A 56,562-nucleotide genomic window follows, 5' to 3' on the forward strand; every position below is an offset into this window, starting at 1 on the left:
AAGCACGGTTTCGGTCGTCGCTCCCGTGATGGAGCCCGGCCCGATACACGCTCGACGGATGATCCCTCGTTGGTCGAGGACATACGTGGCCGGCATTGGCAACATCCAAAAGGAGAAGCCATGGGGAGCGGAGAGATCAAGGCCGCGCTGCAAGAGACGGCTCCTTATCTCGGCTGGCACCACGGACACCAGGCCGAACGAAAGGCTCACCCCAAGATCCAGGTCGGAGAGGATTTCCAGATCCAGTCGGTGATCGCATTTGAGATTGCGTGGCAAGTCTCCAGTATCGGGCGTTATGGCAATTGCTCTGGCGCCGGCAGCGCGGATTCTGGAGGTGGCCCCGTGAAGAACCCGTAGTCCAGCTGCGCACAATGGGGACCAAGTCCCGTAAACGAAGGTGACGATCAACGGTGCAGTTTGTCGCAATTCCAAAGATAAGACGAGCTTTCCATTTGCGTCGGGGAGAAGGAAATCGGGCGCAGATTCGTTCACCTTCAGGGCGCCGTCAGGAACCCCCGCCTCTCTCAGCCATGATGAAATCAGCCGGTCAGTTCGGATATCCAGCGTGCGAAAACCGCTCAAGGTCTCCGCGGAGGGTTCGATCGTCGTACTAACCGGGCGCCCCTTCGAAACTTCGTCGTCCATTCTGGTTCTCCCCCAACGGGGCCCCTCGCAGCACCTGTCCGCGTATGTTTCTTGCATGGTGACCGTCCGTTCCGGGAAACTAAAATTCAACTTTGGAATGGAAGTCGTTGACGAATTATCTTTAGGAATAGTCCGGCGAGCGCCGATTCAAAGTCCTGTTCCCGCATTTCTCAGACCCGTCGCCTGGGCCGATAAATCGGTCCCGGCAGATTGAAACACCTCCGGGTGTCGATCCGCGTGGCATCGTTTCGATAGCCGGAGGTGATTGGACTGGTTGACCACCCGGTGCCTATCCTCAATGCTGAACAAAGAGGAGTACGGCGAATGGCGATCTATAGGAAAAACCCCGAAGCCGTTTCGAAGTTGACGCCCGAGCAGTACCGCGTCACGCAGACCGCCGGGACCGAGCGCCCCTTCGCCAACGAATACTGGGACAACAAGGAGCCTGGCCTCTACGTCGACGTGGTTTCCGGCGAGCCGCTCTTCGCATCCTTCGACAAGTTTGACAGCGGGACGGGATGGCCGAGTTTCACGCGGCCCCTCGAGGCCGCAAACGTCGTCGAGAACGTTGACAGCTCGCACGGCATGGCACGGACGGAGGTTCGCTCCAAGCACGGCGACAGCCACCTCGGCCACGTTTTCCCGGATGGGCCGCGCGACAAGGGCGGATTGAGGTACTGCATGAACTCAGCCTCCTTGAGGTTCATCCACCGCGACCAATTGGAGGGCGAGGGGTACGGCGAGTACGCAAAGCTCTTCGCAAAGCAGGAGGCCTGACGATGGCAGCGACTACAGAACGCGCGATCCTGGCAGGGGGTTGCTTCTGGGGAATGCAGCAACTGGTGCGGCGCCTGCCCGGTGTCGTCTCAACGCGGGTCGGGTACTCGGGCGGCGACGTCAAGAACGCCACCTACAGCAACCATGGCACGCACGCGGAAGCGATCGAGATCACGTTCGACCCGAGTCAGACGAGCTTCCGCGACCTGCTGGAGTTCTTCTTCCAGATCCACGACCCGACGACGCCCAACCGGCAGGGAAACGACCGAGGCACAAGCTACAGGTCGGCGATTTTCTACACAAGCGAGGAACAACGCCGCGTCGCCGAGGACACCATCGCCGACGTCGAGGCCTCAGGGCTGTGGCCGGGCAAGGTCGTGACCGAGCTCTCGCCCGCTGGCGATTTTTGGGAGGCGGAGCCCGAGCACCAGGATTACCTGGAACGCTACCCGAACGGCTACACCTGCCACTTCGTCCGTCCGCACTGGAAGTTGCCGCGGAGAAGCGCCGCCTGACGGCGACCGTGGTGTCAGTGGCCTGCGGCGCGCAGCCTCACGGCGTATGCATCGTCAATCGTTTGCCAAGGATCCTCGCCGTCTCCGTGAAGTCGCTCACAACGCGACAAGGTGGCGAGGTTTGGACGGCCGGACATGGCCAGTGGGTTTGCGAGGCGGCTTGCGTGACGCCGCCGGGACACCTCCGCGCGAGCTACCGCAACTTCTTCCCGGCGCACACGCGTTGGCAATTCGCGGGGCTCCCCTTGGCGGAGAACGCCTAGCTCCAGCGCAATCGGAGAAACCAAAGGAGAGACCGAATGACCACGGACAAGATCACCCAGAACATGGAAGTGATTGGCGCGGACGGCGTCCACGTCGGCGCCGTCGATGGTGTCGTAAACGGGCGCATCCGGCTCGCGACGCGCGACAGCGGCGAGGGCCAGCACAAGGGCCACGCGCATTTCATCGACCTCGGGCTGGTCGCCGACGTTGAGGGGCAGAGGGTTCGCCTCTCTGCAAACGCGGCGGTGGCCGTGACGTTCGAGGAAGAGCTGTCGGGAAAGCCCGTCTGACGAAGGAAAGCCCGATGACCCTGGCCACGCGCAAGGCGCAGAAGGCCGCCTCGACAGCGATTGAAGCCGTTGCGCCGTGCCGCGCGAGCAGCAAAGGAGACCCCATGAAATTATCGAGGACCGTCGGCCCGGCTGTCGCCGTCTCGCTCCCAAGGTTCCTGCCCCAGCCACCCGTAGGATTGCGCCATGATGGCAACAGTCGAAACACTTCGCGACGTACTGCATCGCCCGATTGTCTATCAACCGACAGCGGATTGGATTTACGATAGGGACAGGGAGACCCTAATCAGACGTAGGCCGCCGCCTTCATCTCACCGGCGAGTTCATTGTAGCAGACCGTCCATGCCTCACGGACGGCGGGCGTGAGATCTTCTCCAAGTGCCTGTTCGAGGGTCCAGAGCAGCGCTTCCCGCATCGCGTCGTAGTCGGCGAGCTTGACGCCATACTCGACGTGACGGACGGCGAGATCACGCAACACAGTCGAAACCTGACCCGGCTCGGGCAGATTGTAGACGACCATAGCGAGCATGCTCATCAGCTTGATGCCCTGAATGCGCATGTTGTTGTTGAACAGCGGCCGGAAACTCGGATTCTTGGCGAGTAGCCGCTCGTAGAACAACGCCCCGGCGACCTCCGGCATCACCGCCAGCCTGGCGAAGGTGGTCTGGACAAGTTCCCGTTGCGCCGTATTCACGATGTTTTTCTCCGCCTGCGGGGCCCCTCCCTGGTCTATGCGCAACACTACACTCGGCATGGCGGATGCATCATCCCAAAGCGTACAAGCGTCACATGACCAAGCAGAACGGTTTATCTCCTCGGCCCGCCAGTTCCATGGGCCGCAGTATCATTCACATAGAAGCGGCTGCGAGGTCGTCTCATCTAGCGCCATGAAACGTCTCACTCAGCGCCAAGCGGGAGATCGTGGTCAGACGCCGGCCGCCGTCTCAGCTGCGAGCATGGTCATCAGTCTGCCGACCTGAATGCGAATGTCCTTCTTGAATAGCGGCTGGAAACTCGGGTTGGTGGCGAATAGCCGCTCGTAGAACCGAGCTAAGGCGACCTCTGGCTCACCGCCAGCCTGGCGAAGGCGATCTGGACAAGTTCCTGCTGCGCAGCATTCACGATATTTCTTGCCCTGTCGTGCGCAGGCCGCTCGCTCGCACTTGCGAGACCGCGCGTAGCATGGTGGGCGGGCTACCAAACTCGCTTACGAACGCGCGATAAAATGTTGCCATACTGTTGAACCCCCAGCCAAAAGCGATGTCGACCACCGACCGGCCAGTTCCCGTCGCCCCGGCGATCGCTTCGCGGCACCGGAGCAGTCGCTGGCGCGAAACGTATCGGGCGAAACTAACATTGTTCGGCTCGAACAGCCGGTGCAACTGGCGCGCCGACATGCCGAGTGCGACGGCGGCGCTGGCGGGCGTCAGGGTGGGATCGGCAAGGTGCAGATCGATATAGCGCTTGACTGCCGCGAGCCGCGCCGAGTGCGGCGAATCCCGTCCGCGATTGGTGCCCTCGTCGGAGGCGTTACAGGTCAGTGCCACGAGGCCGCAGAGATTGCGCAGCACGGCTTCACTAAGTTCCTCGGGAAGCAGCGGCGCTTGCACCTTCGCCGCATCGATAGCTGCGCCTAGCAGCAAGCCGAGCGGCGACGCGCCGGGCAGCCGAAAGGGACACTCCAGTCGACCCCCGGTTATAATCGGCGAGAGCGCGGCCCGCGGGATGATCAGCATGTCGTACGAGGCAGGGCCTTTCGATTCCGCGTCGAATTGCCATTCGGTTGAGCTTATGCAGAAATCGCCGGCTTCATGAACGAGGTCGACCGGCGTGCTGCGTGGGGCGGCCCTCCAGATCACCGGCACGCGAAATCGGCGGACGAAGAACGATTCGGACTTGTCCTTGGCAACATCAGCCGCGGTGCGTTGGACCCTCTCGAGTTCCGATTTGATATCTAGCAGCGCAAATTCGCCGGCAATCGATCCGCTCGCTTCCGCGCGAAAGGCGCCGGGATCCGGGACCTCGCCCGGCGTGATGCTATGGGCCTGCTTCGCGAAGTAGTCGCACCAGCACCTCACGCGGTCGCGCGGCGCTATATGTTCCGTGGAAAAAGAGACTTGCATGACGACCCCTATGGACCGACCGAACGTCCAAGTCCCAATCATAAGCTGATCGCTTGGGTAAAGCGAGGGTGCGAGATTCCCGCTTTCGGAGGCGGTCATCCGACGCGGTGTGGTCTGTTCGCGTCTCGGTTGCGGCGGCCGAGATGGCAGCCGCATTCTCCCGTTCGAGGAAGATCCAGATAGCCCACTAAGTAGCAACCGAAGTCCGATTGGCGGAGAATGAGACATCGTGCGGCGCTCACTGAGACGACGGCGGTGATGTGCGGCCTACAGTCATTGCGATCGAGGTAAGGCCGGAGGTTGCAAATTTTCTTGCACTGGAGATCGTGATGACCGATGGCCGCACCAGGAGACTGTCACTGATCAATCTCGGGAGGGAGATCATCGAGGGCAAACTGATCGATACGCTCATGCGCACGGCGAACGCGGGTGCAGAGCGAGGCCTGTTGATTCTTGCGCGGAATGATGAGTATCGGGTTGAGGCGGAAGTCACGACCAGCGATGATACGGTGACCGTCGGTCAGCGACAACCAAGTGTAACCGCTGCAGGTCTGCCGGAGTCTATCCTACACTACGTGATGCGGACGAAAGAGAGCGTTCTTCTCCACGATGTCGCAGACGGCGATCTCCAAGAACGGGAGGCGAGGATACGGCGGCTGGTTGATTCCAACATCATCGGCATGTTCGTCTGGGATCTTGACGGTCGAATCAGCGATGCCAATGAGGCTTTTCTCCGCATCATCGGATACAGCCGCGAAGATCTCGTCTCAGGTCGACTGCGGTGGCGGGATCTGACGCCCACCGAATGGCGCGATGCCGACGACCGACGTGTAGCTGCGCTGGAGGCGACCGGAACCGCGCAACCCTATGAGATGGAGTACTTCCTGAAAAGCGGCGGGCGCGTGCCGGTGCTGGTCGGGGCAGCGACGTTCGGCGGGCGACACGACCAGGGCATGGCCTTCGTAGTGAACTTAACCGAGCGCAAGCGGGCGGAGGAGGACATTCGCGAAAGCGAGCGGCGTTACAGCGAGATGCAGATGGAGCTCGTGCATGCGAATCGAGTCGCAACAATCGGGCAGCTTTCGGCTTCGATTGCCCATGAAGTCATGCAGCCAATCGCGACCACAGTTACCAATGCCCAAGTTGCCTTGCGCTTTCTAAACGCCGAGCCGCCAAATCTGGAGGAGGCCCGGGAGGCGCTCGGTGCCACCGTCAAGGCAGGCTACCGATCCGCTGACGTCATCGGGCGGATCCGTGCCCTAGTCAAGAAGGCGCCCCCACTGAGGGATTCCTTGGAGATCAACGGAGCAATCCTTGAGTGCATTGCCCTGACCCGTTGCGAAATAGTGAAGAACGGCGTTTCGGTGCAGACACAACTCGCGGAGGGCTTGCCGCTCATTCAAGGAGATCGAGTCCGACTGCAACAAGTGATCCTCAACTTGATCATCAACGCCGTCGAAGCATTAAGCTTGCTTCGCGAGGGGGCGCGAGAGTTGGTGATCACCACTGGTAAGGGCGAGCCGGACGGCGTGCTCGTCGTAGTGCGGGATTCGGGTCCAGGTCTGAGTTCAGCGGGTCTCGATCGCATCTTTGAGACCTTCTACACGACAAAGCCCGGCGGCTTGGGGATGGGTCTATCGATCTGCCGCACCATCATTGAAGCGCATGGGGGCCGACTGTGGGCCACCGCCGCCCAACCTCAGGGCGCGACTTTTCAATTCACGCTGCCTGCACAGTCAAATCAGGCAGCGTGAACATCCTGCAGCGGGCCAACAGCGGAGCAGATGGCTGCCGACGTTACGAATCTTGATATGTCGCTTGGAGTTTTGCGATTCCAAGCACGCGCCCATCGCCCCCGTGATCGATTCGAGGGCAACTTCGGCTTCTGGCCCATCGCGACATATTGCGCTGCCGCACCAACTTGGTCGTTATCGGGAGTAAGCGGACGTGGGCACCGGTCGCGTCACGCCGCCCGGTTTATAGGTACACGGCCTAAAAGCCGCCTCGCCCTGCTCTAAACGGAGGTGCCCGCAAGCGCTGTCCGGCCAAGGGTACGGATCGCGGCTGGCGCATGGCGTTTTCGAAGCGTTGCGACGCGATGGAAAAAGGGTGATCGCGAAGTGCACCTTCATGTCTTCCTACGCCGCTCGACACCTCGAGTACGGCGCGCTCCTCGACGGCCGATCGAAGACGGACGGGCGGCGACGCGCACAGCGCTTTTTGGACGACGATACCTCCGCCTATCGAATGCATGACAAAGGTAATTTCTAATTTCGTCGGCTGCGTCCAATCTTTGGGTCTGCCTGGCCGGCCGAGCACACGCGGTCGCCTCAACAGCGATTGAAGAGTGAGTGAAGCCGTTGCCGCGAGTTACCTTGCCGCGTGGGCAGAAGGAGCCCCCATGAAATTACCGAGGCTGTCGGCGTGCCCTGCCGCGTCACTGCAGGCCGCCGCGGTGGCGGCGCTCGCCCAGATCAGCGGAGCGGCTTCGACCAGCCCGACCGCGAACGAGCGTTAGGCAGACTGAGCTCTGCATGAGGCTGCCCACGCTTCTGCCGCACAGAGGGGGACGCCTCGCCCATGGATGATCACGCGATTATGCCGCGATAAAAAAGTGGACCGCCCCCCCGATGACCAGTGACAAAAACGACAAAACCTTTCGTCCGAACCGTCGAGGCTTTCTCGGCGTTGCCGCTGCCACGGGCGCCGCTTCGCTGGCTCCGGGTGTCCTGATAGGAACCGCCGCGACAACCACGGCGCTCGCGGAAGCATCCGAACCGGCCTCCTCCCAATCCGTGGATGCTTCCGCGAGTACTATCGCTGCCAAGTTGCCGTCGCCAGTGCCCGGCTATCTGTCATTCGGCCCGGACGAAGCCAGCTTCGTCGAGGTGATGGTCAACGTGATGTGTCCTGCGGATGCGCTGACACCCGGCGGCGTCTATTGCGGGCTTGCAGCCTACATCGACCGACAATTGGCAGGCGGTTTTGGTAAGGGCGCGCGCCTCTATATGCGCGGCCCCTGGCGAGAGGGTAAGCCTGAACTGGGCTATCAATTGCCGCTCGCACCCGAGCAGTTTTTCAAGGCGGGACTCGCCGCCGCGGATGCGGCCTGCCGGAAACGCAATGGCAAGGCCTTTAGTGAATTAGATGAGAGTGGCGCCGACCGATTTCTCCATGAAATCGCCGACGGCAAGGTGATGGACGAGCGTGTCCAGCTCGCCTCGTGGTTCAACGAACTCGTCTATCCGCTATTTGAGCAAGCTTGTTTCGCCGATCCCGTTTACGGCGGCAATGTCGGCAAGGTGTTTTGGAAGGCGATCGGCTATCCAGGTCTCCCCGCGGTTCACTCCCAGGACATGGTCGAATTCCGTGGCAAGCCCTTCCCGGGTGCCGCCGATCCGAAATCCATCGCCGACTTCGCCTAAGGGAAACAATCATGGCTACACGCTTGAAACATCGCACCGTCGTTTTCGTTGGTGGAGGATTCACGGCGGCGCTGGCTGCTCGCCAGCTGACAGCCAAGGGCGTCGATGTCGTCGTCCTTGAACGGGGAATCGACCGCACCCATACCGCCGCAACAAGCCTGCCATCTCAGCGCGACGAACTGCGCTGGGACGTGCATGGTGATCTCTTTCAGGATTGGTCCGTCCAGACCTACACGCTTCGCCATAATGGCGGCGAAACGGCGCTGCCGATACGGCGTCTCCAGGCGTTCAAACCCGGCGAGGGAATGGGCGGTGCGGCCAATCACTGGAACGGGCAGACCTGGCGCTGGAGCGAGTCTGACCCTGTTTTGCGTACCCACCTTGAGAACCGGTATGGAAAGAAGGCCATTCCAGCTGAAATGGCGATCCAGGATTGGGGCGTCACCTATGCAGAGATGGAGCCCTATCACGATCAGTTCGAAAAGCTGTTCGGCATTGCCGGCAAGGCAGGGAATCTGCGTGGCAAGGTGCAGGAGGGCGGAAATCCGTTCGAGGCACCACGGCAGAACGAGTTTCCGCAAAACCCTCTGCCTATCACCGAAGCGGGCGTGATCTTCAGCGAGGCAACCAAGAAGCTAGGCTATAAACCTTTTCCCTTGCCGGCAGCAAATTCGCCGGAGGCCTACACCAATCCCGATGGTATGCAGCTTGGTCAGTGCCAGTTCTGCGGCCATTGCGAGCGCTTCATCTGCGAAGCCAACGCCAAGGCGAGCCCCGAAGTTCTGCTCTATCCGATGCTGAGAACGCGCGAGAGCTTCGAATTGCGTCTGGAAACGCATGTTCTCGATATTCTTTATGATCGTAAGGCAAAACGCGTGAGAGGCGTTCGCTACATCGATCGCGTAACCGGCGAGGAGTACGAACAGCCGGCCGACGTCGTCGTACTTTCTTCCTTCACGATGTCGAATACCAAGTTTCTGCTGATGGCGGGGATTGGGACGCCTTACAATCCCAAGACTGGTCACGGGCTGGTCGGCAAGAATTTCTGCCACCAGACGATGTTCGGCACGCGTGTCTTCTTCAAGGACCGCTGGATCAACCCGTTCCTGGCGTCCGGTGCGTCACAGACCGTGATCGACGAGTTCAACGGGGACAATTTCGACCACAGCGGTCTTGGCTTCTTCGGAGGCGGCTACATCTACGCCAACGTGACGAACGGACGGCCGATTACGAGCCGGGCTGTGCCTCCCGGCACGCCGAAATGGGGCGCGGAGTGGAAAAAAGCCAACGCCAATTGGTACGCACATAATTTCAGCATAACTGCCCATGGCAGCTGGTATCCGCATCGGGAGAATTATGTCGACCTCGACCCGACCTATGTCGACGCCTATGGGCAACCGCTCTTGCGCATGACGTTCGACGTTCGCGAGAACGAGCGCAAGATGTCGGTATATCTGTCGAAAAAGATCGACGAGATCGCCAAAGCGACCGGTGCCGACATCGCACCGCCGACAGCCCCCCGCAAGGGGCCGTACGATAGTCGCGTGTATCAGACCACCCATGTCACTGGTGGCACGATTATGGGAAGCGATCCTACGACGAGCGTCGTCTCCCCTCACCTGCAGCACTGGGATGCGCAAAACCTGTTTGTCGTCGGTGCATCCGTCTACCCCTTCAATGCAGGCTACAACCCGACGGGGCCGCTAGGGGCTCTCGCGCTTCGACTCGGCGACGACCTCAACGATTATGTGGCGCGGCCGCGCCACCTCTGATCCCGACCTAAAAAGGACGTTCCCTATGAAAAGCGCGGGAAAGATTGGCGCGTTTATCGCGGTGCTCGTACTTGCGGAAGCAACCGCGAATCGCGGCTACGCACAGGACGCCGAGCACGGAAAAACCATCTTCAAAGCTTGCGCAGCTTGCCATGCGACAGATCATGCCAGTCGCGCCGGGCCGGGCCTGGGGGGAATCAACGGCAGGAAGGCGGGTACGGTTCCCGGCTTCAGCTATAGTAACGCGATGAAGAAGTCCGACATTGTCTGGGATACGAAGATCCTCGATGCCTATCTGGAATCGCCACAGCAAGTGGTTCCCGGAAACAGGATGCCCTACGCCGGGCTGAAGAACCCGACCGACCGGACGGACCTCGTCGCCTATCTTGCTACTTTGAAGTAACGGCTGGTTACGCGAGGCGTCAGCAAGACGCCATCCCTTCGCACGCTAAACATCGATGCCGCCGACCAAGGTGTGCAGGCGTCGGAATTGCGTGATGCTGTGTCTGAAATCCTCACCGCCATGCGTTACGAGCGTGCTGCCTGCGCGCTTCGAGAGCAGCGGCGATTACGCGATGCGGTTCCCTGCCTAGACCGAAGGGGCGCACTCGCACAGCGGTCTTGGGAACGATACCCCGCGCTTATCGAATGCATGACCAAACGGAATTTCTAATTTCGCCGGCTGCGTCCGATCCTGAGGACCACTGGGTCGGCCAAACACGCGGCTGCCTCGACATCGCATGAAGCCATTGCGCCGAGCCACCGCGCCGCACGCGGGCAACATAGGAGCCCCCCATGAAATCACCGAAGACCGTCGGCCCAGCTGTTGCGGTCTCCCTGGTCGCGGCCACCGTGGCGGCGCTCGCGTAGATGAGCGAACCGGCTTCAGCCGGTCCGACCGCGAACGTAGTGGACGCTGATGTGTCACTGGTCAAGCCGCCGCCATACACCGAGCAGTTCTGGAAGCGAGGTCACACTGTTCTGCCTTCGCTTTCGGAAAACTACCCGTGGCTCCTGGCATTAGATGTCGAACGGACCCATCGCCGCAGCATTTTCAACAGAGAGAGCGAAAGCACTCTCGTGCCTCAACCCATCCCTTCACCAATAGGAATCACCATGACCGACGGAATCACCATGACCAACGCCGTCATCGAATGCATCCAGAGCCGCAGCGCCACCAAGTACTTCGACCCTGCCGCCACCTTGAGCGACGACCAAATCCGCGAGCTGGTGGGAATCGGCACCACCGCGCCGACGTCCTTCCACTTGCAGAACTGGCGCTTCATCGCCGTACGCACGCCTGAAGCCAAGGCTCGGTTGCGTCCGCTCGCCTGGGATCAGCCCGCGATCACCGAAGCAGCCGTTACCTTCATCGTCTGCGGTGTGTTGGCCGATTCCAGCGTTGTACCAGAGCGTCTGGCACCGCTGGTGGATGCGGGCATCATGCCGGCAAAGATGGTGCCGGAATGGGAAATCCCCGCACGCGATCTGTACATGGAATACCCGCAGCGCCAGCGCGACGAGGCAGTACGCACCGGCACGTTCGGCGCGGCGGCGATGATCTATGCGGCCCGCTCACTGGGCCTGGGTTCGACGCCGATGATCGGTTTCGATGCCGAAGCGGTGCACCGCGAGTTCGGACTGGCCGAGGACGAAGTACCGGTCATGCTGTTGTCCGTGGGGCCGGAGCGTCCGGGAAACTGGGCGCAGAAGCCGCGCCGTCCGGTCGCCGACGTGCTGGATCTCGTTTGAGTATTAGTAAAGCCCACAGCTTACGGAAGACTACGATGCCAAGAAGTGCAGCTCTAAAGCCGGAACAGGTGCCGGCCGATTCAAAACCGACCCTCGACACGATCACCAAGAACATCGGGTTCACCCCAAATATGCTGGCGACCTTCGCGCATAGCCCGATCGCGTTCAACGCGTGGGCCGCCCTGCTCGGCTCCTTGAGCAAGGCGCTGGACGTGAAGACGCGTGACAGCATCGGCCTTGCTGTCTCCGAAGTGAATGGCTGCAACTATTGCCTGACAGTTCACAGCTTTACGGCCGACCATATGGCCAAGCTGCCGGCCGATGAAATCATTCTCGCTCGGAAGGGCCATGCAAGCGACCCGAAGCGGGACGCCGCCGTCCAGTTTGCGCGCAAAGTCATCGAGACCCGCGGCAAGGTCAGTGACGCTGATCTGAAAGCCGTGCGCAATGCAGGCTACACGGATGCGAACGTCATGGAGATCGTCGCGCTGGTGGCTATGTACTCCCTGACGAATTTCTTCAACAACGTGTTCGATCCCGAGAAGGACTTTCCTGCCGTTGCGCCGGCCGGCTCGATCTGAGCTTTGTCCCCTCGCAATTTCTCGAAGCCATTGGGATCGATCACATGCACATTCTCCATATTGATAGCAGTCCGCGTCGAGAATCGCATAGCCGTGAGCTTTCGGCCGCGATCGCCGAAAAGCTTCTCGAGGTTGCGCCCGGGGCGAGCATTACCCGGCGTGATTTAGGGTTCGAACCCTTGCCCCACACCGTGGCTAACTATGCCGCCGCGTTGGCGTCGCCCGCCACGTTAGCCGCCCCGCCGAAGGGTTCTCTGGATATTTCCGAAGCGCTTATCCGGGAAGTCGAAGCGGCCGATGTTGTTGTCATCGGAACGCCCATGCACAACTTCGCTATTCCCTCGGTCCTCAAAGCGTGGATCGATCAAATCTTGCGCGTCGGTCGCACGATGATGTCGACGCCCGCCGGAAAGGTGGGAATGCTCCGGGATCGTCCGGTGTTCATCGGCGTCGCCTCTGGCGGCGTCTTTACCGGCGACCGAGCCAACCAGCCGGACTTCCTCACGCCATATCTGTCGCTGGCACTTAGTTCCATTGGGCTGAAGACCCAGCAATTTATCCCTCTAGAGGCCACCGCGTTCCTCGACCGAGAGCAAGCTCCATTGGCGAGGGAGAAAGCGCTTGCCGCTCTCGATCTGACTGTCATGGGAGAGCTTCGAGGCGTCGATGGCTGCCCTGCAGTGCTCTCAGGCACCGGTAAACCGCATCGCGAGGCACACCCCCATGCTCCGGAGAGCGTCGTACCAGGAGCTCACTAACGGCGCGCCGCAAGCGCTTGGCACGCCCGCATCATAATCCTCCGGCCTCCGCCGGACTATGAGCACGAGGTCTTTTGATGATTTTACCTATCGGAACGAGAGTAACAGCCGCCGATGGCGTGACGCTTCCCAAACTCGGCGACAGGATCACCGACAAATCAGCACCGCCGGATGACGGTGCCGTCCGCGAGTGGATCGGACCAAAGGCGTTCGGGTATTGGACCGAGCTGCGGAACTGGATCGTCGAATTCTACCCTGGAGTTTTCGCGCCGGACTGGCTCTACGGTGGCAGAAACCGCGGTTGGTCCTTGCGCTACAAGAAGACCAGGGCGTTCTGCACCTTGGTGCCGGAATATCGGCTGTTTTCGGCCGTGGTGGTCATGGGTGGAGCTGAACGAGAGAAGTTTGAGGAGCGGCGTTATGTCTGGCGTCCGCACTTGGTCAAGCTCTATGACGAAGCCAAAACATACATCGACGGAAAATGGCTGACAGTTGCCATCTCATCGGCGAATGATCTGCACGATGTGGCGCAGCTTCTCACTTTGAAGCGCCCGCCACCGTCGCGCGGTTGAAGTTCACAAAAATGCTGGGTTCGCCGCGCGATGGCTCCGAGGAACGCGAGCAGCGGTCTCGCCGACATCACACAGCAATTCGACATCAAGGTCGTCGCGGAAGGCGTCGAGCCGATAACAAGTTGCGTGAGAGATCGAAAAGACCTTCCACGCCTGCAATTTACCCCGAACCAATAAATCTCTGAGGAGACAATTCCCATGAAAGCAATCGTGGTAACGGACCAGGCTGCGGGAACGTCCGGGATGAAGCTGGCGGAGCGGCCCGAGCCGCAGGCAGCGATAAACGACGTCGTCGTTCAGGTTCATGCGTCGGGATTCACCTCGGGTGAGCTGACGTGGCCCTCGACCTGGACGGATCGCCTCGACCGTGACCGAACACCGTCGATCCCCGGGCAGGAGCTGGCCGGAGTAGTCACCGCTCTCGGCTACGGCACGACGGGGCTGTCGGTCGGACAGCGGGTGTTCGGCCTCTCGGACTCATATCGCGGCGGCACCCTGGCGGAATATGTGGCCGTCGAGGCACGCAACCTCGCGCCACTGCCGGGCGACGTCGACTTCACCGTGGGCGCGAGCGTGGCGATGCCGGGACTGACCGCATGGCAAGGGCTGTTCCAGCATGGCCGTCTTCAGGCGGGGCAGAGCGTCCTCGTACACGGCGCGGCCGGTGCAGTCGGTTCGATTGTGACGCAGCTCGCACGAGAGGCCGGCGCTTACGTCATCGGCACCGGACGCGCCCCCGACCGTCAGAAGGCGCTCGACTTCGGCGCGCAGGAGTTCGTCGACCTCAACAACGACGCGCTGGAAGACGTCGGCGGCGTCGATCTGGTGTTCGATGTCATCGGCGGCGACATCGGGAAGCGGTCCACAGGCTTGATTCGAGCCGGAGGAACACTGGTGACCATCGCCGGGCCAACCGAGGCGCGGCCGGCCAATGGCCTGACGATCGACTTTGTTCTCGTGTCCGATCGCGCCCAACTGAGTGAGATCGTCCAGCGAGTGCGTGACGGACGACTGCGGACGAACATCGGCAACATCGCGACCCTCGACGATGCCGTCGCCGCTTTCAATCTGACCAAGCGGATCAGCGGGAAGACGATCATCCGCGTTCGTCCGTGAGGCGACATGCGCCTGTCACTGCGACATTTCCACCAAAGAGACAAATGACCGAGGAGACAATTCACATGAAGGCGATCGTTGTGACGGCCCAGGCTGCGGGAACGGCCGGGATGAAGCTGGCGAAGCGGCCCGAGCCGCAGGCGGCGATAAACGACGTCGTCGTTCAGGTTCATGCGTCGGGATTCGTACCGACTGAGCTAACGTGGCCCCCGACCTGGACCGATCGCCGCGACCGTGACCGAACACCGTCGATCCCCGGCCACGAGCTGGCCGGAGTGGTCACCGCTCTCGGCTACGGCACGACGGGACTGTCGGTCGGACAGCGAGTGTTCGGCCTCGCCGACTGGTATCGCGACGGCACCCTGGCGGAGTATGTGGCCATCGAGGCACGCAACCTCGCGCCACTACCGAGCGACGTCGACTTCACGGTGGGCGCGAGCCTGCCGATCTCAGGCCTAACCGCGTGGCAGGGACTGTTCGAGCACGGCCGTCTTCACGCGGGGCAGAGCGTTCTCGCGCACGGCGCGGCCGGCGCAGTCGGGTCGATGGTGACGCAACTCGCACGAGAGGCCGGCGCTTACGTCATCGGCACCGGACGCGCCGCCGACCGTCAGAAGGCGCTCGACTTCGGCGCGCAGGAGTTCGTCGACCTTGACAACAACGTCCTTGAAGACGTCGGCGGAGTCGATCTGGTGTTCGATGTCATCGGCGGCGACATCCAGAAGCGGTCCGCAGGCCTGATTCGAACCGGAGGAACGCTGGTGTCCATCGTCGGGCCGCCCGAGGCGCGGCCCGCCGACGGCCTGGCGGTCGACTTCGTTGTCGAGTCCGATCGTGCCCAACTGAGTGAGATCGTCCAGCGGGTGCGGGACGGACGACTGCGGACGAACATCGGCATCGTCTCGACCCTCGACGACGCTGTCGCCGCCTTCAACCCGACCGAGCGACGCAACGGGAAGACAATCATCCGCGTTCGTCCGTGAGCGACACGCGCCCATCGATGCACGCGGCCGGCCGGCGCTGTCCAGGTCGGCCGACTGCATCCTATCAGCCGCAGCCACCGAGAGGCCGTCATGGCTTTCATGTTGAAGATTAACGGCACACCCCATGAGGTCGATGTCGACGGCGACACCCCGCTGCTGTGGGTGCTGCGCGACGTGCTCGGCATGACCGGGACCAAGTTCGGTTGCGGCAAGGCGCTGTGCGGCGCCTGCACCGTGCATGTCGACGGTGCGGCGACGCGGTCCTGCATCACCACGGTCGATAGCGTCGGCGACAGCGCGGTCACCACGATCGAGGCGATCGGCCAGACGCCGCAGGGCGCGGCCTTGCAGAAGGCGTGGCTGGAGCTGGAGGTGGTGCAGTGCGGCTACTGCCAGTCCGGCCAGATCATGTCGGCGGCGGCGCTGCTGAAGGACACGCCGAAGCCGAGCGATGACGACATCGACGCCGCCATGTCGGGCAATGTCTGCCGATGCGGCACCTATCAGCGGATCCGCGCTGCGATCAAGCACGCTGCGGGAGTTTGAGATCATGGATGGGCTTATTATGAGAGAGCAGATTGCCGATGAAACAGCGATGTCGCGGCGCGCCTTTCTTCAGGGCACAGGTTTGCTGCTTGGTTTTGCGCTGACCGGCGTAAGCACGGAATCTGTCTTCGCGGCGCCTGCTTCGCAGGTAGTCGAAAACGAGGTCGCGGGTACTTTCGCGCCGAATGGATTTATACGGATCAATCCAACCGGCGCCGTGACCCTGATCATGCCGATGGCCGAGATGGGACAAGGGGTTTACACGGCGCTCTCGATGCTTCTGGCTGAAGAACTGGAAGTGGAGCTCGACCAGATTCAGGTTCAGCATGCGCCGCCAAATGATGCGCTTTACGCCAACTCGTTCCTGCACATTCAAACTACAGGTGCTTCCTCCTCTGTACGTGCCTTCTGGACGCCCCTGCGTCAGGCAGGCGCCGTCGGTCGCAACATGCTGATTGCGGCAGCTGCCAAGCGGTGGGGTGTCGATCCAGCCACTTGCCATGCCAAGAACGGCGTCGTGTTCACTGCGCCCGGCTCGAAGCATCTTAGCTACGGCGAACTTGCGCAGGCTGCGGCGAAATTGCCTGTGCCGCCTGCATTAAACGTCAAATTGAAGGATCCTAAAGATTTCACCCTGATCGGCACGCGTGCCAAGCGCGTGGATTCATCGATAAAGGTCGATGGGCGCGCGCTCTACGGCATCGACACGCGATTGCCGGGAATGAAGGTTGCCGCGGTTGCCATTTCGCCTGTGCTCGGTGGCAAGGCGAAAACGGTGGACGAGAAGGCTGCGCTGGCGGTGAAGGGCGTCCGGCAGGTGGTCAATATCGATGAAGCTGTTGCCGTCGTGGCGGATCACATGGGTGCGGCGAAGAAGGGCCTCGAGGCTGCCGCCATCACGTGGGACGACGGGCCGAATGGCAAGGTTAGCAACGCCGATATCGTCAAGCAACTGGAGGAGGAATCCAAAAAACCGGGCGCGGTTGCCCGTAACGATGGCGATGCAGGGAAGGCTCTTGCACAAGCGGCGCAACGGCTCGAAGCCGTCTATCAGGTGCCTTTCCTGGCCCATGCGGCGATGGAGCCGATGAACTGCACCGTTCATCTGCAGAAGGATCGTTGCGATGTTTGGGTCGGGACGCAGGCGATGTCGCTCACGCAGTCTCTGGTGGTCGAACTCACCGGTCTGCCAAGGGATGCGATCAAAATTCACAATCATCTGATTGGCGGTGGCTTCGGCCGAAGGCTGGAGGCCGATGGCACGGTGCTGGCCGTCAAGATCGCCAAGCACGTCGATGGCCCGGTGAAGGTGATCTGGAGTCGCGAGGAAGACATCCAGCACGATATGTATCGGCCGTACTACTTCGATCGACTGTCGGCCGGACTTGATGCGGTCGGCGAGCCGGTTGCCTGGACGCATCGGATCGCCGGCTCCTCAATCGCCGCTCGCTATATTCCCTATTGGTTCAAGGACGGATTGGATCTCGATGCCGTAGAAGCGGCGGCCAAGCCGCCATATGCGCTGCCCAATATCCACGTCGACTATGTCCGGGTCGAGCCCCCTGGTGTCCGGACGGCTTTCTGGCGCGGCGTCGGACCGACTCACAATGTTTTTGTGGTCGAAAGCTTCATGGATGAGCTCGCGCATGCCGCAAAGCAGGATCCTGTCGCTTATCGCAAAGGATTGCTCGGTCACAATCCGCGAGCGCTTGCTGTTTTGTCCCTTGCCGCGGAAAAAGCACGGTGGGGATCACCACTTCCCGCACGGCATGGCCGCGGCATTTCGGTACAATTCGCATTCGGAAGCTACCTGTCTCAGGTCGCCGAGGTCGAAGTGGCGGCCGATGGCTCTGTCAAGGTCAAGCGGATCGTTTGTGCGGTTGATTGCGGCATCTACGTCAATCCCGATACGATCGAAGCACAGGTCGAGGGTGGAACGCTTTTCGGGCTGACCGCTGCGCTCCATGGGTCGATCACTTTCAAGGATGGACGCGTCGAGCAGAGCAATTTCGACAGCAATCTGCCGATGCGTATCGACGAGGTGCCGGTGTTGGAGACGCACTTGATTAAGAACGCAGAAGCTCCAGGTGGCATTGGTGAAGCTCCGACAGCCATTGTCAGTGCCGCAGTGACAAATGCGATCTTCGCCGCCACCGGCAAGCGCCTGCGCAGCCTGCCGATCGATACGAGTTCGCTGAAGTCGTCGTCCTAGCCCCTGCCCATCATCCCGTGCGCGTCGCAGCGCGCACGGGATAACGGTCCGGAGCCGACTGGCCTGAATGGGACGATTCCGCGAGATGTACCACTCGAGGAAGTGGCCTCAGATAGTATGGCGCTGCAAGGGTTGTCGCTGGGGGTTGCTCCGGGAGTGCTAAATGGCCGACGGCGCGATCCGAGAGTCTCTGCAGATGCGGCTGGTGACATTCCTCGCCATGGCGTCACGTGGCGCGTCGGCAATAACGATCGTCTATCGACTCTATGGCGAAAGGTGATTTCCCTCGCCGGCGCTGCAAGGTCATTCTCCGAAGCATCGTCGTACCGAAACTTTCAGTGCCGCCACCGAGACGCGATGCTAGATTGAGAAGCCAGGACGCTCGATATGCAAAGCAACGACGTAAACGCAGCCGCAGTGAATGGTAAAGAGGCCGCCTATTTCGGTGTGCCCTGGGAAGATGCCTACGGATACGCACAGGCGATCAAGGTTGGTGACACGATCCATGTCTCCGGCCAGCTCAGCCGCGACGAGAAGGGAAACCTGATCGCGCCTGCTTCTCTCGATCAACCCGGCAAGCCGGCCGAGTTCTCGATGATGGAACAGCAGATGCGGGCGACCTACGCCAATGCCGTCAAGCTTTTGGCGCGCTTCGCGGCAACCCTGGACAACGTCGTCGAGGAGACGCTCTATGTCCTCGATGTCGACGCCGCATTCGCCGCTGCGGGCAAGGTGCGCAAGGAGGTCTACGGCACGGCACGACCTCAGTGCGCCAGCAACCTGATCGGTGTGCCGAGACTGGCCTTTCCTGAACAGCTCATCGAAATCACCTTCAAGGCTATGCTGTCGGGCGCAGAAGCGAAGCCGCGGTGATAAATCCCCGACGTCCGGAGTAACGAAATCATGACACAAGGACCTGGAACCGCGAGGGCAATGCCCGACATCCTGATCGAGCCGAAGGATTGCGCCTTGGTGCTGGTCGATCAGCAAGCCGGACTTGCTTTCGGCGTGGGGTCGATCGACCGCCAAGTGCTTCTGAACAACGTGATCGCTCTAGCGCGCACTGCCACGGTTTTCGGCATGCCGATCGTGGCGTCCACGTCCGCCACCAAGGTCTACAGCGGTCCCCTGATGCCCGCGATTCACGCCGCGATTCCCGACGTGGTCACGATCGACCGCCGCAACATGAACATGTGGGAGGACGACGCCGCGCGCGGTGCGATCGTGGCGACCGGACGGCGGAAGCTGATCTTTTCGGGGCTATTGACGGAAGCGTGCGTGACTTTTCCGGTGCTCTCCGCTCGTGCGGCGGGGTATGAGGTACACGTCGTCGGCGACGCTTGCGGCGGGCTCACTCCGGTTAGTCACGATCTGGCGATGCGACGGATGGAAGCGGCGGGGGCGAAGCCGACGTCGTGGATCCAGGTCCTTCTTGAACTCCAGCGCGACTGGACCCGGCATGAGACCTATGACGGGGCGCGAGCGATCGTGGAAGCTCACGGCGGCGGATACGGTATCGGCCTGGCCTATGCACGGGATATGATCAAGCCCGTTTAAGAAACGAGGCGAATATCCATCGGAGTTGTCCTACGCCCCGGACGCTGGCGCATGGGGTAGGTTCCTAGCCTGGCGAATCGTACTGCAAATATTTCACTTTTTGAAAGAACTCTACAATGACCGATGTGAACGCTAATGCTATCGACAGTAGTGTAGGTTCGCGGCTCCTGTTTTCGTTGTTCGTTGTGGTGCTGTTGTCGTTCGGTGCGTACGCGACTTTCGTCTCCGCTCCCACGACACGGGCCAACGCGAAAATCCAACTTGATCGCGAGATTGCAGCTGAAAACCTCGCATTGTGTGAAAAGTTCGGAATACGCGCTAACACCAGCGACTTTGGTGTGTGCAGCCAACAGCTCGCGATTGTTCGACAAAAGCAAGGCGACCGGGATAGTGCCGCAGCTGCAGGTCTTCTCTAGCTAACACCCGCGACGCTCTAAGCGGACGCTTGGTTGTCAGCATCACCCGCTTGGTTTCCTCGACTCTCAAGTCGGAAAGATATTTGTGCGGAGCCACATCGGTGGCTGGCCTTGAGAATACGGTAGATGATGGGGGCGCGCAGGTTGAGGTTCGCTGACGCCATGTCAGTTTTCGCGCGGAGAACCCGCTCGCCATTCCTGAACTCACCTGCGCGCATCCGCGCGAACAACTCAGCATTTTCCTTCACGCTGCGGTCACGGAACGGGCTGTTCCGGCCAGGGCTCGTCAACGTCCCCCTGCCCTCTCTGATATCGTGCGCGGACTGGTCGTCCACGTAGGCCTTGCCGATGCGAACGAGATGGCAGGCCCACGCGTAGAGCTGCTCGAAGTCGTCGGAGGCGAAGTGGAGGCCCTGCGCCCAATCGAATCCGAGCCACTGGACGTCGCGCTTTGATCGCGTCGATGTACTCCATCCTCTCCTTTGCGGGTTTGTATCGTCGAGACGCAAGTTGCAGCGGCCGCCGAATTCCTTCGCAAGCTCATAATTTAGCACGATCGACTTCGCGTGCCCCGGGTGGAGGAAGCCGTTCGGCTCGGGTGGAAAGCGCGTGACCAAGACACGCGTGCGGCCGGTCTCGACGTCAGACGCTATGGTGCTGTGAATGAAATTTTTGGCGCTCGCGCCCGCTTCTCCGACGTCGTTCTGTTGAGGCACCTTCCGCCTCACGCCTGGAGTTCGTCAGGCGGCTGCGCGCCGAAGCCGTGCATCCTGAGCGCCCATTGCAGCGCCACGACGGCGCCCTTGACCGGCTGCAGGAGAACTATCGAGGCCAAGGCCGTGATCGGAAGATAGAGACCAAGCTGAAACGCCAGCGACAGCATGGTCGACCTCGATCCGGAGAATTACCGGAACCAAAACGTGTCCGACCGTTACGATCACCAAGTAGGCCGGCAGGTCGTCGGCCCGGTGGCCGGTGAGATCGAGACGGCAGACAGAGCAGTGGTCGTCGACCTTCCGAAACGCAGAAAACAGGCGACCGCGCCCGCAACGCGGGGACCTTCCTCGAATGCCCCTTCAGAGAGAGAGGCCAACGTTGCGCCCGTCGGCAGTCTCTGCAGACGTCCAGTCATTGTCGTGACTTCCAACATTACCTTCAACCGTCGTGGCCATCGCCCGCCCTCCTGCCTCACACGGCAGCATGAGTTGTTCCTGGTTCATCGCGCATCGGCGTCACCACAACTCACTCCGTCGCGATCGCCGTCGTCTGGGTCGGCTTCCCCTCGTTCTTGCCTTCCGCGAGATTGCGCACCACCATGTAGAAGATCGGCGTGAAGATCAGCCCAAACAGCGTGACGCCGAGCATACCGAAGAACACGGCGACGCCGACCGCCTGGCGTATTTCCGATCCGGAGCCGGTGGAGATCACGAGCGGCAGTACGCCGAGGATGAAGGCGAAGGAGGTCATCAGGATCGGCCGCAGTCGCAGGCGGCAAGCCTCGATTACCGCCTCCAGGCGCGGCTTACCCTCGAGCTCGATGTCCCGCGCGAACTCGACGATCAGGATCGCGTTCTTGGCCGCCAATCCCACCAGCACAATGAAGCCGATCTGGGTGAGGATGTTGACGTCCTGACCCATGATGCGCACCCCGATAGTGGCGGCAAGCAAGCACATCGGCACGATCAGGATGACGGAAAACGGCAAGCTCCAGCTCCCGTATTGCGCGGCCAGAACTAGGTAGACGAACAGCACGCAAATCGGGAACACGAACAATCCGGTGTTGCCGCCAGTAACCTGCTGATAGGACAGGTCGGTCCATTCGAAGGAAAAGCCACTCGGCAGTTTATCCTCGGCGAGCTTCTTCATAGCAACGATCACTGCCGCCGAACTCGTCCCCGGCAAGCCTTCGCCTTGTAGCTCGGCCGCCGGATAGAGGTTGTAGCGGGCGACGCGATCGGGGCCCGAAACGTCCTTGAACTCTACTACACTGCCAAGCATCACCGTGTCGGCATTGGCGTTGCGGGTCCGTAGTCGCGCAAAATCAGGACGCTCCTTCCGGAACGGCAGGTCGGCCTGCGCGGTGACATGATAGGTGCGGCCGAACAGGTTGAAGTCGTTGACATAGGTCGAGCCGAAATAGGTCTGGATCGTGTCGGTGATGTTCTGGATGGGAACGCCGAGCTTCTGCGCTTTGACCTGATCGATGTCGACGAAGACCTGCGGGGTGTTCGCGGAGAACGGCGAGAACACCGTGGGGGCGAGGAGCACTGACGACTTGCGCGCCGCTGCGACGAGTTCGTCAGTCGCATCCGCCAACAGCTTGGGACCTCGGCCTTGCCGGTCCTGGATGCGCATGGTGAAGCCGCCGCCGGTGCCGATGCCGGGGATCGGCGGTGGCGGGATCACGATGATAAACGCACCTTCGATGGCCGACAGCCGCTTGCGCAGATTTGCGGTTATCACCTGCGCGTTCAGGCCCTTCCTGAGGCGCACCTCCGGTTCTTCGAACACTGGAAACAGCGCCGCCGAGTTGCCTGCCTGTGTGCGGGTCGCTCCCGACAGACCTGCAAAGACCGCGATATGCGAAATTCCGGGCGTGTCGAGCGCGATGCTCTCGATCCTGCGAACGATCTCAGTGGTCCGCACCAGCGAGGCCGCGCCCGGCAGTTGGGCAGATATGATCACGTAGCCGCGATCCTGTGCCGGAATGTAGCCCTGGGGCGTGGTGACAAGCAGCCAGCCTGCGCTGCCGATCAGAACCACATAGACGAGTAGCATCACCACGCGATGCCGGATCACGAAGCCTGCGACGTCAGCATAAAAATGCGACAGCCAGTCAAAGCCGCGGTTGAACAGCCTGGTGAACCGTTCCCAGCCGCGCGCGATCAGATTCCAAGCGGCCGGCGGCCGCTTCTCCTCGCGCGGAAGGAGGATCTGCGAAGCCAGTGCCGGCGACAGGGTCAGCGAACAGAAGCAGGAGATAGCTGTCGCGACCGCGATGGTGACCGCGAACTGCTGGAAGAATAGCCCGGTAATGCCACCGAGAAACGCGGTCGGCACGAACACCGCGGACAGCACCAGCGCAATCGAGATCAGTGCGCCGCCGACTTCTTCCATGGTCTTCAGCGCGGCTTCGCGCCGGCTCAAGCCGATCGCGAGATGCCGCTCGACATTTTCGACTACGACAATGGCGTCGTCGACCACGATGCCCACCGCGAGCACGAGGCCGAACAGCGTGAGATTGTTGATGCCGTAGCCTAGGGCTGCCATCGCCGCAAAGGTACCAACCAGCGACACCGGGATCGCCACGATCGGGATGATCGCCGGACGCCAGCCCTGCAGGAACACCAGCACCACGACGACAACCAGTGCCATCGCTTCATAGATCGTCTTGATCAACTCGCTGATGGACTGCCGGATGAACTCGGTCGGGTTGTAGCCGATATTGTAGTCGAGCCCCTTGGGGAAGCCGACCTTCAGCTTCTCCATCGTGTCCTTGATGCCCTTGGCGGTCGCAAGCGCGTTCGATCCTGGCCGCTGCGTCACCCGCAACGCCACCGCTGACTTGCGGAACAGGAAGCTGTTGGTGGAATAGTCGAGCGCGCCGAGCTCGATCCGCGCAACGTCGCGCAGGCGAACGATGCGGCCGTCCTGGCCCGATTTGACGACAATGTCCTCGAATTGGGATGGATCCTTCCGCCGGCCAACGAAGGTGAGGTTTGGCTGGAAGGCACGGTCGGCAATCGGCGGGCTCGCAAGCTGGCCGCCCGCGATCTGCAGGTTTTGGGCGCGGACCGCCGCAACAACGTCGTTCGAAGTCAGGCCGAGATTGGCGATCTTGTCGGGATCGAGCCACAGCCGCATCGAATAATCGCGCGCGCCGAAGATCTGGATGTCGCCGATGCCGTCAAGCCGCAGCAACTGGTCGCGCACCTGCAGCAACGCATAGTTGGAGATGTAGAGCTGGTCGAGCGAGTCGTCGGGCGACAGCATGAACACGACCATGAGGATGTCGGGCGAGTCCTTCTTGGTGACCACGCCGTTGCGCTGCACCTCCTCCGGCAATTGCGCCTGCGCGATTGCGACGCGGTTCTGCACCAGCACCTGCGCCTTGTCGAGGTCAGTGCCGAGCTTGAAGGTGATCGTGATGGTGAGCTGGCCATTCGAGGTCGCTTGGCTGTACATATACAGCATGTCCTCGACGCCGTTGATCTGTTGCTCGATGGGAGCGGCAACAGTATCCGAGATGGTCTGCGCGGAGGCGCCCGGATATTGCGCGGTTATCACCACGGTCGGCGGCACCACTTCCGGATATTCGGCGACCGGTAGCGTTCGATAGGCGATCGCGCCCACGATCAGGAGCACGATCGACAGCACCATAGCCAGGATGGGCTGGTTGACGGAAAGACGCCCGAGATTCATGTCTTGCTCCCGCCCATTTCGGTCATGTGCGGGTTAACCTTGGCGCCGATGCGGGCACGCTGGATGCCGTCGATGATGACGCGGTCTTCGGGTTTGAGGCCCGTGCGGATCACGCGCAGGCCCTCGTTGATCGGTCCGAGCTCGACTGCGCGCGCTTCCACCGTGTCGTCATCCTTCACCACGAATACGATCTTGCGCGACTGGTCAGTCGCGATAGCCGCATCCGGCAACAGCAGCGCTTCATAGGGTGAGGAGCCGATCAGCCGCACGCGACCGAATTGTCCGGGCAGAATGGACAGATCGTGGTTGGGGATGATCGCGCGGCTGCGCAGCGTGCCGGTCGACGCGTCCAGCCGGTTGTCGAGGAAATCCATCTTTCCTTCATGCGAGGGTTTTGTCTCGCCGGTGAGCGTCACCTGCACGGGGTTGGCCGTGTCGCGCGAGCTCGGCCGCCTGCCCTCGAACCACAGCCTGTTGTTCTTCAGATAGGTCGCCTCGTCCACGTCGAAATAGACGTAGATCGGATCGAGCGATACGATCGAGGTCAATAGCGTCGCGCTGCCCTCGCTGCCCTGCACGAGATTGCCCGCGGTCACCAGATGGCGGCTGACGCGGCCGGTGATCGGCGCCACCACATGGGTGAATTCGACATTGAGCTGAGCGGCCTTCAACGCGCCGTCGGCCTGGGTCTCGGCGGCACGCGCCGCCTGCAGCTGCTGGCGGCGCTGATCGACGACTTGTTCGGAGACCGCGCTGGTCTGCACGAGAGTCAGGCCGCGCTCGAGATCGCGCTTGGCAAGCTCCCCTTTGGCACGCGCGTCGGCGAGTTGCCCTTCGGCTTGCAGCTTAACCGCCTCGAACGGGCGCGGATCGATGATATAAAGCAGATCGCCAGCGCGGACGGTCGCACCATCCTTGAACTCTACACTATTGACGAAGCCGCCGACGCGGGCGCGGACCTGAACCTCCTGGATCGCCTCGAAGCGGCCGGTGAACTCGTCCCAGTCGGTGACGGTCCGTTTGACTGGCTGTGCCACCGTCACCCGCGGCGGCGGAGGCGCGGCGGCCTGCGACTGCGCCCTCTCGTGGCAGCCAGCAAGCGCGAGCGCGAACAGCAGACCGATCGGGGCGCCGCCGCATCGTCCAAGGCGGCGAAACGAACTGCGATCGAGCCGGGGCGCCGGAGCCCGATACTCCGTTTTGTCAGTCGCACTCACTTCCGTCTCCCCGAATACCTAGAATGTTGCAATTGAAGGCAGATCGACGGGTTGGAAACTGCCAGCGCCGTTGCCGGCTTGCGCCGGAGCTCCCCAAGACCGGTTCATATCCTCGACCAGCATTGCCGCGGCGTGGCGCGCGAGCGCCTGGGTCGGGGCGTTCGTGTTGCCGCTAGTGATGTTCGGCATGATAGAGGCGTCAATCACCCGGAGACCCTCGGCCCCGCGAACCCTGAGCCTTGCGTCAACCACCGCTCGCGCATCCTGGCCCATCCGGCACGTGCCCACCGGGTGAAACATAGTCGTGACGGCGCGCTTCACCCATTCGCCGATCTCGGCATCCGACTGGATGCGCGGGCCGGGTTCGATCTCTTCCGTGATCACCAGCGCCAGCGACTCCTGCGCCATTACCTTGCGGATCGCGCGCACCGATTCCACCGCGGCCCTCAAGTCTTCTTCCTCGCCGACGAAGTTCGGGTTGATGAGCGGCATCGACGTGGGGTCGCTGTCGGCCAGCCGCACCCAGCCACGGCTCTTGGGCTGAAGCACCACGAGTTCGAAAGTGATGCCCGAGCGGTCGCCCGTCGGGCTGATTCCATCTGCCGCGATGATTGGCACGTGATAGCATTGGATCGTGGGTTCGGCGGTGAAGTCGGACGGGTTCCAGTGAGAAACCGTCTCGATGCCGTTGCCCGACGCCGGGCCATCCTTGGTGACGAAATAGCGCAGGCCCGCCTTCACGCTGCCGAGGCCGTGCGCGGCAGCCTGATAGCCGAGATCGCCCTTCACATAGGCACGGACTGGCACGATCGCGTGGTCGTGGAGATTTTCGCCGACCTCCGGAGAATCGATAATCACCGCGATACCGTGCTGGCGAAGCTGCTCGGCTGGCCCGATGCCCGAGTGCATGAGGATCGTCGGGCTATGGACCGTGCCGGCCGACAGCACAACCTCGCCGGCCATGATCCTCTGCAGACCGTTGTCCGCGAGCTCGACGCCGACAGCCCGCTTGTTCTCGACGAGAATGCGAAGGACCGTCTTGCCGGTAAGAAGAGTGACGCGGCCCGAGGCGAGGTGTGGACGCAGATAAGCGTCGACCGCGCTGCACCGCCGCTGGTTCCCGACTGTCGATTGCACCGGCGAGACGCCGACCTGGCTCTTGCCGTTATAGTCGGGATTATAGGGGATCCCATATTCCTGGAAGGCCTTGAGGCAGTATTGGTTCAGCTCGTTGATGCCCTTGGGCAACTGAACCGCCAGGCCACCATTGATGCCGTGATATTCGTCGTGGAAGGTGTCGTTGTGTTCCTGCGCCATGAAGACGGGAAGCAGGTCTTCATACGACCATTTGCCGGTGTCGCCGACCGCGTCTTGCCACGCCGCGTAGTCGCGTCTCTGACCACGGACGTAGGCCATCGCGTTGATCGAGGAGCCCCCGCCGAGCACCTTGCCCGAGCGATATGCTCGCGTGGTGCCGTGCTGGGGAACCGTCTCGTATTTCCAGACATGCCGGTCGTGGGCCAGTATTTTGGCGAAGCCGGCAGGAATGTGGATGAACGGATCGCGATCCGTGTCGCCCGCTTCGATCAGCGCGATCGAAGCATCGCTGTGTACGGCGAGATAACTCGCAACGACGCAGCCGGCCGCGCCCGCGCCGACAATGACGATGTCATATTGCTCCTGGGACATCAGTTTCTTTCTATTTCGCGCTATTTGTTTCTTTCAATCAACAACCGGAGCTGGCGCAGCAAGATCGCGGTGCCGGATGCTGAGATTGGTTGGACCACCTTTTGGAAAATGACTTTGCAATGCGGGCAAGGGAAATCACCTCTCGCCATGGAGTCGATAAAGGCCTGTTATTGCTGCTTGCCGCGCTGCGTGATACGCGAAGGCAACTTTTCAAATCTGCCTTGTAAGTCGTCTCGCACACCGGTTTCTTTGTTGTGGCTTTATAGGTGTCTATGATGGAAGCACTCGTTCGCGCGCAGAACCGCAGACGTTTTCTTGAGAAGCACGTTGACTACGTGGCTCTGGTTCCAGCTGCGGCGGCGATTTGTTATCCATTTCTGCTCAATGCTTTTCATGCCATCGTCGGCACGCGGGCCGTAAGCCTGCCACCGCTCGCAATCGCCAGCGCGACCTCCATCCTGGTCGTTGCGTTCATCGTGCCGTTTCTTGGGATCGCTCTGGCTCGTCGCCCGACGTCCAATCCCGGTTCAAGACGTCTCGCCTATGCGAGCGTGGTGTCGCCAACGCTCTATGTCTTTCTCGGCGTTGTCCAGACCTTGATCAAAAGCCCCATTCCCGACGAGGTCGTCTGGTGCGCGATTTGGCTCGCAATTGCGATCTGGTCGCAGTCTGCCCGAGATCCGGTCGCTGCAGCTGTGCCTGCAGTCGGGGCCTGGCGCGTGGTCCACGGGGTAACGGCTGTGGTCCTTTCCCTATATGTGGTGTTTCATCTCATCAATCATCTGTTCGGCTTGATAGGGCCGGATGCGCATGCGGCCGTTATGAAAATCGGACGCATAGTTTATCGCTCTGCCATAGGTGAACCGTTGTTGGTGGCGGCCATGCTTTTCCAGATCGGCACCGGCCTCTTTCTGGCGTGGCGCTGGAGCGCCTCAGCGCATGACTTCCAGCGGACCTATCAGGTCGCTTCGGGAGCCTATCTCTCAGTGTACATTCTCGGCCATATGAACTCGGTCTTCGTCTACGCCCGAAGCTTCCTCGGCATCCCGACAGATTGGAATTTCGCGATCGGAGCCCCGACTGGGCTCATTCATGACGCATGGAATATCCGTCTGCTGCCTCACTACGCGCTCGGCGCCTTCTTCGTCCTGAGCCACCTTGCTTCAGGGCTGAGAGTGGTGCTGATCACGCACGGTGTCGACCAACGCAATGCCGATCGCCTTTGGGGTGTCTGTGTCGCGATGAGCGCCATCGTCGCGGCCGCGATCATCGCGGGAATGTGCGGCGTCAGGATCGGTGCATTGGCTTCGTGACTAGCGAACGTGATTAATGCCGTTCTGCCTAAGACGCGCGGGAATTCCCGAGTACGGCGCACTCCTCGACGGCTGATCGCAGATGGCCGGCCGCCGACGCCCCGCAGCGCTTTTGGACGACGATACCCACGCTTATCGAATGCATGTCCAAACGGAATTTCCAATTTCGCCGTCTCCGTCCGATTCTGAAGCCCACTGGGCGGGCCGAACACGCGACCGCCTCGACATCGATTGAAGGCATTGCGCCGAGTCGCCGTGCCGCGCGCAGGCAGCAAAGGAGACCCCCGTGAAATTATCGAGGAAAGTCGGCTTGGCTGTCGCCATCTCGCTGGCCGCCGGCACTGTGGCGGCGCTCGCTCAGTATAGCGGCGCGGCACCGGCCGGCCCTACTGCGAACGTGGTGGACGCTGCCGGACACCTTCGCGTGCCGGCCGACTACCGAACCCTCTACCAAGCGCTCGGGAGCTGGGCGATTGCCGCCGACAGCGGTCAAGGTTCGAAGGAAATGCACGCCGTCTACGCATCCCCGGGGGCGATCGACGCCTACCGGAAGACGGGGCACTTCCCGGACGGCGCCGTTCTGGTGAAAGAGGTCTTCGCGACCTCGACGAACGAGATGACCACCGGCACAGTAAGCCACGCCGACAAGCTCAAGGGCTGGTTCGTCATGGTGAAAGACAGCAAGGGAACGCATCCCGGCAATCCACTGTGGGGCGACGGGTGGGGATGGTCGTGGTTCGACTCGGACAAGCCGCTCAAGACTACCTCGACCGACTACCACACCGATTGCCAAGGATGCCACGTGCCCGCCAAGGACACCGACTGGATTTACGTGAATGGATATCCCGTCCTGCGTCGCTAGGCGGCCGCATACGCAGGCGTTCTCCTCTTGCCGCGGTTTCGCGGAGGCCAGTGTCGTGTCTGGCGAGCTGGTGCGGCGAGCCAGAAGATTGAAGAGCTTATTGTGACGATTTGCTTCGGTCCGCGACCTTTCGGGTCCGTCCGACGTTCAGATTACAAACGAGCGCATGGAGGTCGGCATGTCCTTCTCGGTATATGACATCACAGTCCCTGTCATGCTGCATGGCTTGAACGTGATGGACGACTATCTTGATCACGCCCAAGCGCTCGAGCGGACCAAGGGATTTGAGCCTGGGAGGATCCTTGCTGAACGGCTCGCGCTCGACATGCTCACTTTCGGAGAACAGTTCTCCCTAAGCTGCAACAAGGTCGAGGCGCACATGGCAAAGTTGATGCAGCACGATCCGCCAGCACCCAGTAACACCCCGATGATGTATCCGGCGTTGAAAGGGCGGCTCCTTGAGACTCGCGGATTCCTGCAAAGCGTGCAGCCGGACGAGATTTCTGGCGCCCAGTCCCACACATACGAGCTGACGCCGCCTATAGTGCGCGGGTGGTTTGGCGGCGAAGACTACATCCGCCACCTTGTGCTGCCCGACTTCTTCTTCCACATCTCGATCGCGCACGCGATCCTCCGTCACCTCGGAGCGAAGATCGGGAAGCGTGCCTACCTCGGCAACCTCACTCAGCAAAGCGGCGGTGACTACTCGTGAGAGCCGGGCGCGGTGCGCGGCACGGGCCGAGGCCCTCAAGACAGGAAAGCAAGCTCAGGGGATGACATTGTGAGCGATTTGCGAGAGGTCATTGGCGCGCTGCAAAGTGAAGTTGAATTCGAGGCTGCTGTAAGAGAGTTGGGAGCCGCGGGGATTGACCGCGCTCGCATAAGCTTCCTCGCGCAGGAAGAGATCGCAGCGTCTTGTGCGGGCGCTGTTGGCTGCGACATCAAGCAGCTGCCTCGCATCGAGATCGGCTTGAGCGATGACCGCCAGCAGGTTCGCACGCTTGCGACCTCGCTCGCGGCCACTGTCGCGTCGTTCGTCGGCGCCGGTGCCGTCTTGGCAACAACGGGCGGAGCGGCCGCGCCGGCTATGCTAGCCGGGTTGGCTGCCGGGGGTGGTGTGGGCGGGCTCGCGGCCTTGTTCGGACAGCGACACGAAGCCCAGGTGCATGAGTGGACCGAGAGCCAGATACTCAACGGCGGCATCGTGGTGATCGTCCACCCCGCCAGTGCAGAACAGTTCGAGGCCGCCACCGCTATTATGCGCCGGCACCGCGGAGCCGACGTGTTCGCGACGCCATCAGCCTAGCAACGAGCCTAACCCTGACTCAGCATCGCCGCTAGTTGCAGGTCAGTTTCCGTCGGTTCGCGACTTCTGGAATGCTTTAGCTGACGGCAGTCGCCAGTTCGGTCGGAAGAAGTGGCAGCTGTAGCCGCCCGGGTGTCGTTGCAGATAGTCCTGATGCTCGGGCTCCGCCTGCCAGAACAGTTCCTCGGGGTTGATTTCAGTCACCAAGGGACCGGGCCACAAACCAGAGGCTTCGATTTCGTCAATCGTCGCGAGCGCCGTGTCCTTCTGCTGCTCGTCCGTGTAGAAGATGGCGGAACGGTAGCTCGGCCCAAAGTCACTCCCCTGCTGCTCGTACGTTGTCGGGTCGTGGACCTGGAAGAAGCATTCAAGGATGGCCCGGTAGGTTACGACCGTGGGATCGAAGACAATCTCGATTGCCTCGGCGTGCCCCTGGTGGTTGCAGTAGCTCGGATTGGGGAGATCGCCGCCAGTATAGCCGACTCGCGTCGAGACCACGCCTCGCAGTCGGCGGAACATATCCTGCATGCCCCAGAAGCATCCGCCGGCCAACACCGCCTTCTCAGTCGTCATGTTAGGATTCCTCCGACCGGCCAAACGCCGCTGCGCGACAGTAGCGGCTGCCAATTCTGTTGAGGCACCTTCCCCCTCAAGTCTGGAATTCGTCGGACGAATGCTCGTCGAAGCCGTGCATCCTGAGTGACCATTGCAGCGCCACGACGGCGCCCTTGACCGGCTGCAAGAGAGCTATCGAGGCCAAGGCCGTAATCGGAAGGTAGACGCCAAGCTGAAACGCTAGCGACGGCGCATAGTCCACCTCGATCCAGAGTATTATCGGAACCAAGACGTGTCCGACGATGACGATCACCAGGTAGGCCGGCAGGTCGTCGGCCCGGTGTCCGGTAAAATCGAGGCTGCAGATAGAGCAGTGGTCGTCGACCTTGAGAAATGCGCAAAACAGACGACCGCGCCCGCAGGCGCGGGCACCTTCCTCGAACGCCCCTCCAAAGGGAGAGGCCGACGTTGCGCCCGGCAGCAGTCTCTGCAGACCTCCAGTCGTTGTTACTTCCAGCAGGGCCTGCAACCGTCGTGGCCATCGCCAGTCCTCCTTCACACAGCAACACAGTATTCGGCGACGGCGCGCAAACGTCATGAAGATAGGGCATGTAGTCGATAACCGGGCGTGATCGCGATGGCCTGCGCGGGTCGTGCGTCAACTGCGCGCGGCGCGATCGACGGCGCGCCGCGCCGGGCGAGCGGAATAGAAACAATAACGACCGGGCATTTCTAATGGTCGGCGTATCGGCATAGCCTTTCTGTGCGTCCAGCCGGGCTGACCCGTGGCGGTCGTACGGAGTGCTTGCCAGCAAAGGACGGCGTGATCGTCCTCGCGGGTGGCTGGTCCTCCGCGTCGCAAGGATCCGCTCGAACAACCAAGCACATGGGAGTATCGCCGATGTCGTTCCGCTTCATCACCAAGTCCATCCACGCCTACCTGATCGATTATCCCGTCGCGATCGTTTTGATCGCAGCGCCGTTCGCGCTGAAGCTCGGCCAGAGCGGACCGGTCGCAATGTGGCTTTCGGTTGTTGTCGGTGTGGCGGCGCTACTCTTGGCCGCCCTGACCGACCACCCCACCGGGCTCGTCCGCATCATTCCCTACTGGCTGCACCTTTGGGTCGATCGCGCGGTCGGAGTGGTGTTTGTCGTCGCCCCGTTTGCCTTCAAGTTCTTCGGACTCGACGCATGGTACTACTGGGTCCTCGCTGCCGCTGTCCTACTCACGACGTCGGTTTTCAACGCGCCTGAGAAGCCAGTCGCGATGCGTTCGGGATTGGACACGCGCACGGCGGGTTGAAGGCGGCAAAGAGCTCGTCGGCTTCGACCGCTTTCTTGACGTGCAGGCGTGCCTCAACCGTGGTGTCGCGCGTCCGGCGGCGCCGCGCGGGCCGGAAGTGACGGTGGCTTAGCGAGAGGCTGCTTGAGGTTAAATTGATGTTGCGAGGAGTGTTCCGCGAACGGACACGGCGGCGCGGTTTCTGGCTGCTGGCCAATGAGCGCGCGCGCCGCGAATCGCTCGACCTGACCTGAGAGATTAGGTCGTGAGCAGCGCGTCTCTAATCCTGACCGACCGCAGCCTGGCGCTCTCCGAGCCTAAGGCCGTCGGCGCGCAGGGCAGCACAAAGGTGCTTGCCGCGTCGAGCCTGGGCAGCTGCCTCGTGTTCGTCAGCGGCGCCGTCGTCACGGTCGCGCTCGCGGCGATTGGCCGAGACATGCGCCTGTCGCCGCTCGACCTGCAGTGGGTGATGAACGCCGAACTCCTGCCGCTCGCGGCCCTGACCTTGGTCGCCGGCGCTCTGGGTGACCGGTTTGGACAGAAGCGGATCTTCCTCGCGGGGATTGCTCTCTATGGCCTCGGCGCGACCGCGATTGGTTTCGCGCCGAGTTTCGCCCTGCTCATCGCCAGCCGGTTCCTGCAAGGTTTGGGCGAAGCCTTGATCCTGCCCAACGGCCTTTCCGTGCTCGGGCGGGCCTTTCCCTCAGAAAAGAAAGCCCGCGCGGTCGGCATCTGGTCCGCCGCCGCGGCTGTCGCCAGCGCAGTCGCGCCCGCAATCGCCGGCGCGATCCTGGATCACGGGTCGTGGCCGGATGACCTTTCTAATGCTCCTGCCCGTGGTCGCCGGCGCGCTGGCCGCCGGCATTGTGTGGATATCCACGGACTCCCCGGCCAGCCACGCCCGGGTCGACGTCGGCGGGGCGATCTTTTCGACAGCCGGCCTCGGCGGGCTGGGCGCGGGCCTGACCAGCCTCACCAACGGTTCCGGTCTGACCCTTTGGGTGCTCGTCACCCTGATCATCGGTCTGGGCGGCTTAGCCTGCCTCATCGTGACCGAACAGCGATTGGGCGAGAACGCCATGCTGCCCCCGTCCCTCATCACCTCGCGGTCGGTCGTCGGCGCGAACCTGTTCACCGCGCTGCTCTACGGAGCGCTCACGGTCATGCTAACCTTGATCCCGTTCGTGATGATCCGGGGCGCACACCTGCCGACGCTGATGGCGGGGCTGGCCTTCATTCCCCTGCAAGTGCTGATTACGGTCGTCTCGCCACTCGCCGGCATACTCTGCCGCGGGTTCGGCCGGCGCTTGCCATTGTTCGCCGGCGGCGCCGTCGTCGCCTCGGGATGCGCCCTGACGCTACGTGTCGGTTCGAACGCGACCTATTGGGCGGACATCTTCCCGCCAATCCTGTTGCTGTCGCTGGGCATGAGCCTGGCAATCGCACCGTTGACGACCCTCGTCCTCACCTCCGTCGAGTCCGATCGCTCCGGGACCGCATCCGGTGTCAATAGCGCGGTCTCACGCGCCGGGTCCCTCTTCGCCATCGCCCTGCTCGGCGGCGTCCTGCAGCAGGGCGGTCCTGCGCTGTTCTCGGGATTCCACATGGCGATGGCTGTCGCCGCGGTCGCGTGCGTTCTCGCCACGCTCGCGGTGTTCATTGTTGAGCCGGGGCCCCACATCGACTTCATCCCGCGAGACTGACCCGTTCGGTGTCCGCAATCAGCAGGCCGGCGAGGCGGGAGGAAGCAATGAAGAACGAAGACCAACCTATATGCAGAAGGAGAAAGCCCATGAAGATCCGAACCATCATCTCCGCCACCTGCGCCGCCCTCACCTTCTCGATGGCCAGCCTCATGCTCGCCCATGACAGTGACGCCGAAACCGTCACGAAGAACTTCGGTGCGGCCATTCCCAATATCGCTGGCAAGTCGCTGATCGCCGTGGAAGTCGATTACGCGCCCGGCGAGGCCTCCGTTCCCCACACCCACGCGAAGTCGGCTTTCATCTACGCCTATGTGGTTTCGGGCGCGATCGAGTCGAAGGTGAATGACGGCGAGACGCGCGTCTATCGGGCAGGCGAGAGCTGGTCCGAACCGCCGGGCGCTACCCATTCGATCAGCCGAAACGCGAGCAAGACCGAGCCGGCAAAGCTGCTCGCTGTCTTCGTCCTCGACACCAATGACAACGCCCTGACCAAGCCCATCAAGTAAACCTTCAGACGGATTGAAAAAGAACGAGTATCCGGAAGCCATGAAAGGCTCTCGCTCCGCCGGTACCCGACGAGGCTCATTCGGGTCATGCGTTACTGGCTGCATCTCTGGGCGGACCGCGCATTCGGTGTGGTCTCCATCACTGCCCCTCCGGTTTCCATTTCACTCGGTTTGTCGCCTGCCACTACCGCACCTCGCAAATTTGAGGCAGCGGCTGAAAGCGATAATGCGCCATGAAGGAGGTGCGACCTTCCCATCCGTCGCAAGGCCCTCGTGGGCAGGGCCTAAACCTTGGTGTGGTCCTCTCAGCCAAAGATCCGATGAGGATCAACCTCTGTGCAATGGCTTGGCCTATCTTTCGGAGGCTACGCTTCGGCATAGCGGCTGATGTGTTGAGCGGCATCAGGAATAGGAGAGGTTTATCGATGATAACAATGGGTGCAACCGCATTTTCGGGTTTTGCTCGTAGGACGGCTGAGTTTGTCTCCGACTTCGCCAGTGTCGTTCGCAACCTGACTATGGACGTGCGCGACAGCTACCGACCCGAGCTGCACTACATGCGTGGCCCCGGCCCGAAATGGCTCGCCAAGCATCAGAGTTGGCTGAGATTCGGTTCTGAAGCTGTAACGCTGGACGGGCAGCGCCAGCTGTCGCCGGTGCATATACGCGGTCCTAACGCGACTAACACCACCCGATAGTCGGCCGAGGTTATGTAGTCATGCTCGCTCACTGGGCGACCACCCGAGCTTGGACGTTGCTCAGCGCCCCCACCCTTCGCATCGCATTGCTCGGCTTGGTAGCCATGCTGGGCTGCTCGGCGTATGCCGGCGTCGCCCTCGAAGAACGCAGATTGCCGATGAAGTTCAGCTGGGTCGCTTGCCAGCCGAATTGCCGAGGCTGGATCAGCGCAGTCGGCATCGTCACCGCCGACACTCCAAGCGATTTCGATGCTTTCGCGCGCGATCATCAGCTCAAGGGCGAAACTATCGTGCTGGATTCCAGCGGCGGATCGGTCAACGACGCGATCGCGCTCGGACGGCGGTTTCGGGCGCTCGAAATGGTCACGACCGTCGGGGTGAGCGTGTTTACCCCCAGAGCACGTGGCGAGCGCGCCCACGTGTCGCCGGAGGCCTACTGCGAATCCATGTGCGTTTTTCTGCTGCTGTCGGGCAAGTCGCGTTATGTGCCTGGAGAGGCGCATGTCCGCGTACATCAGATCTGGATGGGCGACCGCGCTGAGAATGCCCGGGCCGCGAGCTACAGCGCATATGATCTCATGACCGTTGAGCGCGATATCGGAAGTCTCGCCAAATACACCTTCGATATGGGCGGCGCGGGTGATCTGTTGTCACTATCGCTAAACGTTCCGCCATGGGAAGATTTACATGAACTGTCCAGGGAAGAATTGCGAGTCACTAATCTCATCACTACCGACAAAGTTGCTGAGCTGGGCAGCCCCACTGCAGCGGTGGTCGAGTTGACGCCCAAATCGCTACAAAGTCTGTTCGTAAGCACTGCAGCGGCGGCCTCCGCTGGGCAAGAGTAGCGAGTAGTTCGCCTCCAGAAATGTCAAAGGGCATCGCTGTTTCCTAAGTGTCAGAAACGGGAACGTCTTGAGTTGCCCGCTCCGCGTCCGCTTTCCCCTCAGTACGGACTTCGCCAGGTCATTTCGAAGCGGGATCTCAGAACAGGATCTTGCAAACTCGCGCCAATGGGCCCGTTTCTAACAACGGCCAAGAACAGCATTAAACAAGCAAATTTGGGCCGCTTTGCGCCAAAACCCTGCCGGTGCTCGAAGCTAAGGTTTGGGCCTCCGGCCCTTCTATACGATCCAACGCGCTGCGATACTCCATTAGTGAACACGCAATGGATTTTGGACTTCTACCGGGATAAGCCTAGCTCACCACTTCGGTCAGAATTCTCAATGCGAAGGAAGCGAGAACAACTCGACGAGACCACGCTAAACCACGCGATGCCAGCAGGCCGCACTACTCCCACCCTATCATCTCGGAAAACGTATCGCCGTTGATTTGCAAGCACAATTCTTCAAGTCTGACGGACAAATGCCGACGGTATATCCGCCGCAATTTTGTGGTCTTGAATTCACAGAAAAGTTTGGGACGTTCGCGCTGTCGGCGATTTCGCCATCTATCGTAGGGCCTTTCGAGCCGTCCATGCGTCCGAACGCCAAGAGATTGCCGCCAGTATCGACCACCGCGATACACATCGGTTGCCCGATGCGGGTGGCTTCCGTGATGGCTGCGTTGAGCACCTTGAGCGCACCGTCGAGCGTGAGCGTCTTCGTGTCCCTGACGTCGGTCATTGCCGCTCCTCGAACAGTCCTACCGAGAATTCGCGAGCCAGGGTCCGTGCCGCGGCAACAAGGGGCGCATCACCGCCGCGCCAGCCGATGAGAGACAGCCCCACTGGAATAGAGCCGGATGTCGCGACGGGAAGATTCACCTGAGGAAGCCCGGTCAGGCCTGCGATGCCGGTCAGGTCGACGATCTCGTGCACCGCAGCGCGGATCTCCGACAGGCGCGCGTCCCGGCTGATCGGCAGAATGGGCGACGTAGGCAGGCACAGCACGCGCCGCCCGTCGAGCAGATCGTCGAGCCGCTTCGACGCGCTCGTGCGAAAAGCCTTGGCCGCAGCGAGGTCGGCCGGTGGCGTGCGGCCGTCGTCGGCAAACGCGCCAGCGACTTCCGAGGAGAACCGCGGGTTCACCCGGTCGACCCAATCGCGAAAGGTCGCCTGGAATTCGCATCTCTGCAGGATGCGCTGATGCCGCGCCCAGTCGCGAAGCTCGCCTTCGGCCAGGGGTGATACGATGGTCGCAGCGGCCTGATGTAGCCGATCAACGACCGGCTGGAGAGCGCCCTGCACTGGCGCGTCGGCGATGGCAAAGCAGTCGGACGCAATGATGATATCAGTCGGCAGGGCGTCGGGCACCTGCTCGCCGAGCAGCACGGCACCGACCCGCGCGAACGTCGTCGCATCGCGGGCGAAATAGCCGACGGTATCGAACGACGGTGCCTGGGTCATCATGCCGGCGACGGAGATCCGACCGTGCGTCGGCCGCAGTCCGTAGAGCCCGCAGAAGCAGGACGGCACGCGCACCGAACCGCCGGAATCCGTCCCCAAGGCAATATCGACCAGGCCGCCGGCGACGGCCGAGGCGGAGCCGCTCGACGAGCCACCCGGAACACGGTCCGGCGCGCGCGGATTGAGCGGCGTGCCGTAAAATTTGTTGATGCCGAGCAGTCCGAGCGAGATTTCATCGGTGATGGTCTTGCCAGTCAACGCGGCGCCCGCCCCCAGCAGATGGTCGACCGCCCAGGCGTCGGCCTCTGCTACCTCATGCGTGGCGGCCCAGTCCGGATTGCCGCAGCCGGTCACGGTGCCTGCGACATCAAACAAGTCCTTGACCGCAAAGGTCAGGCCTGAGAGCGGCCCTGACCGGTTTGGACCGCGCTGGATGATGGGACCTGGAACGAAGGCGCCGAGCGTGTCTTGCACTGTGTTTTCCCGATTGAAAGGCAAGCGCGCCCGATCGAGCGCGCTTGCCGTCGCCTCATTCCTTGTAGAGCTTGCGGAAGTCGGGATGGGTGTGGAACCAGTACTCAAAGCCCTTGACGTTCTTCTGGACCGCGTAGTCCGCAAAGCGGGTGTAGAGCGGAATGCGCGGCAGATCGGTCATAACGATGTCGACCATCTTGTTCAGACTGGTCTTGTAGATCTCGGGGTCGCGCGTGAAGCGCGCCTCGTCGATCACCTTGTCGAGGCTGGGGTTGACGTAATTGGCGGTATTGAAGACCGAGTTGTTGCCGCCATGGAACGTCCAGAAGAAGAAGTAGTCGGGGTAGTCGAGCCAGCCGTAGAATTCGGCGATGACCATCGGCATCGTCTTGCTGGCCATCTGGGCGAACCAGTTCGAGCCCGGCACCTTCTCGATCGTGAGCTCGACACCAATCGTCTTCAGCGCTTCCTGGATCAGGATGGCGGTCGGCTCACGCACGGTCGATTCCGACAGATCGATCGACAGCGTGGTCTTGAAGCCGTTGGGGAAGCCGGCCTCGGTCAGCAATTGCTTAGCCTTCGCGAGATCCTGGCCATGCTTGATCGGAACCGGCCACGTCGCATCCGGATAGGGTTTATCCGGGTCGCCGCCAAACATCGGCTTGGCGCGGTTATAGAGCGCGGAGCTGACGATTTCCTTGTAAGGGATGGCGTAGGAGATCGCTTCGCGCACTTTGGGATTGTCGAACGGGGCGATCTTGACGTTCATGTCGACGAACACGAGGTCGTTTTGCACGGGCACACCGATGATCGCGACCTTCCCCTGCTCTGCCAGTTCGGCATAGTCCTTCGGGGGCAGGCCGACCGACATATCGACGTCGCCCTTTTCCAGCAGCGCACGGCGCGTGCCGGCCGAGGCGATCTGCCGATAGATCACGCGCTTGAGCTGGGGTAGCGGGCCGGACTTCCAGGCGTCGAACCGAGTAAACACGGTCTGCTGACCGGGTGACCAGGACTCGACTTTGTAAGCACCACCGCCGCAATCATTGCGTGATACCCACTCGAACGCCCAGGGGTCCTGTGGCGTTGCATGCTTCTTGGCGAGCTCTGAATTGACGATGACGGGCACGGGAACGACGAGGTCGGGCATCGTCAGCTTGTTGAACTGGTCGAAGGTCGCTTTGAATGTGTGATCGTCGACCACTGTGAACTGTTCGGGCTTGACCAGCGATCCCGCCGCCATTTGCACCGCCGGAAAGCCGCCGGCGGCGATAGCGCGGTCGAACGACCATTTGACGTCCTTGGCCGTGACCGGGCTGCCGTCGTGGAACGTGGCATCCTTGCGCAGGTGGAAGATGTAGGTCTTGCCGTCCTCGGCGGCTTCCCAGCTTTCGGCCAGCTCCGGGGTCATGACCTTGGCATCGTACGACACCGTGCCATCCGCCAGCTTCTTCTCGCCATGGCTGACGAGCCGGTCGTAGGCCTGCCACACCACCATGCGGCTGTGATCGTTGGCGGTCGGCACCATCGTGTCGAGGCCGTTGGGGCCCATCTCGGACACGATGACCATCGTGTCCTTGGCGATTTCGGCCGCAAGTACGGGTGCGCCGGGCAAGGCAGCGGACGCTGTGAGCAGCGCCGCTGTGAGAAGTCTACGATCGAGCCTCATGTCGTGCATTCTCCTTGATATGTGAGTGGGAACGTGACGGCAGCATCAGAGACCGAGGTCGCCCAGCAGCTTCGGCCATTTGTGAGCCCACGGACGCGCTTGTTCGAACGCACCGGAGGCTGCGAGCACGGTGCGGTCCGCCAAATGCCGGCCGATGATCTGCATGCCGACAGGCAGGCCGGTCTCGGTGAAGCCGGCGGGAACGGTCGCCGCCGGCTGACCGGTCAGGTTGCAGATGAAGGTGAAGCAGAGCCAGTCGCCGGTCGTGACCATCTTCTCTTCGATGATCTCGGGGCCCTGCATGTAGAGAGGGAACGCTGGCACTGCAAGCGTCGGCGTGATCAGCAGGTCGTAGTTGGCCATGAACCGCCACATGCGATTGCAGACCATCTGGCGCATCATCTTGGCGTCGGTGAATTCCTCCGCGGTCCACTGTCGCTGCAGCAGCGCGACGAGATGCGGCGACATCTCCTTTTCGTGCCCCTTCATCATGCGGCGCATGCCGGTCAGATCAGTGTCGCCGGCAACGATGGTCCAGAATTGCGGGAACGGATCGTCCCATCCGGGACTGGCGCGCTCGACTGTGCAGCCGAGATCAGTCTCGAACACGCGCACCGCCTCGGAGACGACGCGGCGCACCTCCGGGTCAACAGGCGCATAGCCCCAGTCTTCGCTATAGGCGATGCGAAGGCCCTTGATGCTTTCCCTGGTGGCAGCGACATAGTCGAAGTCGGCGGCCGGAATCGAATAGCGATCGCGCGGGTCAGGTCCGGTGATCACCTTGAGCATCAGCGCCGAGTCGGCCACGGTCCGGCTCATGGGACCGACGTGTTCGAGCGATTCCCAGCTTGACACGCCGGGATAGCGCTCATCGCGGCAACCTGGGTAGAGCGGCACCCGGCCCATCGAGGCCTTGATTCCGTACAGTCCGCAGAGTGCAGAGGGAATCCTGATCGATCCGCCGCCATCGGAACCGATCGCAAATGGCGCGACGCCCGCTGCGACCGATGCACCCGAGCCGGCGCTCGATCCGCCGGACGTCATGTCGAGATTCCAGGGATTGCGCGTGGCCGGGAAAACAGGATTGTGACCGACGCCGCTGTAACCGAACTCCGGCACATTGGTCTTGCCGATGATGACGGCGCCAGCGTCCTTCAGCCGTTCAACCACGATGTCATCCTCATCAGGCACGAAGTCCCGATAGAGGGGCGAGCCCATCACGGTCAGGATGTCCTTGGTGGCGACGAGATCCTTGATTCCGATCGGCACGCCCGCCAGCAGGCCCGGATCCTTGCCGGCTGCAATCTTGGCGTCGACCGCGGCGGCGGCGGCGCGTGCCACATCGGGCGTCGGCGTGCAGAAGGCATGGATGTGGGGTTCGAGCTTCTCCATGCGGCGCAGAACGGCTTCCGTGACCTCGGCGGCAGAAAGCGTCTTGTCCCTGACTTTCGCCGCGACGGTCATGGCATCCGTACGGCAGATCTCGTTGTCAGCGCTCATCGGTTTCTCCAGGCGGTGAAGGAGCAAAATGGCAGGCGGCGAAGTGGTCCGGACCTACCGCGCGAAGTGGCGGCATAACCCTGGTGCAAATATCGGCCCCCTTGGGACAGCGGCCGTAGAAGCGGCAAACGTTCGGATCCGGATCGATGGGGCTGCTCGGACTGCCGTCGAGCCTGACCCGCGCTTCTCCGCGCCGTGCCGGATCCGGGATCGCCGCAACGAGGGCCTGCGTGTAAGGGTGAAGCGACGCCGTGAAGAGCGTCTCGGCCGGCGCGATCTCGACGATCTTGCCAAGATACATCACGACCACACGCGAGCAGAGAAGCCGCACTACGTTGAGATCGTGCGACACGAACAAATAACTCATCGACAACCGGGCGCGCAGGTCGGCGAGCAACCGCAGGATCACGGCCTGGACCGACACGTCAAGCGCAGAGGTCGGTTCGTCGAGGATCAGCAGCGAAGGTTCGACCGCGACGGCACGCGCGATGCCGACGCGTGCGCGCTGGCCGCCGGACAGCTGATGCGGATAGCGCTGCAGCAGCTCTTCCGGCAATCCGACCAGTGCGGCCGTGGCGCGCACGCGCTTGTCCAGCTCAGCGCCGTTGGTCATCCCGAGCAGCCGCTTCAGCGGATCGGCGATTGCCTGAAAGGCGCGAAACGAGGGATTGAGGCTTTCAGTCGCGTCCTGGAACACGACCTGAATGCGCCGCCGGCTCGGCGAGGCTGCAAATTGGGCTTGCGTCACGGCGGTGAGATCCTCACCACGGATCAGGACATGGCCGACCGTCGGATCGATCAGCCGGCCAAGCAGGCGAACCATGGTGGATTTGCCGCAGCCGGACTCACCGACCAGGCCGACGCTTTCGCCGGCACCGATGGTCAGATCCACATCGTCGACCGCATGCAGCCGCGCGCCGCGCCCTCTCCGCTTGATCGGGTAAAACTTGGACAGCGATTTGACTTCGAGCAGCGGCATCATGACAGCGGAAACCGGCAGCGCACGAGGTGCGCGGGCGACAATTCGGTCCAGGGCAACTCCGCCTCGTCACAGATCAGCTGCCGCCGCTCACAGCGGCCGCTGAAGCGGCATGGCGGCAACGCACCGCGCAAATCGGGCAGATGACCGGGAATAGAATTGAGGTCATCCAGACGGGATTCGGGCACGGGCGTGGCAGCCAGCAGCTGGCGCGTATAAGGATGTGCCGGATGCTGCAGGAGCGCCTCAGTCGTCCCGATCTCGACAATGTGCCCGGCGTGCATGACCGCGATCCGATCGCAATACTCGCCGGCTAGGCCGAGATCGTGCGTAATCAACAGCGTCGACATCCGCGTCGACCGGCTCATCTCCCTGATAAGATCCATGATGACGGCTTGCGTCGTTACATCGAGCCCCGTCGTGGGCTCATCGGCAATCAGCACGGACGGCGTGCAGGCCAGCGCCATCGCGATCATCACGCGCTGGCACATGCCGCCCGAGAGTTCGAACGGATAGGCGTCCGCCCGACGTTCGGGATCGGGAATGCGGACCCGCGCCAGGGCCGCAATCGCCGCTTTCTTGAGATCGCGGCTCGGCAAGCCGGCATGCTCCTGCAGCACGTCCTCAATCTGCTTGCCGATCTTGCGGATCGGATTGAGCGCCGTACGGGGGCTCTGAAAGATCATCGCCATCTCGCGCCCGCGAATCTCGCGCATGGCCTCTGGCCGCGCGGCCAGAAGATCGATTCCGCCCATCGTGATGCTGCCCTTGGTGATCCGCGCGGCTTCATCGTTCAGGCCCATGACGGTGTAGGCGGTAACCGATTTTCCGGACCCGCTTTCACCGACGACGCCGACGATCTCGCCGCGCGTCACGGACAGGCTCACGCTGTCGAGTGCGCGCACCACGCCGTGACGGGTACGAAATTCCAGGGAGAGGTCGTCGATCTCGAGCTGTGCCATCAGACGCGCTTCCGCGGATCGAGCAGGTCGCGCAGTCCGTCGCCCAGCATGTTGAAGGAAAACACCGCGAGCACGAGCGCCGCGCCCGGGAACATGAAGGCCCACCACTCGCCGGAAATGATGTAGCTCGCGCCTTCCGACACCATGATGCCCCACTCCGGCGTCGGCGGCCGCACCCCGAGTCCGATGAAGGACAGGCCGGCGGCGTTGAGGATCGCCCAGCCCATGTTGAGCGAGGCCTGCACCATCATCGGCGGCAGAATGTTCGGCACGATGTGGTTGACGAGAACGCGCAGCGCTCCGTTGCCGCCCATGCGCGCCGCCTCGACATAGCCGAGCTCGCGCCGCACGTTGACCTCGGCGCGCGCGAAGCGGCAGTAGAATGGCAGGTTAATGATCATCGTGGCGATGATGATGTTGGCGACGCTGTTGCCGAGCGCCACCACGATGCCCATCGCCAGCACGAACAGCGGGAACGCCATGATGGTGTCCATGGCGCGGCCAATGATGCGGTCGGTCCAGCCGCCGAAATAGCCGGCCATAGAGCCCAGCGCGAGGCCCACTACGAACGACAGCGCTACCGCCGAAACCGCCATGCCGAGGTCGAGGCGTGTCGCCACGATGACGCGGCTGAGGATGTCTCGGCCAAGCGCATCGGTGCCGAACGGATGCAGCGCACTGGGTCGCGCCAGCTTGGTGGTGGCGGAGGTCAGCAGCGGATCATAGGGCGCGATATAAGGGCCAAAGATCGCGAACAGCGCGAGCAGCGCCAAAATGATCACGGCGACCAGTGTCAGGCGATTTTCGCCGAAGGCATAACCGGTGTTGCGGGCGAGCGTGATGATGCTCATCGCTCAGCCCTCGTACCGGACGCGGGGATCGACCAGCGTCGCGAAGATGTCGACAGCGAGATTGAGCAGAACGTAGAGCACCGCCATCATCAGGACGAAGCCCTGCACTGCGGCGTAGTCGGAGGCGATTACGGCCGATACCGCATAGGCGCCGACGCCCTGCCAACCGAACACCTGTTCGATCAGGACGTTGGAGCCAAGCAGGAACGAGAACACCATGCCGAGAACGCTGCTCACGGGTAGCAGCACGTTGCGGAATGCGTAGGTCATCAGGATCTTGCGGACCGGCAGTCCGCTGGCGCGCGCGGTGCGGATGAAATCGCTGCCCAGCGCCTCCAGCATCGCTGCCCGCGTGATGCGCGCGATCGGCGCCAGCGCGAACAGGCCGAGCGATATCGCGGGCAGGATCAATTGGGACAATGCCGCGCGGAGCACCGGCCAGTCACCCGCAATGAGGGCGTCGACGGTGTAGGCTCCGGTGACGTGCGGCGGCGGCGAAAAGGTAATCTCGTTTAGGCGGCCGAGCGGCTGCGGCGCCCAGCCGAGCAGGAAATAGAAGATATATACGAACAGCAGACCGACGAAGAACGTCGGAAAGGCTGCACTCACGGTGACGAGCCCGCGGCAGGCATGATCGACCCCACCGTTGATGCGGGTCGCAGCCCACACGCCCATCGGGATGGCGATGCTGATCGCGAACAGCAGCGCGAAGGACGATAATTCGAGCGACGCCGGCAGCCTTTCGATCAGATCGGTCAACACCGGCTGGCCGGTCGTGAGCGAGCGGCCGAGGTTGCCATGCGCGAGGTCAATCACATAGTGCAGGAACTGCACCGGAAGCGGGCGATCGAGTCCAAGTGTGGCGCGGATGCTCTCGATCGATGCGGCGTTCGCGGCGGGCCCAGCGAAGAAGGCCGCAGGGTCGCCGGGCAGCGCGTGCGAGATGAAGAACGTGAGAACAACAACTCCGATCAGGCTCGGGATGGTGCCCAGCAAACGTTTCCAAACGAAAGCCATCAGCGGTTCGCCTGCCGTTACTCACCGAAGCGACGGCATCGCTGCCGGAGCGCATCAACGTGATCGGGCCCCGTCAACGTCAGACGCAGCCGGGGGCAATCGACATGCATCACAGTCATGCAAAAGGTTAAGCAAGCGCTATGCCAGCTCGGTCATTCCGGTGATCGAGCCGGCAAGTTCTCGAATTGGAGGTTTTTGGGATGCAACGCCGTCGCGCTCGCGCCGAAAAAGAAGCGATGCTGAGCCATCGCTGCTTCAGTTTTCGCCACATGCATCTAATTCATGCACTGGCGCGATCGCCTCAGTGGACCTGCGGCGTGTTGACCCAGACGATCCGCGCTTCGTCCGGCCCGACATTGCGATAACTGTTGGTCAAATAAGCCTTGAAGAAGAAGGAGTCGCCGGCCGTCATCAGATATGTGGTGTCGTCGACGGTGAGTTCGATGGTTCCTGACACGAGGTAGCCGACGGCTTCGCCCCGATGGGTGATGAGGTCGACCTTCTCGCCGCCCGGGGCGACCACATGAATGTTGCCCTCGAGCAAATTGCCCGCGGCGATCGGCACCAATCGCTCATAGGTCACACCGGTGCCGCCGCGCAGTGCGTCCAGCGGCACCTTGAGCCGGTCCTCAGGCTTCTGCACCAGCTTGTAGTCGTCGATCTTTAGGCCAAAAAACGAGGCCATGTCTCGGTCGAGCGCGTGGACCATCTTGTCGAGCATGGGCAGCGACGGCATGACCTTGCCGGCCTCGATCTTGGAAATCATGCTCTCGTCACATCCGACGACCTGCGCCAGGTCTCTCATGCGCAGCCCCTTGGACAACCGGGCACGCCGGAGGCGCGGACCAATATTCAACGCGTTGTTTTCGGACGTCACGTTACGTTCCCAGCAATGCAAGCGGGCCAATACTATGCATATAAATCACATGATTTACCAGCACGTCGCGGCGAATCCAGAGCAAATTGGAGAAGCCGCCCCCTCGCCCGCATAAAGGCGGCCTTGGCCGAAAACGAGAGTTTGTCAGATTTATGCTCCGCGGGACTTCGGGTCTCGCCAGCATCGATGCGTGGCCTCGGGTGTATCGGCGTAATGTCGAACTCCGGCGCGGCAAGGCCTGACAGCACGTGCGTGGGAACGTACATCTCACGGACGATTGGTTGAGGCCCACTGCGAATAGTTTCCGGTGCCGAACCGGTCGAGCGGCGGCGCCGCCGTTTTCTGTGTTAGACGACCGCGCTAGGAAAGCCCGCTACTGTGAAGGGTTTCGGACGCCGGCCGCCGAATGTGCCGCGCCGTCAGTCATGCGGCCGGCATCCGAAACCCTTCACACTTTCAGACATGGCTCGCTTGCTTCCTCTGAGATGGCAACGGCCCGGTTTGGTGAGGAGCGTGCTTTCCCAAATGAGGTTTAGCTCTCACCAAATCCGCGGGATAAGCCGCCATCGGACTAGCGCGGCGTAATCCGAATAGCCCGCAAGGTCTACCTGAAGAATTCGATCCTCCGTGATGGTGCGATAGAGCAGAAACGGCAGGCTGAAGATCACAACGAGCGCGGCAGCGAGCCAAGATCCGAGTGCGGGTCCGCTCGCCACCATAATTAGAATCCCGGCGGTGTATCCGGGATGGCGAACGAAGGCGTAGGGTCCCGTGGTGACGACGTACTGACCGCGGTCGGTCTGGATGCGAATAGCGGAGGAGAAAAACCGGTTCACGCGCATAGCCCATAGTGCCAGGGCGTAACCGGACCCGACCGTGAACAGGCAAACGCCTTGCAGCCAGTCGGGCACATTGTCGCTCCAATGGAAACGGCCACGGTCAAGCCCGGCAACGATCCAATGCATGAACAGAACCAGCGAGAAGACCTTCAGCGCGAGCGGCGGCTTCTCGCCGCCCGGCCGCATGCGTTCGCGCAGGAGGTCCGGATCGAGCGCCGCGAACGAAACGATCATGACGACGGCGAAGATTGCGAGATACGCCCAAAAGCCCGGGATGGCGACCGTGCCGGCTGCTGCGAACAATGCGGCGGCCGCGGCGACCACGAACAAGCCTGCCTTGAGGTAAGCCGAGACTGGCATCCGCTAGTTTACCATTTCAGAGGAAGCGAAGTGGTGCCACGCATGACCCTAAGATCGTGCGGTCGGTATCGTCACTTCAAGAATAGCCCGGCAACATTCATCAGGATGCCGGTCGTCGGGATGTCCCACACGAGCGAACGAGCTAACGGCAGGTCCGCCATATACAGGATTGCGTAGAGGATGCGACCTCAAAAGTAGAAGTGGGCTCCCCACACGGTGAGCCAACTGTGCGTGTTCGTCACGGTCACGACAAGAATTGCAGCGGCGAAGAATGGAAAGGTCTCAAAATAGTTTCGGAGTGCTCGTTCAGCCCTTCCGGCAACGCCGGTGAGCGGCGGAACACTGTGCTCCCTTGAGCTGGCAGTCCACCAATAGCCTCGTTGCCAGCTCTGCAGGTGCGACACGATGATAATGTGCACGATGCCGAGGACTACGCTTCCGGCGAGCAGGACGAGTTCGATGGTCATACAAGACCGTATACCCTCAGCCGCGTGGATGTCTGTTGAGGGTCATTCTCGACGGATTCAGCGGGGTTGTCGGCAGGTTGAATGTCCGCTTCTGCCCGTTCGGCGGGCAAAAGCAATCCTTTGGAGGGCCGCGCCTTTTCAGAGGTACTTTGGGAAATCCAAAACCGCGCGGGTACGCCGGACCGCCCGCCTTTTGCGTATTTCGGGACCGCGTTTTGGGGCTTTGATTCCTCGCAAACTCCACGCGAACGGAGCTGGTTAGGGCGTTTAATGGCGAATCGACCGTTCGGCCATTTTGCTTGAAATCCACGAGGCGACCGGCGTCGTCGGCACGATGGTGACGGCGTTTGCGCCGTTTGGGTTGGTTTTAAAGCAAGCGCAGCGGTAACGGCCCCGCCGACGGCAGCGCACAATCCGCCGTGAGCGAGGAACTGAAGTTGTTTAACTTGCGTTGCCCAAGATGGATAAAAACTGCCCAATCTGCTTCGGCATCGGGTGGGTTTGCGAGAACCATCCGCACCTTGCATGCAGTAAAGATCGGCTGTCTGTGCGGAGCCAGAATTCCGTGAGGGTATGAATAACCGACCGCAGGCGATTGCCTGACGGTGCGATATTTAGGGTGTTTCAGATGCCCGGTCCGAACGAGGAAGAAATACGCACTCGGGCTTATAAGCTTTGGCAGGAGGCCGGCCAACCACACGGTGAGATGGATAACTTCTGGTATCGGGCCGAAAAAGAGCTTCTCGTAGAGAAATGTCGGAAGGGCGAGAAGTGCATCCCGCAAGTCGAAAACGGATAGCATACCAGCTTCCTCCATTGCGGGCGGCAGCAGCTCCAAATCGGCTCCCGCGTCCGATGCGCAAGTGAAATTCGCCAGGCGGTGGCTCCTCTCACATTGCGCTGCTCCTAGTCGGCGACCCAAGTGTCGATGCACTCGCGATGCAGGCGCGTGGTGGTGCCACCGTGGTGCATGTCGACGGTTTCGCCCGGCTTGTTGAGGCGAATGCAATGCGTTGCGGATTTAAAAGTCTAGGTCCGGGCCATAAACGGCCCTACAGGCGGCAAATCATGGATGCACTGGCGAGCAAGCCGGCCGTGGAAGCATGGCCGGTTGACCGTTTACGGCCCTACGAGCGCAATTCGCGCCGGCACTCGCCCGAGCAAATCGAGCAGATCGCGGCCTCAATCAAGCAATGGGGTTGGACAATGCCGATCCTCGCGGCCGATGACGGCATGGTGCTCGCCGGGCACGGCCGATTGGCCGCCGGCAAGCTGTTAGGATTTACCGAGGTGCCGGTCATTGTCGCGCGCGGTTGGACCGATCAGCAGAAGCGCGCCTATGTCATCGCCGATAATCGCCTGACCGATGCCAGCGATTGGGATGACGAGATGCTGCGGCTCGAATTGGCCGACCTCGTGGAGGACGGTTTCGAGATCGCGCTGACCGGCATAACCGAGGACGAGCTTTCGCGGCTATCGGTCGGGGTCGGCGAGTTAGAGCGGATGCCCGAATTGCCGGACGGCGATCGGTCGCCATTCCGCGACATGACGTTCATTCTGTACGGGGATCAATTCGGGCTCGTCGAGCGCGCCATCGCCAGGGCGACCAAGCCGCGCGACCCGAACAATCCCAATCGCTCGCCACAAGGCAATGCGCTCGCCTCGATCTGCGCCGAATATCTAGGGCGCGTCTCATAAATCGAGTTTGTTATTCTAGAGGTCCGCTATGCCCCGATACTGACCAATTACCGCAACGCAACGAAATGGTGCGATGGGCCAGAGCCGGAAGTCTCGCACTCGGCTTGATCGCTTCGAACGCAGGCCTGGCAATGCGACTGGCTGTCCCAGCGCGAGCCCTTGCACGGCCGGCTTCTCTTCTGAGACCCACAGGATTCATAGGCTGGCCTTGAACTCCTCCCACCGCGCTTCGCGCTCATCCTGATAAGCGGGATTCAGCTCGGCGATCATATCCTCGCGACGTAGTGGCTGGCCGCAACTCTCACAGACGGGGCCAAGGCCCGTCGACTTGCCGCATGTCCGGTGGGTGTAGTTGATAGCGCGGCCTTCCCGCGGCGACTTGCACCATATCTCGCCCCAGGCCCGCAGCGCCTGCAGCACAGGATAGAAGGCCTCCCCCTTCTCCGTCAGGTGATACTCGTGACGCCGCGGTCGCTTGTTGTAGATGCGTCGCCTGACGAGCCCGTTGGCTTCCAAGCTCTTCAATCTCGCCGCGGCCATTTGCGGCGTAGCTCCGGTCTGGGCCTGGATCTCCTCGAAGCGATGACTGCGCATGAAGAGTTCGCGCAGGATTAGCACCGTCCAGCGGTCGCCCACGACCGTCTCGGAGCGGGCGACCGGGCAAAGCGTCTGGGAAACAAGGGCTTTTTGGTTCTTCATCACGTTTTCTTCATCGCGGATTGTAACTATGATTTTCATAGTAACATAGGACATCATTGAAGCCGAAGCAACCGGCCGCGCTGCGGCCCAAGGAGACGGACGATGATTGAGACCCAATACCCTCGCGGCAGGACCGCATTGCTGCTCGTCGATCCCTACAACGACTTCCTGTCGGAGGGCGGGAAGGTTTATCCGCACCTCAAGCCGGTCGCCGATGAGGTTGGCCTCCTCGATAACCTGCGCCGGCTGGACGGTGCCGTGCGCGCGGCTGATATCCAGGTCGTCATCGTCCCGCACCGGCGCTGGGAGCCGGGCGATTACGAGGACTGGGACCATCCAAACCCCACCCAGCGACTGATCATGCAGCGCCACAGCTTTGCGCGCGGCGAATGGGGCGGCGAATGGCATTCCGATTTCACGCCGAAGCCTGGCGACATCGTCGCCAAGGAGCATTGGGGACAAAGCGGCTTCGCCAACACCGACCTGGACTTCCAGTTGAAGCAGAAGGGTATCACCCACGTGATCGTGATCGGCCTGCTCGCCAACACCTGCATCGAGTCGACAGCTCGCTTCGCAATGGAGCTCGGCTATCACGTGACGCTGGTGCGCGACGCCACCGCCGCCTTCTCGCACGACATGATGCACGCTGCGCACGAATTGAACGGCCCCACATTCGCCCACGCCATCGGGACGACGGCCGAGGTGATGGCGGCCTTGCCTAAGACGTAACCCGCGCCCTGCGCGCCAGCGCACTTATCATGAAAGGTGAACTCAAATGACCCTGACAGGAAAGCTTTTCATCGGCGCCGCAGACATCGCGGCCAGCGAAGGAACGATGAACGCGCTCAACCCCGCCACGAACCGCGAAATCGAACCCGGCTTTGCCCTCGGCGGTCGCGCGGAAGTCGACCTGGCCGTGCGGCTCGCCGAACAAGCGTTCGACGGCTACAGCCACACGACGCTTGCGGAGCGCGCAGCGTTCCTGGGCCGGATCGCCGACAATCTCGATGCTGTGCGCACAGAGCTTGCCGAGCGCGCCGCGCAGGAGACCGGCCTGCCCGCGGTGCAGCTCGAGGCCGAAGCGACCAAGGCGGCGACCCAATTCCGGCAATTCGCCGAGGTCGTCCGCAAGGGGCGCTTCCTGCAGGCGACGATTGACCCGGCCCAGCCCGAGCGCCAGCCCCGCCCGCGCATGGACCACCGCATGCAGAAGATCGCGCTCGGTCCCGTTGCCATCTTTGGTGCAAGCAATTTCCCGATCGCCTATTCGGTCGCCGGCGGCGACACCGCCTCTGCGCTCGCGGCGGGCTGCACCGTGGTGTTGAAAGCGCACAACGCTCACCCCGGGGCGTCGGAGATCATGGCCCGTGTCATCCGCAAGGCGGTCCAGGATAGCGGCCTGCATCAGGGCGTGTTCTCGATGGTGCGCGGGGCGGGCAATACCGTCGGCGAGGCGCTGGTCGACCATCCGCTGATCAAGGCCGTGACTTTCACCGGATCGGAAGGCGGCGGCATGGCGCTCTATCGACGCGCCCAGCTGCGGCCGGAACCGATCCCGGTCTTTACCGAAATGACCAGCGTCAACCCGACTTTCATCCTGCCACAGGCCCTGTCGTTGCGCGGAGCCGAGATCGGCGACGGCTTCGCCGAACGGATGCTGGTCAATGTCGGACAGGCATGCCTAAAGCCCGCTATCCTTCTGGGCATTGAAGGGCCCGGCTTCGAAGCCATGCGCGAGAGCTTGTCGGCGCGCATCGCTTCTGCCCCTGCGCGCCCTATGCTGACCCCGGGCATCCATAGCGCCTATCTGCAAGGCCTCGACCGGCAGCAGGCGAGCGGTGCTCGCCGCACCGCAGAGGGGGCGGCGCCGTCCCAAGATCTCGACGGCCGCTCGGCCCTGCTCGAGATCGACGGCGCACGCTTCCTGGCCGATCCCAGGCTTGCGGAGGAAGTGTTCGGCCCCGCCGCCCTGCTCGTGAAGGTCCGCGACGCAGAGGAGTTGATCGCCATTGCCATGGCCTTCCGCGGCCAGCTTTCGGCGAGCATGCATCTGGAAAACGCCGACACTTCACTGGCGCAGCGTCTGCTCCCCATCCTGGAGCGACGCACCGGTCGCATCGTTGTCAACGCCTTCGCGCATCCGCAGGAGGTCTCTTATGCCTCGATCCACGGCGGTCCCTTCCCCGCGACCTCGGACAGCCGCTTCACCTCGGTCGGCATGAGCGCGATCGATCGGTTTTTGCGGCCGGTCTCTTACCAGGGTTTTCCGGACACGCTGCTGCCCATGGCGCTGCGCGAGGCCAATCCGCTCGGCGTGCCCCGGCTGGTCGACGGAGGCGTGGTCACTCGCCGTTCCCCCGCTGCCCGGAACGACCAAGAGACAATTAGGTGGCGCGGCGATGGCGCGCCTGCCGACCAACGAGCATTCGCTCGAGCATCGAAGCGACCCAACTTCCAAGGCGCGAGCCGGTAACCTCAGGAGAGAATGCAATGACCATGCTCATCAAAACGCCGGCGACAGAAGCCATCAACCCGGACAGACGCAAGTTCTTGACCACCGCTGCGCTGGGAATAGCCGCGGCCGGCGCAGCCAGCCTGTTTCCCGCGCATCCGGTGTCGGCCGCCACGGGCGATGCAATCCGCCCCTTCCGCATCAACTTTCCTGAAGAGGCGCTCGTCGACCTGCGCAGGCGCATCGACGCGACAAACTGGCCTGAACGCGAGACTGTCCCGGACCAATCGCAAGGCGTGCAACTCGCGACGATGCGGGAACTGGCGCGCTATTGGGCGACGGATTACGACTGGCGGAAGGTAGAGGCGCGGCTCAATGCCTTGCCGCAGTTCATCACCGAGATCGACGGGCTGGACATTCATTTCATCCACGTTCGTTCGAAGCACGAAGGTGCGTTGCCGCTCATCGTCAACCACGGATGGCCCGGCTCGATCATCGAGCAGTTGAAGATCATCGATCCCTTGACCAACCCCACGGCATACGGCGCGAGCGCATCGGACGCTTTCCATTTGGTCATTCCGTCAATGCCGGGATACGGCTTTTCGGGCAAACCGAAGAGCACCGGCTGGGGTCCCGAGCGGATGGCCCGAGCATGGGCAGAACTCATGAAGCGCCTCGGCTACACCAGTTACGTCGCTCAAGGCGGCGACTGGGGAGCGTTTGTTGTCGATCAAATGGGCTTGCAGGCTCCCGCGGGACTGCTCGCCATCCACACCAACATGCCCGCCACCGTCCCGGCTGACGTCGACAAGGCTCTTAAGGCCGGCGAGCCGCCGACGACCGGTCTGTCAGCTGAGGAACGACGCGCTTATGAGCAACTGGTCAGGACTTTCAAGCAAGTCGACTATGCCAGGTTGATGGCGTCGCGCCCGCAAACCCTCTACGGCATCGCGGATTCGCCCGTTGGCCTCGCGGCCTGGCTGCTCGACCACAATGACGCTGACGGCCAACCGGCGGCGGCGGTCGCTTCGGCACTAACCCGGGCGACGAGTGCCACTGGGGAGCTGACGCGCGACGAGATCCTCGACAACATCACGCTGTACTGGTTGACGAAGACCGGGGTCTCTGCGTCCCGTCTTTACTGGGAATACAAGGGCGGCTTCTTCAATGCGAAGGGCGTCCACATCCCGGTGGCCGTGAGCGTTTTTCCAGGCGAGCAGTATCAGGCGCCGCGGAGTTGGACGGAGCGGGCGTATCCCAAGCTCATCTATTACAACAAGGTCGATAAAGGCGGGCACTTTGCAGCCTGGGAACAGCCGCAGCTCTTTTCTGAAGAGGTGCGCGCAGGCTTCCGATCGCTGCGCAAATCGCTTGAAGACTTCGGCGCGCGCCATCACGCGCGCGCCGAGCGCCACTCGTAACGCGGAAGAGTGTCTGACACCCGACGTATATTCACCCCTCTCCCGACCGCGCCTGGATGAGTTTGTCGCACGTCTTGTGGCCGAGCACCGAAGCATCGGAATGAGAATTCCAATCGGCATTCCTCGGTTTGACTAGCCCTCGCCTTACGTACATCGGCGACGGCAAGAGGTAGACCTGGTCACCGCCGACAGGTGCTGCGCATCGCCAGTTTTCTGGCATGCGCCCGCTCAGACATGTCTGCCTTGGGTCACTCTCGACCGAGTCTGCGGGCCTCGCCTTCCATTTGATGTCTGCTTTACCCCAAAAGCAACCGGTGCCGGGGCGGGGTCCCCTCGGGTTCATCGGGCGGGCGATGCCCCAGTGGTGATCTACCGGAAATAAATTCAGACAGCATCTGGACACGGAGGTCGCGATGAACACGCACGGTGGAAGCTGCCTGCTAGCATTCGTCGTGGTGATTGTGCTGGCCGCCATCGGGCTGGCCGCAGCGGTCTTCTGATATCGGCCGGCCCAAGCACGCCAAACAGGCGCACTCATCATCGGCTCAAGCCCGACTAAAGCCGTCCACCGCCAGCGTGATCTTGTGCGCGGTATGGTCAATGGTGATGCAGTTTATCTTTGTCAGCGCGCCGCTGGTCCTGAAGAACAGTTCGTGGTGGAGCTTTAGTTCGGCGTCGATTTGGTGGTGCCCTTTGACAAGCGTGCCATCGAGGTTGGTCTGGCCCACTTCATCGCCGGCTTCGTTCACGATTGTTCGGATCATTTCGTCTTTGATGGGTTTCATTTCCGCCTCCTACAACGTTGTGCCGGTCCCGGCGTTCGAACCAGACGTACCCAAACACGATACGATCGGCGGGCGCATCAAGCTCTATGTGCAGGAGAACTTCCCGGAGGCTTAGAGCCTGACGGCCTGCATCGCTCCGGGCTCGCCTGACATGGCGCGCTGCGGACTACCGAACCGGTCTATCGTGATCCATTCGCGGTCAAATGTCGGCTCATACAGAGCGAAGCCGTCAGGACTGGACGTGACGACCAGCGTCTCCGGATCGAGCTTCTGTAGCTCATCTAACAGGTCTTTGACTTTCATGGCCGTGCTCGTTGCATGCGCCGCGGTGCCGGCGCGTTCGAGAACCTTGGCCATTATAGCCTCGCAGTCCTGCGCTGTCAGGACAGCGCCCCAGTCGCGCAGCTCCTGCTGGAGGGCAGCGGCCACCAACCTCACGGCGCTTGTTGCGGCTTCCTCCTTCGAGAGACCGCCCAGAGAGCGCGGACCAAAGGGACGCTAGAAGCAACTCACGTGTATCTCCGGGGGCAGGAAATTACCCGGTGTCCCACCACCAAACCACTGCGGCACAAGACTCACCACGCCAAACAAGGCTCCGAGGGGGTCGGCCGGTTGTTGCGGACTCTGCGGGTGCAAATCACCCGCCCCAATCCGCGCCCGGAAAAACCGGATGGAGAGCAACGCTCTGAGCGCCGCCGAAGCGCTGAGGGCGGCGCGGGTCGCCGGTGTCGAATTGCGTCTCGACGGCGACGACCTAGTGTTGGAAGCCTCCGCGCCGCCGCCGGCCGAAATCCTCGATCTTCTCTCGATTCACAAGCTTAGCATCGTGGTGTTGCTGCGTCCTTGGCAAAGATGGCTGGTCGGCCGAGGACTGGCAGGTCTTTTTTGACGAGCGCGCCGGGATTGCGGAGTTCGATGGCGGCCTGCCACGCGATCGGGCTGAGGCCCGCGCCTTCGCCTGCTGCGTCGCCGAGTGGCTCAACCGCAATCTGGTGCGCTCCCCTCCCGGCCGCTGCGTCGGCTGTGGTGCAGGCGAAAGCGCCTAACGATGCGATTCTCACGACCATCCTCAAGCTTCTCCGCCGGCTCCCAATCTATCCGATGTTCGGACGCGGCTTGATGAGATTGCAGCCAGCCTATGTGCGTTCGCAGTTCGAAGACCCCGATCGTCCCGAAACATCACCCCCCGGTCCGGCAGCGATTGCAAGGCGCTGACGATGGAACTGGCGCGGAACCAGGGATGGGACAGTCTTCGCGGCTTGATCGGCCAGGAAGCCCGCCGCCGTCGCGGCACTGATCCGCGAG

At 61.9% G+C, this 56,562-nt stretch carries 55 protein-coding genes and 3 pseudogenes (1 of these 58 running past the window's edge); 33 read left to right on the forward strand and 25 right to left on the reverse strand.

The window, feature by feature from the left end; all coding sequences use genetic code 11:
* Positions 1–645 carry the 5' portion of a redoxin domain-containing protein gene (locus tag ACZBJS_RS22235; protein ID WP_463439155.1) on the reverse strand. 42 nt of this gene lie to the left of the window's left edge, so 645 of the gene's 687 nt are visible here — the first part of the coding sequence; the start codon lies at positions 643–645; the stop codon falls past the left edge of the window.
* A 324-nt stretch (positions 646–969) separates the two neighbouring features.
* Here ACZBJS_RS22235 and msrB point away from each other — a divergent pair, with 324 nt between their 5' ends.
* From msrB to ACZBJS_RS22250, 3 genes are all read left to right on the forward strand, one after another.
* Positions 970–1,422 (forward strand): peptide-methionine (R)-S-oxide reductase MsrB, encoded by a 453-nt coding sequence (gene msrB / locus ACZBJS_RS22240; RefSeq protein WP_463439156.1) that lies wholly within the window; start codon positions 970–972, stop codon positions 1,420–1,422.
* A 2-nt stretch (positions 1,423–1,424) separates the two neighbouring features.
* Positions 1,425–1,937: a peptide-methionine (S)-S-oxide reductase MsrA gene (msrA, locus tag ACZBJS_RS22245; RefSeq protein ID WP_463439157.1), complete on the forward strand. Its 513-nt coding sequence runs from the start codon at positions 1,425–1,427 to the stop codon at positions 1,935–1,937.
* Between the two features lie 299 nt (positions 1,938–2,236).
* Entirely contained in the window at positions 2,237–2,491 is a 255-nt protein-coding gene (locus tag ACZBJS_RS22250) for a DUF2171 domain-containing protein (protein ID WP_463439158.1), read from the forward strand.
* Between the two features lie 286 nt (positions 2,492–2,777).
* Here the strand turns inward: ACZBJS_RS22250 and ACZBJS_RS22255 are convergent, their stop codons facing one another.
* Both ACZBJS_RS22255 and ACZBJS_RS22260 read right to left on the reverse strand, forming a co-directional pair.
* Entirely contained in the window at positions 2,778–3,245 is a 468-nt protein-coding gene (locus ACZBJS_RS22255; protein ID WP_463439159.1) for a globin domain-containing protein, read from the reverse strand.
* A gap of 364 nt (positions 3,246–3,609) precedes the next feature.
* Positions 3,610–4,614, reverse strand: a complete 1,005-nt coding sequence (locus ACZBJS_RS22260; RefSeq protein ID WP_463439160.1) for a helix-turn-helix domain-containing protein — start codon at positions 4,612–4,614, stop codon at positions 3,610–3,612.
* Positions 4,615–4,943: 329 nt separating this feature from the next.
* Between ACZBJS_RS22260 and ACZBJS_RS22265 the strand changes: the two genes are divergently transcribed.
* The 16 genes from ACZBJS_RS22265 to ACZBJS_RS22340 all read left to right on the forward strand — a co-directional run bounded on the left by ACZBJS_RS22265 (position 4,944) and on the right by ACZBJS_RS22340 (position 20,304).
* The gene (locus ACZBJS_RS22265) at positions 4,944–6,368 is read left to right on the forward strand and encodes a sensor histidine kinase (protein WP_463439161.1); all 1,425 of its coding nucleotides are present in this window, start codon (positions 4,944–4,946) and stop codon (positions 6,366–6,368) included.
* Positions 6,369–6,651: 283 nt separating this feature from the next.
* Positions 6,652–6,885 (forward strand): GNAT family N-acetyltransferase, encoded by a 234-nt coding sequence (locus tag ACZBJS_RS22270; RefSeq protein ID WP_463439191.1) that lies wholly within the window; start codon positions 6,652–6,654, stop codon positions 6,883–6,885.
* Between the two features lie 359 nt (positions 6,886–7,244).
* Positions 7,245–8,039 carry a gluconate 2-dehydrogenase subunit 3 family protein gene (locus ACZBJS_RS22275; RefSeq protein ID WP_463439162.1) on the forward strand — a complete coding sequence of 265 codons (795 nt, stop codon included), beginning with the start codon at positions 7,245–7,247 and terminating at the stop codon, positions 8,037–8,039.
* An 11-nt stretch (positions 8,040–8,050) separates the two neighbouring features.
* Entirely contained in the window at positions 8,051–9,811 is a 1,761-nt protein-coding gene (locus ACZBJS_RS22280) for a GMC family oxidoreductase (RefSeq protein ID WP_463439163.1), read from the forward strand.
* Positions 9,812–9,836: 25 nt separating this feature from the next.
* Positions 9,837–10,214: a c-type cytochrome gene (locus ACZBJS_RS22285; RefSeq protein ID WP_463439164.1), complete on the forward strand. Its 378-nt coding sequence runs from the start codon at positions 9,837–9,839 to the stop codon at positions 10,212–10,214.
* A gap of 713 nt (positions 10,215–10,927) precedes the next feature.
* On the forward strand, positions 10,928–11,563 hold the full coding sequence (locus ACZBJS_RS22290; RefSeq protein ID WP_463439165.1) for a nitroreductase family protein: 636 nt from the start codon (positions 10,928–10,930) through the stop codon (positions 11,561–11,563).
* Between the two features lie 35 nt (positions 11,564–11,598).
* Positions 11,599–12,144 carry a carboxymuconolactone decarboxylase family protein gene (locus ACZBJS_RS22295; RefSeq protein WP_283019904.1) on the forward strand — a complete coding sequence of 182 codons (546 nt, stop codon included), beginning with the start codon at positions 11,599–11,601 and terminating at the stop codon, positions 12,142–12,144.
* A gap of 44 nt (positions 12,145–12,188) precedes the next feature.
* Positions 12,189–12,902 carry an FMN-dependent NADH-azoreductase gene (locus ACZBJS_RS22300; protein WP_463439166.1) on the forward strand — a complete coding sequence of 238 codons (714 nt, stop codon included), beginning with the start codon at positions 12,189–12,191 and terminating at the stop codon, positions 12,900–12,902.
* A 77-nt stretch (positions 12,903–12,979) separates the two neighbouring features.
* Positions 12,980–13,474, forward strand: a complete 495-nt coding sequence (locus ACZBJS_RS22305; protein WP_463439167.1) for a DUF3788 domain-containing protein — start codon at positions 12,980–12,982, stop codon at positions 13,472–13,474.
* Positions 13,475–13,672: 198 nt separating this feature from the next.
* Positions 13,673–14,590 (forward strand): NADP-dependent oxidoreductase, encoded by a 918-nt coding sequence (locus tag ACZBJS_RS22310; protein ID WP_463439168.1) that lies wholly within the window; start codon positions 13,673–13,675, stop codon positions 14,588–14,590.
* A gap of 65 nt (positions 14,591–14,655) precedes the next feature.
* Positions 14,656–15,573, forward strand: a complete 918-nt coding sequence (locus ACZBJS_RS22315; RefSeq protein WP_463439169.1) for an NADP-dependent oxidoreductase — start codon at positions 14,656–14,658, stop codon at positions 15,571–15,573.
* A gap of 90 nt (positions 15,574–15,663) precedes the next feature.
* A complete protein-coding gene (locus tag ACZBJS_RS22320) occupies positions 15,664–16,119 on the forward strand; it encodes a (2Fe-2S)-binding protein (protein ID WP_463439170.1) in 456 nt (151 codons plus the stop codon).
* Positions 16,120–16,123: 4 nt separating this feature from the next.
* Complete coding sequence (locus ACZBJS_RS22325; protein ID WP_463439171.1) at positions 16,124–18,331, forward strand: xanthine dehydrogenase family protein molybdopterin-binding subunit; 2,208 nt, start codon at positions 16,124–16,126, stop codon at positions 18,329–18,331.
* Positions 18,332–18,718: 387 nt separating this feature from the next.
* The gene (locus ACZBJS_RS22330) at positions 18,719–19,204 is read left to right on the forward strand and encodes a Rid family hydrolase (RefSeq protein WP_463439172.1); all 486 of its coding nucleotides are present in this window, start codon (positions 18,719–18,721) and stop codon (positions 19,202–19,204) included.
* Positions 19,205–19,264: 60 nt separating this feature from the next.
* Complete coding sequence (locus tag ACZBJS_RS22335; RefSeq protein WP_463439173.1) at positions 19,265–19,888, forward strand: hydrolase; 624 nt, start codon at positions 19,265–19,267, stop codon at positions 19,886–19,888.
* 116 nt (positions 19,889–20,004) lie between these two features.
* Positions 20,005–20,304, forward strand: a complete 300-nt coding sequence (locus tag ACZBJS_RS22340; protein ID WP_463439174.1) for a hypothetical protein — start codon at positions 20,005–20,007, stop codon at positions 20,302–20,304.
* 17 nt (positions 20,305–20,321) lie between these two features.
* Here ACZBJS_RS22340 and ACZBJS_RS22345 read toward each other — a convergent pair whose 3' ends face one another.
* The 5 genes and pseudogenes from ACZBJS_RS22345 to ACZBJS_RS22365 form a co-directional block, all read right to left on the reverse strand.
* The gene (locus tag ACZBJS_RS22345) at positions 20,322–21,020 is read right to left on the reverse strand and encodes a glutamate--tRNA ligase family protein (protein WP_463439175.1); all 699 of its coding nucleotides are present in this window, start codon (positions 21,018–21,020) and stop codon (positions 20,322–20,324) included.
* A gap of 8 nt (positions 21,021–21,028) precedes the next feature.
* Positions 21,029–21,380, reverse strand: a pseudogene (locus ACZBJS_RS22350) (DUF983 domain-containing protein); the annotation flags it as partial.
* 166 nt (positions 21,381–21,546) lie between these two features.
* Complete coding sequence (locus tag ACZBJS_RS22355; protein ID WP_463439176.1) at positions 21,547–24,726, reverse strand: efflux RND transporter permease subunit; 3,180 nt, start codon at positions 24,724–24,726, stop codon at positions 21,547–21,549.
* On the reverse strand, positions 24,723–25,850 hold the full coding sequence (locus ACZBJS_RS22360) for an efflux RND transporter periplasmic adaptor subunit (protein ID WP_463439192.1): 1,128 nt from the start codon (positions 25,848–25,850) through the stop codon (positions 24,723–24,725). The genes ACZBJS_RS22355 and ACZBJS_RS22360 overlap by 4 nt, the downstream gene beginning before the upstream one ends.
* 111 nt (positions 25,851–25,961) lie before the next feature.
* Positions 25,962–27,632 (reverse strand): GMC family oxidoreductase, encoded by a 1,671-nt coding sequence (locus ACZBJS_RS22365; RefSeq protein ID WP_463439177.1) that lies wholly within the window; start codon positions 27,630–27,632, stop codon positions 25,962–25,964.
* 275 nt (positions 27,633–27,907) lie between these two features.
* Between ACZBJS_RS22365 and ACZBJS_RS22370 the strand changes: the two genes are divergently transcribed.
* The 4 genes from ACZBJS_RS22370 to ACZBJS_RS22385 all read left to right on the forward strand — a co-directional run bounded on the left by ACZBJS_RS22370 (position 27,908) and on the right by ACZBJS_RS22385 (position 31,113).
* Positions 27,908–28,945, forward strand: coding sequence for a hypothetical protein (locus tag ACZBJS_RS22370; protein ID WP_463439178.1), 1,038 nt, complete (start codon positions 27,908–27,910; stop codon positions 28,943–28,945).
* 310 nt (positions 28,946–29,255) lie between these two features.
* A complete protein-coding gene (locus ACZBJS_RS22375) occupies positions 29,256–29,807 on the forward strand; it encodes a cytochrome P460 family protein (RefSeq protein ID WP_456780817.1) in 552 nt (183 codons plus the stop codon).
* Between the two features lie 178 nt (positions 29,808–29,985).
* Complete coding sequence (locus tag ACZBJS_RS22380) at positions 29,986–30,519, forward strand: DUF1993 domain-containing protein (protein ID WP_463439179.1); 534 nt, start codon at positions 29,986–29,988, stop codon at positions 30,517–30,519.
* A 69-nt stretch (positions 30,520–30,588) separates the two neighbouring features.
* Positions 30,589–31,113, forward strand: a complete 525-nt coding sequence (locus ACZBJS_RS22385; RefSeq protein ID WP_316396935.1) for a hypothetical protein — start codon at positions 30,589–30,591, stop codon at positions 31,111–31,113.
* A 42-nt stretch (positions 31,114–31,155) separates the two neighbouring features.
* On the opposite strand, the gene msrA (ACZBJS_RS22390) is transcribed toward ACZBJS_RS22385, so the two are convergent.
* On the reverse strand, positions 31,156–31,686 hold the full coding sequence (msrA, locus tag ACZBJS_RS22390; protein ID WP_456780820.1) for a peptide-methionine (S)-S-oxide reductase MsrA: 531 nt from the start codon (positions 31,684–31,686) through the stop codon (positions 31,156–31,158).
* A gap of 76 nt (positions 31,687–31,762) precedes the next feature.
* Positions 31,763–32,210: pseudogene (locus tag ACZBJS_RS22395) on the reverse strand (DUF983 domain-containing protein).
* 359 nt (positions 32,211–32,569) lie between these two features.
* Between ACZBJS_RS22395 and ACZBJS_RS22400 the strand changes: the two are divergent.
* The 5 genes and pseudogenes from ACZBJS_RS22400 to ACZBJS_RS22420 all read left to right on the forward strand — a co-directional run bounded on the left by ACZBJS_RS22400 (position 32,570) and on the right by ACZBJS_RS22420 (position 36,708).
* On the forward strand, positions 32,570–32,971 hold the full coding sequence (locus tag ACZBJS_RS22400) for an SPW repeat domain-containing protein (protein ID WP_316396936.1): 402 nt from the start codon (positions 32,570–32,572) through the stop codon (positions 32,969–32,971).
* A gap of 361 nt (positions 32,972–33,332) precedes the next feature.
* Positions 33,333–33,701, forward strand: a pseudogene (locus ACZBJS_RS22405) (MFS transporter); the annotation flags it as partial.
* Between the two features lie 73 nt (positions 33,702–33,774).
* The gene (locus ACZBJS_RS22410; RefSeq protein ID WP_463439195.1) at positions 33,775–34,653 is read left to right on the forward strand and encodes an MFS transporter; all 879 of its coding nucleotides are present in this window, start codon (positions 33,775–33,777) and stop codon (positions 34,651–34,653) included.
* Between the two features lie 89 nt (positions 34,654–34,742).
* On the forward strand, positions 34,743–35,162 hold the full coding sequence (locus tag ACZBJS_RS22415) for a cupin domain-containing protein (RefSeq protein ID WP_463439180.1): 420 nt from the start codon (positions 34,743–34,745) through the stop codon (positions 35,160–35,162).
* Between the two features lie 718 nt (positions 35,163–35,880).
* Positions 35,881–36,708 carry a COG3904 family protein gene (locus ACZBJS_RS22420; RefSeq protein ID WP_410469750.1) on the forward strand — a complete coding sequence of 276 codons (828 nt, stop codon included), beginning with the start codon at positions 35,881–35,883 and terminating at the stop codon, positions 36,706–36,708.
* A 456-nt stretch (positions 36,709–37,164) separates the two neighbouring features.
* Here ACZBJS_RS22420 and ACZBJS_RS22425 read toward each other — a convergent pair whose 3' ends face one another.
* The 12 genes from ACZBJS_RS22425 to ACZBJS_RS22480 all read right to left on the reverse strand — a co-directional run bounded on the left by ACZBJS_RS22425 (position 37,165) and on the right by ACZBJS_RS22480 (position 49,040).
* Complete coding sequence (locus ACZBJS_RS22425) at positions 37,165–37,485, reverse strand: GlcG/HbpS family heme-binding protein (protein WP_463439181.1); 321 nt, start codon at positions 37,483–37,485, stop codon at positions 37,165–37,167.
* Entirely contained in the window at positions 37,482–38,681 is a 1,200-nt protein-coding gene (locus ACZBJS_RS22430) for an amidase (RefSeq protein ID WP_253623940.1), read from the reverse strand. The genes ACZBJS_RS22425 and ACZBJS_RS22430 overlap by 4 nt, the downstream gene beginning before the upstream one ends.
* 55 nt (positions 38,682–38,736) lie before the next feature.
* Positions 38,737–40,350, reverse strand: coding sequence for an ABC transporter substrate-binding protein (locus tag ACZBJS_RS22435; protein ID WP_463439182.1), 1,614 nt, complete (start codon positions 40,348–40,350; stop codon positions 38,737–38,739).
* A gap of 45 nt (positions 40,351–40,395) precedes the next feature.
* Positions 40,396–41,850: an amidase gene (locus ACZBJS_RS22440; protein WP_463439183.1), complete on the reverse strand. Its 1,455-nt coding sequence runs from the start codon at positions 41,848–41,850 to the stop codon at positions 40,396–40,398.
* The gene (locus tag ACZBJS_RS22445; protein WP_463439193.1) at positions 41,840–42,829 is read right to left on the reverse strand and encodes an ABC transporter ATP-binding protein; all 990 of its coding nucleotides are present in this window, start codon (positions 42,827–42,829) and stop codon (positions 41,840–41,842) included. The genes ACZBJS_RS22440 and ACZBJS_RS22445 overlap by 11 nt, the downstream gene beginning before the upstream one ends.
* Positions 42,829–43,791, reverse strand: a complete 963-nt coding sequence (locus ACZBJS_RS22450) for an ABC transporter ATP-binding protein (protein ID WP_141342864.1) — start codon at positions 43,789–43,791, stop codon at positions 42,829–42,831. Before ACZBJS_RS22450 ends, ACZBJS_RS22445 begins: the two co-directional genes overlap by 1 nt.
* Positions 43,791–44,642, reverse strand: a complete 852-nt coding sequence (locus ACZBJS_RS22455) for an ABC transporter permease (RefSeq protein WP_141342865.1) — start codon at positions 44,640–44,642, stop codon at positions 43,791–43,793. The genes ACZBJS_RS22450 and ACZBJS_RS22455 overlap by 1 nt, the downstream gene beginning before the upstream one ends.
* 3 nt (positions 44,643–44,645) lie before the next feature.
* Positions 44,646–45,662, reverse strand: a complete 1,017-nt coding sequence (locus ACZBJS_RS22460; protein WP_463439194.1) for an ABC transporter permease — start codon at positions 45,660–45,662, stop codon at positions 44,646–44,648.
* A 298-nt stretch (positions 45,663–45,960) separates the two neighbouring features.
* Entirely contained in the window at positions 45,961–46,536 is a 576-nt protein-coding gene (locus tag ACZBJS_RS22465) for a cupin domain-containing protein (RefSeq protein WP_092082107.1), read from the reverse strand.
* Positions 46,537–47,075: 539 nt separating this feature from the next.
* Positions 47,076–47,699, reverse strand: coding sequence for a methyltransferase family protein (locus tag ACZBJS_RS22470; protein ID WP_316396989.1), 624 nt, complete (start codon positions 47,697–47,699; stop codon positions 47,076–47,078).
* A gap of 224 nt (positions 47,700–47,923) precedes the next feature.
* Entirely contained in the window at positions 47,924–48,202 is a 279-nt protein-coding gene (locus tag ACZBJS_RS22475) for an MAPEG family protein (RefSeq protein WP_316396941.1), read from the reverse strand.
* Between the two features lie 367 nt (positions 48,203–48,569).
* The gene (locus tag ACZBJS_RS22480; RefSeq protein WP_463439184.1) at positions 48,570–49,040 is read right to left on the reverse strand and encodes a hypothetical protein; all 471 of its coding nucleotides are present in this window, start codon (positions 49,038–49,040) and stop codon (positions 48,570–48,572) included.
* A 125-nt stretch (positions 49,041–49,165) separates the two neighbouring features.
* On the opposite strand from ACZBJS_RS22480, the gene ACZBJS_RS22485 reads away from it, so the two are divergent.
* Positions 49,166–49,900: a ParB/Srx family N-terminal domain-containing protein gene (locus ACZBJS_RS22485; protein WP_316396943.1), complete on the forward strand. Its 735-nt coding sequence runs from the start codon at positions 49,166–49,168 to the stop codon at positions 49,898–49,900.
* Between the two features lie 195 nt (positions 49,901–50,095).
* On the opposite strand, the gene ACZBJS_RS22490 is transcribed toward ACZBJS_RS22485, so the two are convergent.
* A complete protein-coding gene (locus ACZBJS_RS22490; protein WP_463439185.1) occupies positions 50,096–50,599 on the reverse strand; it encodes a winged helix-turn-helix transcriptional regulator in 504 nt (167 codons plus the stop codon).
* Positions 50,600–50,701: 102 nt separating this feature from the next.
* Between ACZBJS_RS22490 and ACZBJS_RS22495 the strand changes: the two genes are divergently transcribed.
* From ACZBJS_RS22495 to ACZBJS_RS22505, 3 genes are read left to right on the forward strand one after another with little or no spacing between them, the layout of a single operon-like run.
* The gene (locus ACZBJS_RS22495) at positions 50,702–51,328 is read left to right on the forward strand and encodes a cysteine hydrolase family protein (protein WP_316396945.1); all 627 of its coding nucleotides are present in this window, start codon (positions 50,702–50,704) and stop codon (positions 51,326–51,328) included.
* Between the two features lie 46 nt (positions 51,329–51,374).
* Entirely contained in the window at positions 51,375–53,072 is a 1,698-nt protein-coding gene (locus ACZBJS_RS22500) for an aldehyde dehydrogenase (NADP(+)) (protein ID WP_463439186.1), read from the forward strand.
* A gap of 17 nt (positions 53,073–53,089) precedes the next feature.
* On the forward strand, positions 53,090–54,472 hold the full coding sequence (locus ACZBJS_RS22505) for an epoxide hydrolase family protein (RefSeq protein ID WP_316396947.1): 1,383 nt from the start codon (positions 53,090–53,092) through the stop codon (positions 54,470–54,472).
* Positions 54,473–55,017: 545 nt separating this feature from the next.
* On the opposite strand, the gene ACZBJS_RS22510 is transcribed toward ACZBJS_RS22505, so the two are convergent.
* The gene (locus ACZBJS_RS22510; RefSeq protein WP_316396948.1) at positions 55,018–55,257 is read right to left on the reverse strand and encodes a hypothetical protein; all 240 of its coding nucleotides are present in this window, start codon (positions 55,255–55,257) and stop codon (positions 55,018–55,020) included.
* 111 nt (positions 55,258–55,368) lie between these two features.
* On the reverse strand, positions 55,369–55,614 hold the full coding sequence (locus ACZBJS_RS22515; RefSeq protein ID WP_316396949.1) for a hypothetical protein: 246 nt from the start codon (positions 55,612–55,614) through the stop codon (positions 55,369–55,371).
* Between the two features lie 313 nt (positions 55,615–55,927).
* Here ACZBJS_RS22515 and ACZBJS_RS22520 point away from each other — a divergent pair, with 313 nt between their 5' ends.
* Positions 55,928–56,146, forward strand: coding sequence for a hypothetical protein (locus tag ACZBJS_RS22520; protein ID WP_463439187.1), 219 nt, complete (start codon positions 55,928–55,930; stop codon positions 56,144–56,146).
* The last annotated feature ends 416 nt before the right edge of the window (positions 56,147–56,562 follow it).

The organism is Bradyrhizobium sp. KZN70725, from assembly GCF_055264925.1.

Excerpts from the sequence above, each read along its gene's own strand:
- ACZBJS_RS22325 (WP_463439171.1), top strand. The coding sequence starts at position 16,124 with ATGGATGGGCTTATTATGAGAGAGCAGATTGCCGATGAAACAGCGATG.
- ACZBJS_RS22310 (WP_463439168.1), top strand. The coding sequence starts at position 13,673 with ATGAAAGCAATCGTGGTAACGGACCAGGCTGCGGGAACGTCCGGGATG.
- ACZBJS_RS22415 (WP_463439180.1), top strand. The coding sequence starts at position 34,743 with ATGAAGATCCGAACCATCATCTCCGCCACCTGCGCCGCCCTCACCTTC.
- ACZBJS_RS22335 (WP_463439173.1), top strand. The coding sequence starts at position 19,265 with ATGCCCGACATCCTGATCGAGCCGAAGGATTGCGCCTTGGTGCTGGTC.
- ACZBJS_RS22500 (WP_463439186.1), top strand. The coding sequence starts at position 51,375 with ATGACCCTGACAGGAAAGCTTTTCATCGGCGCCGCAGACATCGCGGCC.
- ACZBJS_RS22265 (WP_463439161.1), top strand. The coding sequence starts at position 4,944 with ATGACCGATGGCCGCACCAGGAGACTGTCACTGATCAATCTCGGGAGG.
- ACZBJS_RS22255 (WP_463439159.1), bottom strand. The coding sequence starts at position 3,245 with ATGCCGAGTGTAGTGTTGCGCATAGACCAGGGAGGGGCCCCGCAGGCG.
- ACZBJS_RS22490 (WP_463439185.1), bottom strand. The coding sequence starts at position 50,599 with ATGAAGAACCAAAAAGCCCTTGTTTCCCAGACGCTTTGCCCGGTCGCC.
- ACZBJS_RS22455 (WP_141342865.1), bottom strand. The coding sequence starts at position 44,642 with ATGAGCATCATCACGCTCGCCCGCAACACCGGTTATGCCTTCGGCGAA.
- ACZBJS_RS22340 (WP_463439174.1), top strand. The coding sequence starts at position 20,005 with ATGACCGATGTGAACGCTAATGCTATCGACAGTAGTGTAGGTTCGCGG.
- msrB (WP_463439156.1), top strand. The coding sequence starts at position 970 with ATGGCGATCTATAGGAAAAACCCCGAAGCCGTTTCGAAGTTGACGCCC.
- ACZBJS_RS22365 (WP_463439177.1), bottom strand. The coding sequence starts at position 27,632 with ATGTCCCAGGAGCAATATGACATCGTCATTGTCGGCGCGGGCGCGGCC.
- msrA (WP_463439157.1), top strand. The coding sequence starts at position 1,425 with ATGGCAGCGACTACAGAACGCGCGATCCTGGCAGGGGGTTGCTTCTGG.
- ACZBJS_RS22410 (WP_463439195.1), top strand. The coding sequence starts at position 33,775 with ATGCTCCTGCCCGTGGTCGCCGGCGCGCTGGCCGCCGGCATTGTGTGG.
- ACZBJS_RS22305 (WP_463439167.1), top strand. The coding sequence starts at position 12,980 with ATGATTTTACCTATCGGAACGAGAGTAACAGCCGCCGATGGCGTGACG.
- ACZBJS_RS22475 (WP_316396941.1), bottom strand. The coding sequence starts at position 48,202 with ATGACCATCGAACTCGTCCTGCTCGCCGGAAGCGTAGTCCTCGGCATC.
- ACZBJS_RS22320 (WP_463439170.1), top strand. The coding sequence starts at position 15,664 with ATGGCTTTCATGTTGAAGATTAACGGCACACCCCATGAGGTCGATGTC.
- ACZBJS_RS22355 (WP_463439176.1), bottom strand. The coding sequence starts at position 24,726 with ATGAATCTCGGGCGTCTTTCCGTCAACCAGCCCATCCTGGCTATGGTG.
- ACZBJS_RS22520 (WP_463439187.1), top strand. The coding sequence starts at position 55,928 with ATGGAGAGCAACGCTCTGAGCGCCGCCGAAGCGCTGAGGGCGGCGCGG.
- ACZBJS_RS22275 (WP_463439162.1), top strand. The coding sequence starts at position 7,245 with ATGACCAGTGACAAAAACGACAAAACCTTTCGTCCGAACCGTCGAGGC.
- ACZBJS_RS22300 (WP_463439166.1), top strand. The coding sequence starts at position 12,189 with ATGCACATTCTCCATATTGATAGCAGTCCGCGTCGAGAATCGCATAGC.
- ACZBJS_RS22510 (WP_316396948.1), bottom strand. The coding sequence starts at position 55,257 with ATGAAACCCATCAAAGACGAAATGATCCGAACAATCGTGAACGAAGCC.
- ACZBJS_RS22445 (WP_463439193.1), bottom strand. The coding sequence starts at position 42,829 with ATGCCGCTGCTCGAAGTCAAATCGCTGTCCAAGTTTTACCCGATCAAG.
- ACZBJS_RS22450 (WP_141342864.1), bottom strand. The coding sequence starts at position 43,791 with ATGGCACAGCTCGAGATCGACGACCTCTCCCTGGAATTTCGTACCCGT.
- msrA (WP_456780820.1), bottom strand. The coding sequence starts at position 31,686 with ATGACGACTGAGAAGGCGGTGTTGGCCGGCGGATGCTTCTGGGGCATG.
- ACZBJS_RS22330 (WP_463439172.1), top strand. The coding sequence starts at position 18,719 with ATGCAAAGCAACGACGTAAACGCAGCCGCAGTGAATGGTAAAGAGGCC.
- ACZBJS_RS22400 (WP_316396936.1), top strand. The coding sequence starts at position 32,570 with ATGTCGTTCCGCTTCATCACCAAGTCCATCCACGCCTACCTGATCGAT.
- ACZBJS_RS22440 (WP_463439183.1), bottom strand. The coding sequence starts at position 41,850 with ATGAGCGCTGACAACGAGATCTGCCGTACGGATGCCATGACCGTCGCG.
- ACZBJS_RS22515 (WP_316396949.1), bottom strand. The coding sequence starts at position 55,614 with ATGGCCAAGGTTCTCGAACGCGCCGGCACCGCGGCGCATGCAACGAGC.
- ACZBJS_RS22285 (WP_463439164.1), top strand. The coding sequence starts at position 9,837 with ATGAAAAGCGCGGGAAAGATTGGCGCGTTTATCGCGGTGCTCGTACTT.
- ACZBJS_RS22420 (WP_410469750.1), top strand. The coding sequence starts at position 35,881 with ATGCTCGCTCACTGGGCGACCACCCGAGCTTGGACGTTGCTCAGCGCC.
- ACZBJS_RS22315 (WP_463439169.1), top strand. The coding sequence starts at position 14,656 with ATGAAGGCGATCGTTGTGACGGCCCAGGCTGCGGGAACGGCCGGGATG.
- ACZBJS_RS22435 (WP_463439182.1), bottom strand. The coding sequence starts at position 40,350 with ATGAGGCTCGATCGTAGACTTCTCACAGCGGCGCTGCTCACAGCGTCC.
- ACZBJS_RS22250 (WP_463439158.1), top strand. The coding sequence starts at position 2,237 with ATGACCACGGACAAGATCACCCAGAACATGGAAGTGATTGGCGCGGAC.
- ACZBJS_RS22505 (WP_316396947.1), top strand. The coding sequence starts at position 53,090 with ATGACCATGCTCATCAAAACGCCGGCGACAGAAGCCATCAACCCGGAC.
- ACZBJS_RS22290 (WP_463439165.1), top strand. The coding sequence starts at position 10,928 with ATGACCGACGGAATCACCATGACCAACGCCGTCATCGAATGCATCCAG.
- ACZBJS_RS22425 (WP_463439181.1), bottom strand. The coding sequence starts at position 37,485 with ATGACCGACGTCAGGGACACGAAGACGCTCACGCTCGACGGTGCGCTC.
- ACZBJS_RS22370 (WP_463439178.1), top strand. The coding sequence starts at position 27,908 with ATGGAAGCACTCGTTCGCGCGCAGAACCGCAGACGTTTTCTTGAGAAG.
- ACZBJS_RS22295 (WP_283019904.1), top strand. The coding sequence starts at position 11,599 with ATGCCAAGAAGTGCAGCTCTAAAGCCGGAACAGGTGCCGGCCGATTCA.
- ACZBJS_RS22495 (WP_316396945.1), top strand. The coding sequence starts at position 50,702 with ATGATTGAGACCCAATACCCTCGCGGCAGGACCGCATTGCTGCTCGTC.
- ACZBJS_RS22380 (WP_463439179.1), top strand. The coding sequence starts at position 29,986 with ATGTCCTTCTCGGTATATGACATCACAGTCCCTGTCATGCTGCATGGC.
- ACZBJS_RS22280 (WP_463439163.1), top strand. The coding sequence starts at position 8,051 with ATGGCTACACGCTTGAAACATCGCACCGTCGTTTTCGTTGGTGGAGGA.
- ACZBJS_RS22260 (WP_463439160.1), bottom strand. The coding sequence starts at position 4,614 with ATGCAAGTCTCTTTTTCCACGGAACATATAGCGCCGCGCGACCGCGTG.